Source organism: Corallococcus sp. AS-1-12 (assembly GCF_020036995.1).
Lineage (GTDB): Bacteria > Myxococcota > Myxococcia > Myxococcales > Myxococcaceae > Corallococcus.
The window spans coordinates 1-56,262 of the sequence record NZ_JAIQDD010000009.1 but is presented as its reverse complement, the minus strand read 5'-3'; the positions used below and the strand labels follow the sequence as shown (position 1 = coordinate 56,262).

Below are 56,262 nucleotides of genomic sequence, written 5' to 3'. Positions count from 1 at the left end.
CGTTGAACTGCTGCTTGGTGAGCAGCCGGTTCTCGTAGCCGATGAGGCGGTAGCGGGACACCGTCTTGCGGTCGAACTCCACCTGGAGCTTCACGTCCTTGGCCACCACCTGGAGCGTGCCGGTGAGGTTCTGCACGAAGATGCGGCGGGCCTCCTCCAGCCTGTCCACGTAGGAGTAGTTGCCTTCACCCACCTGGGCCAGCCGCTCCATCAGCACGTCGTTGTAGTTGCCCATGCCGAAGCCCACGGTGGACAGGGTGATGCCCGCCGCCGCCTGCTCCTTCACGCGCTCCCAGATGCCGTCCGCCTCGGTGATGCCGTTGTTCGCCACGCCGTCCGAGCAGAGGATGACGCGGTTGATGCCGCCCTTCACCAGGTGGCTCGCGGCGAGCGCGTAGCCCAGCTCCATGCCCGCCTGCGCGTTGGTGGACCCCTCCGACTGGACGCTGTCGATGGCGCCCAGGATGGTGGCCCTCTGCGTGGCGTTGGTGGGGGCGAGCACCTGATGGGCGGTGCTGCCGTAGACGACGATGGACACCCAATCCCGCTCATCCAGCGCGTCCACCAGCAGGCGCAGTGAGCGCTTCACCAGGCCCAGCCGGTTCTCCATGGCCATGGAGCCGGACACGTCGATGACGAAGACGAGGTGGCTCGGCTTGCGCTCCACGCTGCTCACGTCGCGCGCCTTCACGCCGATGTGCACCACCTGGTAGCCCTTGCGCGCGGGGGAGGGGAAGCCCTCCACGTTCACGCTGAACGGGGCGTCCGGGGCGTTGGCGTAGTCGTAGTCGAACGTGTTGATGAACTCCTCCACGCGCACGGCCTGCTCGTCCGGCAGCGCGCCGCGCTCCAGGTAGGCGCGCGTCAGCGTGTACGACGCGGTGTCCGTGTCCACGGAGAAGGTGGAGAAGCGCTCCTCCTCGGTGTCCACGGTGGGGTTCACGCCGTAGCCCTTGAAGTACATGTCGAAGAAGCGCTGGCCCGGCGGGGCCACGGTGCGCTCCGGCGCGGGCTGGGGCGCGCGGTACACCGTCTGCGGCGTGCCGTCCGGGACGATGACGTGCATGTACGGCAGGGCCCAGGACGGGGCGCGCACGCGGTCGTTGGTGCTGTTCGGGTCGCCGTCGGGCGACGGGTTGTCCACCACGTAGCCGCCCTCGGACCGGGGACCCGCAGGAGGCTCCACCAGGGACTCGAACCCGCGCTTCGCGCCGTCCTTGCCCACCGGGCGCGCCACCGCGATGCGCTTGATGAACTCCGGGTCCACGTTGACGCCCTGGTTCGTCGAGCCCACGTCGATGGTGGGCGGCGCGCCGATGACGTTCACCGACCTCGAGAAGTGCTCGGCCAGCAGCTCCACGTTCACGCGGATGGTGCGGTTGGGCAGTAGCTGGATTTCAGGGCGGGCGTAAGGCTTGAACCCCTCGTTCTCGAACCGCAGGGTGTACGTCCCCGCGGGAAGTTGGGGGATGCGGTAGTTGCCCTGGGCGTCCGTGACGACCACCTGTTCGCCCTGCAGGCTCGGCGAGGTCGCCGTGACGACCACGTCCCCCACGGGCTTCCGGGTCTCGACGTCAATCACCGTGCCGATGATGACGCTCTTGGCGGCGGTGCCCGGCTGGGACTGGGCTCCCACGGGCGCGGCGGACATCATCAGGAACAGCGGCAGGGTGCTTCTCAGGAGGGACTTCAGCATGGACCACCTCTCGCGCATCAGGGTGGAGCCATCATCCAGATGCGCCCCGCATCGAACCGCATGGGGGGCTCGTCTCCTCATCATGGTTTCATCATGACGGGAAATCGTGCCGGGGGCGGGGTGTCTGATTAGAAAGGCCGTCCATGACGGCACTGGACACCCTCTTTCCCACCGAAGAGCAGATTCCCCCCGGCGTGCGGCTGCCCGCGTACCTGGAGCAGCGCGAGTACCTCGTGGGCGGCGAGCTGCGCACCTGGGCCGGCGAGCTCAACCCCGTGGCGAGCCCCGTGTTCGTCCGGACCCCGGAGGGGCTGAAGCAGAAGGTGATTGGCGCGACCCCGCTGCTCACCTCGCGCGAGTCCCTGGACGCGCTGGCGGCGGCGGTGAAGGCCTACGACTCCGGCCGGGGCGTCTGGCCCTCCCTCAAGGTCGCCGAGCGCATCGAGCACGTGGAGCGCTTCCTCGCCGCCATGCGCGCCCAGCGCACCGCCGTGGTGAACCTGCTCATGTGGGAGATTGGCAAGACGCTGCCGGACTCGGAGAAGGAGTTCGACCGCACGGTGGACCTCATCGTGGAGACCATCCGCGCGCTGAAGGAGCTGGACCGCACCTCGTCCCGCTTCGTCCAGGACCAGGGCATCATGGCGCAGATCCGCCGCGCGCCCATGGGCGTGGCCCTGTGCATGGGGCCGTACAACTACCCGCTCAACGAGACGTTCAGCACGCTCTTCCCCGCGCTGCTGATGGGCAACACCGTGGTGTTCAAGCCGGCGAAGTTCGGCGTGCTGCTGGTGCGCCCGCTGCTGGAGGCGTTCCGGGACTGCTTCCCGCCCGGCGTCATCAACATCATCTACGGCCGGGGCCGGGAGACCGTGGGCGCGCTGATGGAGAGCGGGCAGGTGGACCTGTTCGCCTTCATCGGCACCAACAAGGGCGCCAGCGAGTTGAAGCGCATGCACCCGCGCCCGCACCGCCTCAAGTCCGTGCTGGGCCTGGACGCGAAGAACCCGGCCATCATCCTGGAGGACGCGGACCTGGATAACGCCGTGAAGGAGTGCATCACCGGCACGCTGTCCTTCAACGGCCAGCGGTGCACGGCGCTCAAGCTGCTGGTGGTGCACCGGAACATCGTGGACGCGTTCCTGGCGAAGTTCACCGCCGCCGTGGACAAGCTCAAGCCCGGCATGCCCTGGGACCCGGGCGTCGCCGTCACGCCGCTGCCGGAGCCGGGCAAGGGGACGTACCTCCAGGGGCTGGTGGACGACGCGGTGGGGAAGGGCGCTCGCGTGGTGAACGCGACGGGCGGGCAGGCGTCCCGGTCGTTCTATGCACCCACGGTGGTGTACCCGGTGACGCGGGACATGCGGCTGGCCACGGAGGAGCAGTTCGGCCCGGTGGTGCCGGTGATGGTCTTCGACGACGACGCGGAGGCCGTGCGGCTGGTGGTGGAGTCGCCGTTCGGTCAGCAGCTCAGCCTGTTCGGCAAGGACTCCGCGCGCATCGGGCGGTTCATCGACGCGTTCTCCAACCAGGTGGGCCGCATCAACCTCAACTGCCAGTGCCAGCGCGGGCCGGACACGTTCCCGTTCAACGGCCGCAAGGACTCCGCGGAGGGGACGCTGTCCGTGGCGGACGCGCTGCGGGTGTTCTCCATCCGCACGCTGGTGGCGACCAAGACGACGCCGGACAACACCGCGCTCGTCCAATCCATCCTGACCCGCAGAGAGTCGGATTTCCTCACCACGGACTTCCTCTTCTAGTCCCGCCTTGGCCCTGGGTGGTATGCCCTGGGCCATCCCATGGCGCCGCGCACCACGACCCTCGAGCTGCACAAGGAAGAGATGAAGTTCTCCGCGGGGCACTTCACCATCTTCTCCGCCACGCACCGCGAGAACCTGCATGGGCACAACTTCTCCGTCTACGTCGCGCTGACGGGGGAGGTGTCCGACGACGGCCTGCTTTCGGACTACGGTCCGCTCAAGCAGGCCATCATCGCCCGCTGCAAGGCCTGGAACGAGACGTTCTTCCTGCCCGCCCACTCCCAGCACCTGCGGCTGGAGCGGGACGAAAAGGGCAACCACGTGGCGCACTTCAACGGCGAGGAGCTGCGCTTCCTTGCCCGCGACGTCACGGTGCTGCCGGTGGCCAACGTGTCGCTGGAGGAGCTGGCGCGCGTCTTCGGCGAGGAACTGGTGGGCGACGGCAGCGCCATGGCGCGCGACCACATCACGGGGCTGGTGGTGAAGTGCGCCTCCGGCCCTGGCCAGTGGGCCTCCTGGGAGTGGAAACGCGATGTCTGATCAGGTCCTCATCACCGGCGCGAGCCGGGGCATTGGCCGGGCGGCGGCGGCGCGGTTCCGCGAGGAGGGCTGGCGCGTCATCAACGTGTCGCGGAGCCCGTGCACCGTGCCGGACGTGGTCAACGTGCCGGTGGACCTGTCCGTGCCGGGCTGGGAGCCCGCGGTGGAGCAGGCGCTGCGCGACGGCGCGGCACGGGGGCCGGGCCGCCTGTGCGTGGTGCACAACGCCGCGCTCTACGAGCAGGACGACGCGCTGACCATGGACGCGGACCACCTGCGCCGGGTGCTGGAGGTCAACGTCGTGGCCCCGCTGGTGCTCAACCGCCTGGCGCGGCCGCTGCTCACGGAGGGCTCGTCCCTGCTCTACGTGTCGTCCACGCTGGGGGAGAAGGCCGTGAAGGGCGTGGCGTCCTACGTGACGACCAAGCACGCGCTCATCGGGATGATGCGGGCCACCTGCCAGGACCTGGCGGGGACGCGGGTCCACACCGCCTGCGTCTGCCCGGGCTTCACGGACACGGAGATGCTCCGCGAGCACATGGGCGCGGACCCCGCCGTCCGGGCCAGCGTGGCGGGGATGACGACCTTCGGGCGGCTCATCACGCCGGAGGAGATCGCCGGCGTGCTCTACACCTGCGCCACCACCCCGGTCCTGAATGGCGCGGTCATCCACGCCAACCTGGGGCAGATCGAGCGCTGAAGCGGCCTTCAGCCTTCCTGCGCGTAGACGGTGCACGAGGACGTGCACGTCTCCGCCACGCGGATGCGCGCGACGGTGGTGCCGGGCACGTTCACGCGCTCGAAGAGCCACGCGGCCAGCAGCTCGCTCGTGGGGTTCTCCAGGCCGGGGACGTCGTTGAGCAGCCGGTGGTCCAACTGGGCGTGCAGCGGCTGCCAGGCGGCGTTCAGCTCCGCGAAGTCCACGATCCACCCGAACTGAGGGTGCACGGGGCCTCGGAGGGTGATTTCGATGCGGTAGCTGTGGCCGTGCACCCGCGAGCACTTGTGCCCTTCCGGAACGTTGGGCAGGCGGTGCGCGGCCTCGAAGGTGAACTCCTTCGAGATTTCAGTCACGAGGGTGGGCTTCTTCACGGATACGGCCTCCATTCGGCGGCCTTGTATCCGCGTTCCCCCCGTGCGTCCACGGCTCGTCTCAGGGGGCGGGCACTCAGACGCCGAGTGCGGTTCCCAGACGTGCGAGCAGCCCCGGCCAGCCCGGCTTCATCCCCTCGAAGGCCCGGCGGCCCATGGGCGAGTCCAGGTTGAAGCCTTCATGGATGAGGGTGAGCCGCGTCCCCGTCCCCTCCGGCACGAGCCGCCAGGTGAGGGTGGTGTCGAGCGTGCCCGTGGCGAAGCGGTACTGAAGAAGCCGCTCCGGCTCCACCGCGACGACCTCACAGGGCTGCTGACCCCAGGCGCCCATGTCGAGCGTGAAGCGGTGGCCCACGATGGGGCGCACGTCGCCCGCGGCCCACCACTTCGCGTGGAGCTCCGGCGTCGTCAGGGCCTTCCACACGGCGGAGGGCGGATGGGCATACACATGGTCCAGTTGGATGACGGCGGGGGGCTTCATTTGCGTGACTCCTCGTCGAGCACGTCCTCGAGCGCGGCGAGCCGCTGCTTCCAGTAGTGCGTGAAGGCCTTGAGCCAGTCGTCCACCTCCGACAGGGGACGCGGATCCAGGTGGTAGTAGCGCTCCCGGCCGCGCGGCTCCTCGCGGACGAGCCGCGCCTTGCGCAGGACCTGGAGGTGTTCGGAGACGGCGGGCCGCCCCAGGTTGAAGCCGCTCGCCAGGTCATTCACCGCGCGCGGCCCCTTGCGCAACTGCAACAGGATTTCCCGGCGCACCGGATTGGAGAGCGCCGAAAAGACATCCGGTTCGGACATGGCCCGGATTGATACGTCGGAAATCTCCGACGCGTCAAGAGGCGTCGGAGATATCCGACGCGTCGTCGGGCGGGTGTGAAGCGGCTATCTGCGGGCGGCGCGCGCCTGGGCGAGGGGGGCGCGCTGCTCCCGGCGGACGGGGAGCCGGAGGAGGTGGGCGTAGCGCGCGAGCCGGTCCTCGAAGCGGCGGGCGTCGCGGCCCCAGTGCACGACGACGTTGCGCTCGGGGTCCTTCCGGTGCGTCAGCGCGATGCCGTACTCGTCCTGCGCGCCAATCCAGTCCGGGTGGTGGCGCCGCTCGCAGTCCAGGCCCACGTAGTGGTCCAGGGGCTCGTTCCAGGTGAAGGCGCTCAGGGCCCCTGCGCCGCGCAGGATGACCTCGCTGGCCGTCACCACCACCTCCAGCCGGGTGCGGACACAGCGCAGGATGAACGTCACGGACACGAAGCCGCCCAGCACCACCACCAGGGGCAGCATCCACTCCTCACGCAGCCGGGCCAGGGACAGGCCCTGGTCCAGCGCGTAGGCGAGGGGAAGCACGACGAACAGCACCAGCGTGAGCAGGGGCCACACGACCTGGCCGACCAGCGGGCGCGTGTGGAAGCGCAGCGGGAGGTCGCCTCCCATGTCCATCTTCCGTGGAACCGGTGAGAGCACTTCGAAGAAGGACATGGGGCCGGCGTCTCGGGCGTGCGGGCGATGGATGCCTTTGACCCAAGCTCAACATGGCGGCGGATGGGCTGTCCACGTCTTCCCGGGTAGTCCGGGAGTCGCCGGACGGGCCGCGCCCTTCAGCGGGAGTGCTGTTTGAAGAAGTCCCACAGGATGGTGGTTCCGTCGGGACCCGCTGGGTCCGCGAAGGGGAAGGCGCCGTCACCGCCGGGACATGCGTGACCCATGCCCTGGATTTCAATGTGCCGCACCAGGAGCACGCCGTTGGAGACGTAATCCCTCACGGTGTACTTGCGGCCTCCGGTTGAAACACCGGACGTCGTGCTCGCCGGGCTGTTGGACACGCTGTTGTTGTCGGCGCCGTCATCGCCGTAGTCATTCGTCTGGAGGAACTGGCGCGCGGCCTGCTGTCCGTTGATGGGATTGACGACGTCATCCGCGGTGCCGTGGACGACGAGCACTGGCACCTTCCGGCGCGGCTTGCCCGAGCACGCCCAGGCGTCGTAGCCCCGGTCATCCGGCGAATAGATGCTGCCGAACGTCATGGCGTAGAGGCTGCCGGACGCGGTGGTGGCCGCCTTGTACATGGCGCCCGCGCCCACCATGCCCGCGGCGAACACCTCCGAGTAGCAGGCCATCAGGACGCTGGTCATCACCGCGCCCGCGGAGACGCCACCCAGGTAGACGCGGCGCGAGTCCACCGCGTAGTGGCCCTTCACCCAATCGACCATGCCGACGATGAGCGACGGCTCGCCAATGCCTCGCTCCTGGTTGGAGGAGAACATGAAGTTCCAGCACTGGGTGCCATTCGCATACAGGGCCTGGTTGGGATAGAGCACCAGGAACCGCTCCGCGTCCGCCTTCGCGTTCAGCCGCGTCAGGCCCGCGAACTGGTCCGGGTTCTGGAGACAGCCATGCAGCCCCACGACGAGCGGGAGCGGCTCACCGGGCTGGTAGCCGGTGGGGACCCAGAGCTGGAAGCTCCGGGTGCCCCAGGGGTTGGAATAGACGCCGTGGACCCACTCGCCCGCGCGGGCCGGCGTGGCGCCCAGCACCGCGAACAGCGCGCACACCGCCACCGCCACGCGAGCCATGGCCTGGACCTTCCGAGTCACCGACATGTGTCTGCCTCCTGCTTCAGCCAGGACGCGACATGCGCCCGGGTGACTCGACCTCCCGGAGGAACCTCTCCACCGCGCCGGCGACCTGTCCGGGTTGATCCACGGGCGCGGCATGCCCGGAATCCGTCAGCACCTGGAGCCATGCGTCCGCGAGCTGGCCCGCGTAGGCCTGCTTCGTGGACAGCGGCGTGTAGTCCCGCTCGGAGTGCAGCACGAGCACGGGGCAGGTGATGTCCTTCAGCCGCTCCTGGACGCTCCAGCCGATGAGCCCCCGCGTCGCGCGCAGGTACACGTCCGGGGCGTTGGCGCCCAGGGACTCGATGGCCCGTTGGCGCAGGGCCTCCTGCTCCGGCTTGGGGAACAGCTTCGGGGCCACGCGCTTCGCCAGCCCCCGGGGACCCAGCAGGCGCAGCACCAGCAGCCGCGCGGCGAACTCCAGCTTCCGGCGGAGCGTGCGCGCCACCATGTCCGGCCCGCTGTTGACCACGGTCAGGCTGCGCACCAGGTCCGGCCGGTCCACCGCCAACTGGAAGCCCATCATCCCGCCCATGGACAGGCCGATGACGTGCACCTGCGTCAGCCCCAGCCCGTCACACAGCGCGGCGATGTCGCGCGCGAAGAGGGCCACGCCATACGCGCCCGCCGGCTTGTCGCTCCGCCCGTGACCCCGCGCGTCCGGCACCAGCACGCGGTGATGCGCCGACAGCCGGGGCACCACTGCGTCCCAGTCGCTGCCGGACGAGCCCAGGCCGTGGAGCAGCAGGATGGGCGCTCCCTCGCCGGACTCCTGGAAGTGCAGGGTGACGCCGTCGGGGAGGGTGAACGTGGGCATCGTCGGTGAACGACCGTTCAGGGCGGGGATTGGACTACGCTCGCAGGGTCGGTGGAACCGTAGCTGAACGACCGTTCGTTTTTCAAGGTGGCCCCATGGCGTCTTCCTCCCCGTCCCGTCTTCGCGCGCGCAAGGCGGTGCTTCCGGACTCGGCGTCGGCTGACGGCACGCGTCGCCGCATCCTGGAGACGGCGCTCCAGCTCTTCGCGAGCCGGGGCTTCCATGACGCGTCCATCCGGGACCTGGCCCAGGAGCTGGAGCTGCGGCCCAGCGCGCTCTACTCGCACTTCCCCTCCAAGGAACACGTGCTCGCGGAGCTGGTGCGGCTGGGGCACGAGGCGCACCACGAGGGTTTGCGCACGGCGCTGCTCGGCGCGGGGGCGAAGCCGGTGGAGCAGCTCCGGGCCCTGGTCCGGGCGCACACGCGGCTGCACGCGACCCATCCGCAGTTGGCCGTGGTCGTGAACGACGAAATCCATGCGCTGCCGCCGGAGCTGGCGGCGCCGTCCCTGGCGCTGCGGGAGCAGTCTTCGGCGTTGCTGATGGCGGTCATCGAGCGGGGGCGCGCGCAGGGCGTGTTCTCCGTGCCGCACGCGGGCGTCGTCGCCGCGGCCATCTCCGCCATGGGGTTGCGGCTGCCCTACTGGTTCGAACCCACGCCCGCGCTCGACGTGGACGCGCTGTCGGACCTGCACGCGGAGCTGGCGCTGCGGATGCTGGGGGGCAAGGCCGGGAAGTGAGGTGGGGTGTCGAAGCGCCGGTGCGCGGGTGGCGCACGGGTTGCTAAGTGTCGCCATGCCGGCCGGGCAGGGTGCCCGGCCGTGGCTTCCTGGCCGCGATGTCCTCCGAACGCTCCCTCCCGCATGCGGCACCAGCCCCACGGCGCGGCTTCCTGGCCACCGCCGTCCTCACGGTGTTGTGCCTGCCGCTGTCGGTGTCCACGCCGGCTTCGCCGCCGCCCCGGCTGGTCCTCTGGGCCTGGGAGCGGCCGGAGGACCTGCGCTTCCTGGAGGGCCGCGCGGTGGACGTCGCCTTCCTGCTCGCGACGCTCGACCTCACTGACGAGGACGCGCACCTGCTGCCGCGCAGGCAGCCGCTCCGGGTTCCGCCGGGCACCGCGCTGAAGGCCGCCGTGCGGTTGCAGATGCTTCCGGGCGCCTCGCTCGCGCGCTTCGGTCCGGAGCGCCTGGAGTCGCTGGCCGGGAGTCTGGAGGCGCTCGTGCGCCGCCGCCCCGACGTGACGGCGCTGCAACTGGACTTCGATGCCCGCGCATCGGAATACGAGGCGTACGTCGATCTGCTCCAGCGGCTGCGCTCGCGCCTGCCTCCGGGGATGCCGCTGTCCATCACGGGGCTCGCGTCATGGTGCGCGCCTGGCAGTTGGATTGCGCGGGCGCCCGTGGATGAAGTGGTGCCGCAGCTCTTCCGCATGGGCCCGGACGCGCCGGTCTGGCGTGCCCGGTTCGCGCGCGGCCTGCCCCGCCCGTGCGCGGGCAGCATGGGCCTGGCCATGGACGAGTGGCAGCCCGTGCCCCCCGGCGTTTCGACCCTCTATCTCTTCAACCCCCGGCCGTGGACGCCCGATGCGTTCGCTCGCGCCGTGGCGGAGACCCGACCATGAAGAACGCAAGAACAGTCCTGGGGCTCGTGGGCCTCGCGGTGCTGCTGCCTCCCGTCATCGCCGACGCGTGTGGACCCGACTTCGGGCCCGAACCCCGCTTCTACGTCGTCGACAACCCCGACCGGCCCTTCAGCCACTACGCCGCCGGACGTCTGGGCATCCTCCGCCGCACCTTCGACCCGCCGTACCTCGCCTTCGCCTTTCGCTCGATGATGGGCATCCCCACGACGGCGGAGGAGCAGAAGCACCTGGTGGCGGGGTGGACGGACGCGGAGTCCCGCTACGGGCCCGACCCGAGCTGGGCCCGCGACCAATGGGCCGCCGTCCGGCAGGAGGTCGCGCCCTTCAAGGACCTGCCGCAGGTGGACGCCAACTCGTTGGTGTACGCCTCCAATGACGCCTACATCCACGGCGATGCCTTCCTCCATGCCGCGGTCACGGCCCGCGCGCTCGCGAAGGAATGGAAGCAGCGCCCGGCCCTGCTGCTGGAGTGGGTCGGGAACCAGGACACCGTCTTCAGCAAGGGCTGCGCCCTGGCCGCCCCGGCGCCGGGCATCGAGGAGTCGCTGACGCCGCGTGAGAAGGCGCGCAGGCAGGCCGAGCGCGACTATCAGGCCGCGGCCATGCACCTGTACTGCGGGAGGTTCGACGAGGCCGCAGAGGCCTTCCAGTCGATTGCCAGCACGGCGGACGCTCCCTACCGGACGCTCGCCGCGTACCTCGTGGCGCGCACCCGCGTGCGCGAGGCGCTGTTCCTCCAGCCGGACGACTTCTACGAGGCGCGCACGTTGGATGAGGCCTCGCTCGCGCGCTTCACCCGGGCGGAGGCGGCCATCCAGAAGGTGCTCGCGGATCCGAAGCTGCGTGAGGTGCACGGGCCCGCGCGGCGCCTGCGGTCCCTCGTGCGTTTGCGCCTGTCGCAGGACACCTGGCGGTGCGAGCTGTTCTCACGGGTGCTGGAGAAGGGCACGGGCTCTGGGCTGGAGGCGGAGCTGGCTGGACTCTCGCCGGGGTCCGAGGTGGAGGGCAACGCCGTCACCTGCCCGGGGCTGAAGCCTCGCGCGGCGGAGCTCGCCGAGTGGCTCCGGCTCATGACCGCCCCCGAGGAGCCCGGTGCTCCGGAGGGGGCGTGGCCCGCGAAGACCTACGCGACCGCCGTGGCCCGCTGGAAGAAGAGCGCGCACCCGCCCTGGCTCGTGCTCGCGCTGCTGTCGGCCCGGGCGGACGCGCCGGAGGTGCCCGCGCTGCTCGCGGACGCGGAGAAGGTGCCGGTGGAGTCTCCCGCGGGCATGACGCTCGCGTGGCGCTCCGTACAGTTGCTGCGGGCGCGGGGACAGTTGGCGGAGGCCCGGGCGCGGCTGGACGCCATTCCGCCGGGGCTGGCGCGCGATCAGCTCTCCGTGGACAACGCCCTGCGTGAGGAACGACTGCACCTGGCGAACAGTTGGGACGAGGCCCTGCGCAACGCGGCCCAGTTCCTGGTGGAGGAGTTCGTCATCGCTCCCCAGCCGGACGGCAGTGCCCCGATGGGACTCAGCGGCGCGCGGGCCTCCTTCCTGGAGTCCCATGTCCCCACGCGCCGGCTGCGCGAGTGGGCCGCGCTCCCGTCGTTGCCCCCCGAACTGCGCCGGCAACTGTCGTGGGCCGTGTTCGCCCGCGCCGCGGTGGTGGGGGATGACGCCATGCTCACGGCCCAGGCGACCACGCTCGCGGAGACGGAGCCCAAGGCGCGCGCGGAGCTGCTGGCCATCGTGGGGCGGCCCACGGCGGAGGAGCGGCTGTTCGACGCGCGGCTGCTGATCATGGGACTGCCGGTCGTCTCCGCGAGGGTGGAGCCCGCCAGGGACCGTCTGGCCAACGTCTCCCCGACGCTGGACCTCACCGAGGACCTGAGCTGGTACCGGAACGGCTGGTGCGTGCCGGGGACGAAGGACCTGGAGGATCCGCTGAAGACACCGCTCCCGTTCGCGAGCCCGGAGGAGCGGGCGGACGCCGCCAACGAGTGGAAGGCCCTCAACGAGGCGGGCTCCTCCGTGGCCTTCTTCTCCCGCGTGGCGCTGGACTGGGCGAAGGCGCACCCGCAGGACCCGCGCTCACCCATCGCGCTGTTCCGCGCGGTCCGCTCCAGCAAGCGGGGCTGCGGCCAGAACACCCCGGAGGCGAAGAAGGCCTTCGCGTACCTCCACAAGCACTACGGCAAGACGGAGTGGGCGCGCCGCTCGCCGTACGTCTACTGACGCGAGCGGGGCCCTACTGCTTGGGCCGCACGATGCGGAGGATCTTCCGCCGGAAGATCTTGTCGCGCGCTTCGTCGGTCAGGCGCGTGGACTTCACCTCCAGGTAGATGGACGGATGGTCCGAGTAGTACTTGCCCTCGGACCTCAGGTGCCGGGAGCCGCTGGCGCCCATCAGGCCGTACATGCCGGGACCCACCAGCTCCAGGTCCTCCGTGTCCGCCTGGTAGTAGCCCATGTAGTGGGCGTTGCCGGCGGAGTTCGAATACTGCTGCTGGAAGAGCGGGATGGCCTCCGTGCTCTTGTGGGCCAGCATGTACGTGGGCTGCGTCCCCGGCTGACCGTCGAAGAAGACGCCCCGGCTCCCCTGGGCCGTCTCCTGGAGGTCCATGTTGAAGTCCCCCACCATCACCTGGATGCCCTCGGACTTGCAGAAGGCCTGCAAGGCATTGCGCTCCACCTGCCGCTCGTGCGGATTGGAGCCCGTCAGTGACGCGCGCAGGTGCACCCCGGCCACCGTCACCGAATGGCCATACCGGTTCCCGAGCGTCACCTTGAGGATGTACTCGTCCTTGGCCTTCAGCTTCGTCTGGAGGGACGCCGTCTTGCGCGTGAGCGTGCTGGCCTCCAGGTAGAAGCCGTCCTCCTTCACGTTGTCCAACTGCCCATTGATGTCCTCGCGCAGGTAGAGGGCGATCTCGTTGACGTGCTTGATGCCCTTCACCGTCGCGTCGTCAATCAGGTGCTTGCGGACGTAGGACATGCCCAGGCCGGGGACGTCGATGCGGTCCGGGAAGGGTGAGCCCGTGGGGTTCTCCGACAGGAAGATGAAGACGGGGTAGTGCTTGTAGCCGCGCAGGTTCCGTTCGATGCGCTTCTTGCGCCGGTCGCTCCACCGGGACGAGTCCGCCGCCTGGGGGCCGTTGCTCTCCAGCCAGGACTGGAGGTTGTCGTCGTAGTCCTCATCGCGGACGTGCATGTTGCGGATGAGGTCGCACTCCTGCCGCACGATGTCCGCGAGCTTCGCGGCGATGTCCGGCCCCTGGAGGAACGCGCTGGAGGCCATGCTGGGGACCAACGGGTTCGCGAGGTTCGCCCCGTCCACCCGCATCCCCGTGTCATCCAACGTCGCGCTCAGCCCCTTCACGCCCTTGGCCGTGTTGGCCTTGTAGAACTTCTTCGCCGCGTCGAAGGGGATGAACAGGATGGAGACGCGGGGAAGGGTCGCGGTGTCGATGCCTTCGTCGAGTTCGCGCTTCGGCATGGCGTCCCCTCCCCGTGGGTGCGGGCTACTTCCAGGAGCAGCCCTTGATCTTCTTGCAGAAGGCTTCGTTGGTGGCCTTCTCGCACGCGATGGCCACGCCGCCGCACATATTGGACCCGAACATGTAGGCACATCCAGGCTGGCTGCTGCAGTACATCTGGGAGAAGACGCCGCAGAAGTTCGCCTTGCCCGTGCAGCGGCCCGCGCCCTGGGACGCGCTGGCGTCCTTCTCCGGCGTGGCGGCGGTGCCCGCGTCCTTTCCTTCGACCCCGCCATCCGCCTTCGCGGAAGGGGAGGGCTTCGGCTTCTTCGCCGTGTCCGCCGCGTGCGCGGGAGCGCCCAGCAGGGCCGCCGCCATCGTGAGCGCCATGAAGAGACCGACACGCTGTCCGTGCTGCGCCATGTTCCTGTCCTTTCGGTGTGGGACCGGCCCGACTTCCGCCATAACAGTCCACGAGAAGGGGACTCAGCGGCGTGCAGCATGCCCGCCTGCCCGCATGGGAGTCGAGCCGCCAGGCCTGCTTCAGCGTTGGGGGCGCTGCTCCCACCAGACGCCCCAGTCCTCCAGGGCGGTGGAGTACTCCCGCTTGCGCGGACCCTGGGCCGGGACGTGAAAGGTGCCGTCGTACAGCGGCGCGAAGCGGATCAAGCTGGAGAGGCCGTCGAGCTCCCTGCCCCAGGGGTCCACCGCGTACCGGACCTCCTGGGCCGTGGAGCCGCCGAGGGCGTCCTGCCGGGCCCATTGCTGCGTACAGACGGTGGTGGGGACCGTGTGCGAGCCCCGGGTGACCGTCTCCTGCCGGACGGGCTTGAGCTCTCCCAGGACGGGCGGCCACCAGGGGAACACCGTCGCGGCCTGGGTGATGAAGCCGAACAGGCCCATGCCCAGCGAGGCGCTGACCGCGCCCTGGAAATCACCGCAGGGAGGCGCCGCGCCCGGGGCGCCCGTCCACGTCGTCGTCAGCACCTGGCCCGCCTCCGCGCTCATGCAGGCGCGGTGCAGCTTCGGGGACTCGCTGTCCGCCTCCGTCACCATGTCGTACCAGGTGCCCGGGCCCAGGGGATGTTCCAGGGTGGGCACGTCGCCCGGCTCGAGGGTGCCCTGGCGGAAGGAGTGGAGCTTGAGCTGGGTGGAGACGGTGACGCCCATCCCCGCGGGGGCGCTGCTGGCTTCGAGCAGCCCCTGGGTGAGGTACAGCGGCCCGGGCACTGACGCGTAGACGAGCACGTCCCGTGAGCCATCGCTGACGCGGGTGTCGTGCACGGAGCGCCATGCATCCCAAGTGCGTCCCGCGGCGGAGAACCGCTCCTCGGTGACGTCATCGCCCCGGAGTTGGATGGGCGGGCGCGGCTGGGACGCCTCCATGCGCATGGGCAGCACGTGGGCCTTCGTGAGCGCGCGATGCGGGTGGGGGCGGCCCCGGTCATCCGTGAAGGTGATGGCGAGCCAGGCCCACGGTGGCCTCACGGCCACGACCTCCACCGCCATCCGGCCCTCGACCGTGTTCGTCCGGCCCGGGGGCTCCTCGCGGATCTTCCCCTCGAAGAAGGCCTTCATGTCGAACGGGACGTAGGGGTCGAACAGGGTGCCGTTGAAGGTGTACTCCACGCGGTCCCCCACGCGGGCGTACTTCCACGGCGAGGCCGCGGCCTCCGGCGGCAGGGGAACGGGCTTCATGCCCACGCAGGCGGGGCCTGACGCGAGCACCGCGCACAGCAGGAGGAGGACCTGGAGGAAGCGCGGCCGGGGGGGCTCTCTGTCTGTCATGGTCTTGGGCCGGCTCCGTTCCGCAGCAGCAGGGCGGCGCGGTGGATGGCGGCGCGGATGCGCACGTAGGTGCCGCAGCGGCAGACGTTGTCGCTCATGGCCGCGTCGATGTCCGCGTCGGTCGGCTGGGGGTTGCTTCGCAGCAGCGCGACCGCGGCCATGATCTGCCCCGGCTGGCAGAAGCCGCACTGGGCCACGTCCTCGGCGATCCACGCCTCCTGCACGGGGTGCAGGCCGGACGCGTCCGCCAGGCCCTCGATGGTCTTCACCTCGCGGCCCGCCACGTCGCCCACGGGGTGGACGCAGGGACGGAAGGCTTCACCGTCCAGGTGGCTGGTGCACGCGCCGCAAACGCCCACGCCGCAGCCGTACTTGGGCCCCGTGACGCCCAGCACGTCGCGGAGCACCCACAAGAGGGGCAGGTCCGCGGGCGAGTCCACCGACACCGGCTGGCCGTTGAGGAGGAAGGAATGGGCCGGCATGGTCAGGCTCCCTCGTCGAGGATGGGAAAGCGCGTGGGCATGGCGCCCGTCGCCCGGGCGATGGCGTTGGCGAGGGCTGCCGCCGCGCTGGGGTAGCCCAGCTCTCCCACGCCGCCCACGCGGTCGTCGGAGCGCACCAGGTGCACCTGGATGGAGGCGGGGGCGTGCTTCATCCGCAGCCACCGGTAGTCCGCGAAGCTGCCCTCGCGCACGGCGCCCGCGTCGATGTGGAGCCCGGCGCTCAGCGTGGTGGACATGGCGTCCATCGCGGCGCCCTGGAGCTGGGCCTCGATGCCCTTGGGGTTGATGGGCAGGCCCACGTCCGCGGCGATGACCACGCGCAGCACGCGCGGCGTCCCGGACGTGACGTCCACCTCCACGAGGTGGGCGATGGCGCTGTCCCACTCCTCCAGCACGGCGACGCCCTGCGCGACGCCGGGAGGCAGCGCGCGGCCCCAGGCGCCTTCGAGCACCACCCGCTCCAGCACGGCCTTGAGCCTGCGGGACGTGAGGCGGGAGCGCCGCAGCTCCACGGGGTCTCGCTGGAGCTCGCGGGCCAGTTGGTCGACGAAGATTTCGTTCGCCACGCCCACCTGGCTGGTGAAGACGGAGCGGAAGGACGCGGTGGGGATCGGAAGCGGCACCTCGGCCAGCTCCTGCGCCACCCAGCCGAACTGGTAGGGGACGTGCTGGGTCAGCGCGAAGAACACCGCGCTGGTGACGTTTGGCAGGGCCTGCCCCAGCAGGGAGGTGAGGAGGTCTCCGAAGCCGTGGGGGAACTCCACGGTGGGGATGGCGGCGCGGTGCTGCCAGCCGAGGATGGAGCCGCCCGGGCCCAGCGAGGCGAGGATGCGGTGGTGGCTCGCGGGCCGGTAGTGCCCGTGGCGCATCTCGTCGTTGCGGCTCCACATCAACTTCACCGGCTGCCCGAGCGAGCGCGAGATGAGCGCGGCCTCCACGGCGGCTTCGGTGAAGAAGCGCCGGCCGAAGCCACCGCCAGCGCGGATGGGATGCACGGTGACCCGCTGCGGGGTGAGCGCCCACCCGAGCGCCGCGGCGACCTGGCTCCGCGCGAACTTCGGATCCTGGACGCCGGACCAGACCTCCGCGCTGTCCGCCGTCACGCGCGCCACGCAGCTCTGCGTCTCCATGGGCGCGTGCGCGAGGTAGGGGAAGTCGAAGCGGCCTTCCACGACCCGGGTCGTGAGCAGCGGAGGCAGCGGCCGGGGGCCGATGGCGTCCCGCAGCCGGGTCCGGATGCCGGCGTCGGAGAGGTGGCTGGCCGGGCCCGGGGTCCAGGTGACCTGCAAGGCGTCACGAGCAGCGAAGGCCTGCGAGAACGTCCGCGCCGACACCGCGATGCCTGAAGGGATTTGCACCACGCCCACCACGCCAGGCATCGCCCGGGCCGTGGAGGCGTTGAAGGACTGGACCTTGCCGAGCAGCGTGGGAGGCCGCGCCACCACCGTGGGCACGGCGTCCGGGAGGTCCAGGTCCAGGGTGAAGCGCGCCGCGCCGGTGACGATGTCCCGTGCGTCGACGCGCCCCGTGGGCTGCCCGACCACGGTGTACTGGCTCGGGGGCTTCGGCAGCGGAGAGACCTCTGGCAGCAGTACGCGCGCGGCGTCCTCCGCCAGCTCGCCGTAGCCGAGCCTGCGGCCATCGGGAGCGCGCACCTCGCCTTGCGCGGTGGAGAGGGTGAGGGCCAGCACCCGCCAGCGGTGCGCGGCGGCGGTGACGAGCCGTGCCCGGGCCTCCGCGGCGGCGGCGCGGAGCGGACCGGCCAGGTAGCGCATCGTCGACGACAGGCCGGTGAGCTGGATGAGCCAGCGCGGATCCGCGTCGGCGGTGTGCACGTCCACGGCATCGAGGCCGATGTCGAGCTCCTCGGCGACGAGCATGGCGATGGCGGTGGTGATGCCCTGGCCCATCTCCGTGCGGGGCAGGGTGGCGACGACGCGCCCGTCGGTCCGGAGGGCGACGTAGAGGTTGAGCGGTGTCTCTTCCGGGGCCGTCGAAGGCTCCGACGCTTCGGCGGAGGGGACGTCGAGCGCGAGCCGGGCCGCGACCATCAACGTGGGCGAGGCCACCAGCCACGTGAGGAACCTGCGGCGGTCCAGGCCGCTGGGAGGAGCGGCTGTGTCCGTGGGCAGCGTGTCAGCCATGGAGGAAGTCTGTCACGCGGCCACGGGCGGGCCCAACGACCTGGCAAGCCCTGTGCGGCACCTGTCACCTGGTGCGCGGAAACACGTCGAATGGAGCGTCAGTCCGGACGCGTTCAACGCGCTGCCCGGGCAGCCTCCATGTGGAGCGGGAGACGGATGTCGGGGCGGAGTGGCACGCCGTTGCCACGGTGGATCTGACTGGCCCGTGGCTCGCTTCTCAATCAGGTGAAGAAGGCCGTGGCCTCAGGTCCTCTCCAGACAGTGCGAAGCCCTTCGAGCATGTTGTCCGTCTCCCGGCCGACGCCAATGAAGAAGCACCAATACGGCGGCTCTTCCAGGCTGATTCTGTAGAGGTGCTTCAGGAGCATGGCGTCATCGTGGGTCACGCCGTGGCCCCATTTCCAGCGCCAGGAGTCCGGGGTCCGCTCCCGTCTGCTTCGTCCTGGCGCTTGAGGTCGTGTGAGCGGGACGCGCACGCGGCTTCGGGGGATACTGGTGGCCGGTGTCCCCAGGGAGGCGAGGACGGCGGTCATGCGCGGGTGGCTCATCGGTGGGGTGGCGGTCCTGGTCGCGTGCGGCCTCGTGCTGTTCTGGGCGCTGCGCTCCGGCGGACCTGTCACCCCAGCGGAGAACGGGGCGGCCACGCCCTCGCGGAGTCGCCCCTCGAATCTCGCGCCCACACGGGAGCGCTCCGAACCCGTGGAAGGGCTCCCGACGTCGCAGTCCCCGAACGAAGCGGATGGCGTCCTGGACGTGGAGGTCCTCGCCGGGAGCACGCCTTCGGCCGGAACCACCGTGCGGCTCTATTCGCAGGGGGCTCGGGCTTGGACGCTGACGGGCTCTGGCCTCACGGATGCGACGGGGCACGTCCGCATCGCCGCCGGTCCTGGCCGCTATCTCGTGGCGGTGCGTGCTCCGGACCGTGCACCCCTGCTGCGCGAGGCGGTCCGCCCTCTCGGTGAGCCACGCACGGCGCTGCGCATCTCCCTGGAGCCCGCGCAATCGCTCACGGGCCGCACGGTGGTGCGTGGAACGAATGAGCCGCTGCCACTCGTGGAGGTCGTTCTTACGGCGCACGCTCGCGAGCTGGAGGTCTGGCAGCGCGCGGACGCTCCTGAGGACGAGCGCGTCTACGCCATGAGCGACGAGCGCGGGAACTTCCGCGTCGACGGCCTCGCCCCGGGCACCTACCTGCTGGAGGCGCGGCCCCCCGGTTACGCACGCGTGGTGCTGAGCCGTTTGCGCATCCCCGCGGAAGGCCCGCTGACGCTGGCGTTCCGGCTGGCGAGCGTCATCGAGGGCTTCGTCGTGGACTCGAAGGGCCTGCCCGCCGCGAACGCCGAGGTGCGGGTGGAGGGCAATCCCTCCCAGAGCGTGACGACCGGCGCGCAGGGCGGCTTCTCCGTGGAGGTGGAGCCCGGCTCCCACCTGCTGTCCGCGCGGCGCGGCGAGGAGTCCGGCGCGCTCGACCTGCCGGTCCTCTGTGTCGCGGGCAGCACCGTGCGCGACGTGCGCATCCAACTGGGGCCGGGCGCGGTGCTGGAGGGCCGTGTCCTGGAGAAGTCCGAGGGCGCGCCCGTGGCCGGAGCGCGCGTCGAGGTCGGCCTCTCCGGCGGAGACGCGGACCCCGGCGTCGCCGTGTCGGACGACGAGGGACACTTCGTCGTGCGAGGGCTCGCTCCCGGCAGCTACGACGCGAAGGTCACCGCCCCGGGCTTCTCGCCCGCCACCCGCTGGGGCCTGACGGTCAACCAGGGCGAGAGCTTCCCCGTGGAGTTCAAGCTCGCGCGCACCGGCACGGTGGAGGGCCAGGTTCGCGACCGGAACGGCGCGCCGGTGGCCGCGGCCCGGGTCTCGGGCGTCAGCATCGCGCGCGATGAGACGGAGGCGAGTGCCATCGACGCCCGCACCGACACGGAGGGCCGCTACCGCATCGAGGGGCTCGCCGCGGGCCTCCTGTCCCTCTCCGCGCGCCATGAGGGGGCGACGACGGGCGTCCGCCAGAGTGTCTTCGTGGAGGCGAACCGCACCGTCCAGGCGGACTTCACGTTGGACGGCACGGGCACCCTGGAGGGCCAGGTGCGCGCGGCCCGGGGGGCGCTTCCGGACGCGATGATGGAGGTGACGGCCCTGGCGGAGGACATGCGGCAGGGCGTGACTCCAGGCCTGGGCCAGGTCGTCGTGGACGCGCGAGGTGCCTTCCGGATGGTGCTCCCTTCGGGCGACTACATGCTCCTGCTCACGGCGCGCGGCCGCTTCGACCCGGGCCCACAGCAGAAGGTGCGGGTGGACGCGGGAAGGACGACCCAGGTCGAGTTCACCTGGGAGGACAAGCGCGACGCGAACGAATACCGGGGCGTCGTCCTGGAGCCGGATGGCTCGCCCTCGCCCCGCGCCGTCATCACCCTCGCGGCGCCGGAGGAGCCGGGCATCCCCCTGTCCATGACGCCCACGGATGACGAGGGCCGGTTCGCCATCCCTCTCTCCCGAGGCGGAGGCTCCGCCGCGCGTCGCGTGCTGCTGAGCGCGCGCAACGGCGGACGTTCGAGCGAGCCCGTGTCCGTCACGGCCGACCGGGACGTGGTCGTGCGGCTGCGGCCCTCGGCCTTCCTTCGCGGCCGCGTGGTGCGCAAGGGTGAGCCCGTCCGGGGCTTCACCCTGACCCTCCAGCTCCAGAAGGGCTTCCTCCCCAGGGGCACGGGGCCCCTTGAGTTCTCCGGCGACCGCTTCGAGCTGCGCGACGCTCCGCCCGAGCCCGTGAAGCTGATGGCGCGCACGGTGGACGGCTCCGTCGGCGAGGCCCTGGTGTCTCCCGGCACGGGCGCGGTGCTCGAGGTGGAGCTCCCCGTGACGGCGCCTGCCTCCGTGCGGGGCCGCGTGGTGAGCGCGGCCACGAAGGCGCCCGTCCCCGATGCGTTCATCTTCATCGAAGGCGAGCCGTCCTCCCCGGAGCACATCCCCAATGCGGAGGGCCGCTTCTTCCTCGGTGGCGTGCGCGCGGGGGAGCGCGTCCTCGTCATCCAGGGCGGCCCGTCCCAGGGACGGCTGCGCCGGCCGCTGAAGCTGAAGGAGGGCGATGAGCTGGACCTGGGCGACGTCGCCCTGGAGGTGACGCAGCCCACGCCCTGAGGCGCTCAGCCCTGCTTGCGCCGCCATCCCGGCGGAGGCCCGTCGCGCAGCACCTCGGCCACCGCCACCGCGCAGGCGAAGCTGGTCGTCATGGGCACCTGCATCCAGCGGCCTCCCATGTAGAGCCTCACCTCCCGCTCCTTCACGACGTGGTCCACCTTCACGTCCGCGCCCACGCGCTCCATGAGGGCGGGGTCGCCCACGGACACCACCGACTCCAGTTGCGCGGGCAGGGTGGGCATCCCGCCCGCGGAGGAGGCGATGATGGCGCCCCGCGCCGCCGCGCGGTCGGTGACCTCCCGCATGGACGCCTCCAGCGCGCGGTGGACCGTGCCCAGGCTCAGGTTGAGCACGTCCACGCCCACCTCATCGAGCATCCACCCCATCGCCTCCACCAGGCACAGCGAGTGTCCTCGGATGTTCCGGTCGAGGACGCGGGCGACGTAGACCTCCACGTCCGGCCAGGGGCGGACCCGGTCGTGGAGGATGCTCAGGACGGCCGTGCCGTGCCCGTGCGTGTCCTCCAGGTCCAGCGTGCCCGCGCCGTCCCGCCACGCCTCCAGCTCCTCCCGTTCGTAGGCGCGCGCCTCCAGCACCTGCGCGTCCAGGTCGAGCGAGAAGGACGCCGCTCCCGCGAGGTGCATCGCGTGCTCGCGCAGGAAGGCCACCTCCACGCCGCTGTCGATGATGCCGACCTTCTTCACGGCGAGCTGCCTCCCGGCCGCGAAGGGCTCCAGTGCTTCAACTGCCGGAACACATAGGTGCCCAGCGACACGGACTCCGTGCGGGGCGGGACGGCGTCCGGGACGGACACGGTCAGGCGCACGAGCGAACCCGCGAGCGCCATCCCCGCGCCCAGCGCCAGGACGAGCAGGAGCGTGAGCGTGCCGATGCGCCGCACGACGAAGAGGCCCGCGTGGTCCGGGTCCTCCAGGAGCGGCAGCCGCGAGGGCAGCGGCTTCGAGGTGGGGCGTGGGAACTCGTTCGCCATGACCGGGATCCTTCCTTCCGCCGCGTCAGGCGGCGTCCGCCTCGCCCAGGCCCGCGCGGAACAGCCGCTGATACGGCGCGCAGCGCGCGAGCAGCTCCGCGTGCGGCCCCTGGCCCACCAGCCGCCCTCCCGCGAGCATCCACACCTCGTCGGCCAGGGGCGCGTTGGCCAGCCGGTGCGTGATGAACAGCACCGTCTGGCCGCGCTCCCGGGCCCTCGCGAGCAGCGCCCGCACGATGGCGGACTCCGTCTCCACGTCGAGCTGCGAGGTGGCCTCGTCCAACAACAACACCGGCGCGTCGCGCAGCACCGCCCGGGCCAGCGCCAGCCGCTGCCGCTGGCCGCCGGAGAGGCTCGCGCCCGCCTCGGCCACCGGCGTGTCGAAGCCCTGCGGCAGCGCGGCCAGGACGGGCTCCAGCGCGCACAGCCGCACGGCCTGCCGCAGGTCCTCCTCGCTCACGCCGGTGAGCCCCAGGGTGAGGTTGTCGCGCACGGTGCCGTGGTACAGCTCCACGTCCTGCCACACCACCGCGAGCTGCCGGCGCAGGTCGGACAGCTCCAGCGTCCGCGCGTCCTGTCCGTCGAACAGCACGCGCCCCCGGCCCGGCTCCTCCAGCCGCGTCAGCATCCGCGCGAGCGTCGTCTTCCCTGAGCCGCTGGAGCCGACGATGGTCACCACCGCGCCGGGGCGGATGCGCGCGCTCACCTCGCGCAGCACGTCCTGCCCGGGCAGGTAACCGAAGGACACGTCCTCCAGCTCCACGCCGCCGGAGAGCCGCCGCGCCGGCGGAGCCGGCAGGGTCAGCGAGCGGGCCGGGTCCTGCTCCGGCGTCTCGTGCAGGTACTCGAAGAAGCGGCGCAGGTGGACCCCGCGCTGCTGCAGGCCGGTGACGAAGGCGATGGTCTCGATGACCGGCCCGCGCAGGTACGCGGCATACGCCACGAAGGCCACGAAGCCGCCCAGCGTCAGCTTGCCCTGGAGGATGAGCCGCCAGCCCAGCCAGGTGAAGAGCGCCGTCTGCGCGGCCTCCACCGTGCGCTCGAACAGCCGCAGCAGCCCCTCCACCCCGTGGGCCTTGAGGTGCGCCCGCAGCACGGAGCGCATGAGCCCCGCCGCGCGCTGGTACACGAACGGCTCCAGCGCCAGCACCTTCGTCGTGCGGCTCTGCCGCAGCGTCTCCACCTGGAGCGCCTGGAGGGCGCCGTGCACGCCCATCACCTCCTGCCACGCGAGCCCCATGGCGCGGCCGATGACGAGCGGCACCGCCACCACGATGGGCAGCGTGGCCACGGCCGCCAGCGCCAGTTGCCAATGGAGCGAAGCCAGGGTGAAGGGGATGACGACCAGGAAGGTGAGCTGGGAGAAGACCAGCCGGATCAACCCCAGCACCAGCGCCATGCCCGCCTTCGCGTCGTCGAAGCGGCTGGTGAGCTCCCCCACCTGCCGCCGGGAGAAGAAGCGGTCCGGCAGGTGCTGCAGGTGGTTGAAGAGGTAGAGCGCGGCGGAGCCCTCCAGCTTCACCGTGAGGTAGGAGGAGTAGTAGCCGAACAGCGACTCCGCGAGCGCCGCCGCCACCGACGCGGCGAGGATGCTCAGCACCAGCACTTGCAACAGCCCCAGGTCCCGCGGGGACGACACGTGGTCGAACAACAGCCGCGTGAGGAAGGGCGGGATGAGCAGGAGCCCGGTGATGACCGGGCCGAGCAGCGCGCTCCTCGCGAGCGAGCCCCACGCGGGACGCAGGAGCCGCAGCATCGCGGCGAGATACCGCGCCGACTGCCGCAGCCCGGGGGCCCCTTCTGTCCGCATCGCGCCGCCCGCTTCCATCACAGGTGCGTGAGCACGCTCCGCGCCAGCGCGTCCACTTCCTCCGGGATGGCGTGGACGCGCAGGCCGGTGTGCTGCTCCATCTTCCGCCGCGCCTCCTCCAGGACCTCGTCCCGGACGCCCAGGAACCACGTCTCCGTCCAGCGGCTGCCCAGGAGCTTGCGCCCGCCCATCATCGCCAGCCCCACCACCGTGCAGGGCACCTGGTGCTCGCGGGCCAGCGACTCCACGTACTCGCGCGTCGCGATGACGTCCTCGGACTTCGTGTCCACCGCCACGGTCAGCACCACCAGGCGCGGCAGGAACGTCTCGTAGATGTGCGTGGAGGCGTTGGCCCGGCGGTCCTGGCCCTGCGGCACGTAGAGCAGGCCGTTCTGCCCGCCGGTGATGACCAGGTCGCAGTCCTTCGCCAGGTCCGCCATGAGCCGCCGCTCGAACGCCAGCCGCTGCGGGCCCTCCACGCGCAGCACGCGCGAGTAGCCCGTGTCCGAGCCCAGCAGGATGCCCGTGGGCTCCGTGGCGTGGTGGCGCACGCGCACGTGCTTCGCCAGCGCCTCGCGCAGGTAGACCTGCGTGGTGAACTTGCCCTGCACCGTGTCCGTGCCGAAGACGCCCAGCAGGTTGCGCGGCCCGTAGTCCGCCAGGGCCGGCTTCGCGAGCGCGTCCTGCTCCGGCACCGCCACGCGGAAGAAGAGCCGAGGGTCCGGCTCCAGCCCGTCGAAGAGGTCGTAATAGAGGATGTCGTCGTACAGCGACACCACCGGCAGCAGCCTGCGCGTGGCCACCTCCAGCAGCGCGCGGACGTGCGGCACCTCCGTCTCGAAGTTGAGCGAGCAGGTGAACACGACCGCGTCGAAGTCATGGCGCGCGATGGCCGCCGGGTCGTTCACCACGGGCACGGACAGCTCCCCCGCCTGGATGTACTCGCCCGCGTCGCTGAGCGTCACCGTGTCGTCGAAGACGACGCACGCCGGGGCCGGGCTCCGGTCGCGGAAGCGCAGGAGCGCGTAGCCCTCCTTGTTGTACTTGAAGACGGCGGTCCGCTTGCCCGCGAGCACCTCCATCACCTGCGCGCGCGTGTACAGGTGGCGGCTGCGCAGCGTGGGGTTCAGCTTGAGGGGCAGCCGCTGGTCGCCCTCCCAGATTTCACCCAGCTTCTGGTACAGCACCTCCGGGTCGTACTTGGGATAGGTGCGGGTGTCCGGCGCGATGAGCAGCGGCACGCCGTAGTCCGGCATCTGGAAGACGTGCTCGGCCTCTCCGCCCTCCACGCGCAGCGCGTAGCGGCCCTGCGGGTGCAGGAGGAAGTACTGGAACGCGACGCGCAGTCCCGCGACCTCCAGCACCTCCGCGTCGAGCGTCAGCTCCCGGCGCGCCCCGGTGTTCACGCCCTCCAGCGACAGCCGGCGCAGGAGGAACGGCGGCTGCTCCTGACCGCCGGCCTGGCTCACGTGGATGAGCACGCACTTGAAGGGGTCCACCGGGAAGGACGTGAGCAGCTCCGGCGAGAAGTCCTTCAGCCGCGACACGACCTGCTCGTAGCGCGCGAGGAACAGGGAGCGCGCCCGGTCCCGCTGCGTCGGATCCGGAATCATGAACAGCAGGTCGCTGCCGCTGAAGACCTCGAAGCGGCGCCACGTCTCGCGCGTCTCCGCGTCCACCGGCTCCGGGAGCTGCGCCTCCACCAGCTTGATGAGCGCGTACATCCACGCGTTGCCCGGCGTCAGCCAGTGCTCGCTGTAGAAGTCGCGCCCCCACGTCGAATAGTAGAGCCGGGGCAGCGACGGCGGCTCGGGCGGCGGCGGGGAGGCCTGGACTTCGACGGGCGCGGCGGGCTGCATGACGCCCTCCAGCCACTCGATGCCTTCGTGCCACCAGTGGCCGAACAGCTCCGTGTCGAACGCGAGCACGAACGTCCGCCCGTCCTGCACGAGCGCGCGGCGCGAGTCCAGCAGCTCCCAGAACTCGCGCACGTGCTGCTTCACCTGGGCGCGGGCGGCCTCCACGTCGTAGAGCGCCTTCTGGCCCAGGTCGACCTTCTGGCCCGTCACCGCCTGGTACTTCAGGCCCGTCCACACGTGCCCCCGCTTGTTCGCGGGCACGGGCACGCCCAGCTCCTCGAAGTACTCGGGCCGCAGGTCGAAGCCCACGTCCCGGAAGAACTCGCGGTACACCGGGTGCGCGGGGAACGTGGATTCGGGCGACTTCCACAGGTGCAGCCCGATGCGGTAGTCGTGGACCAGCACCTCCAGGCCCTCGTGGCGGAACACGCCGCTGGGGTCCTGGGGCTGGGACGCGCCAATGCCCGTCAGGCTGAGCGCGGTGCGGCGGATGCCATGGCGCGTGAGCACGCGCTCCAGTCCCGGCTGGAAGGCGCACTCGGGCAGCCAGAGGCCGTCCGGCTCGCCGCCGAAGACGTCCTGGAAGGACTCCACGCCCCGCGCCACCAGCCGGTCCGCGACGGCGGGCTGGAAGAAGGGCAGGAAGTTGTGCTGCGGCGTGGAGGTCCAGAGCTGCACGTTGGACGGCCGATGGCGCCCCAGCGCGGCGAACACGTCCCGCAGGCTGTGCTGCTGGAGGAACGCGAGGCTGTCCTCCACGCGCCGCAGGTACATGCCCGCGGTGCGGTGCACCCGCGCGAGCGCCTCGTCCGAAAGGGCCTGGGGGTACTTCTCGTAGCGGTTGTAGAGCTCCAGCCGCGACGTGCGCTCCAGCTCGCGCGTGGCGATGCGCTTCAGCAACTGGAGATAGCCGGTGTAGCGCTCCTCGCAGGCGACGAGCTGCTCGAAGAGGCACGGGGTGAAGGACATCACCAGCGTGCCGGCGAAGCGCTGGGAGTCCCAGCGCTCCAGCATCCGGAACAGCGGGATGTACGTCTCCGTCAGCGCTTCGAAGAGCCAGTTCTCCGGCTCATCGAAGAGGGGCCCCTCGCCCAACACCTGCGGCATGTGGGTGTTGAGGATCAGGGTGAGGCGCGTGTTCATGAGGGGACCGCGAGACGGGGGAGGCGGGGGAGACGCGGGCCGCTAGCAGCCGAACGTGGAGCGGTCCTCGGCGGTGACGGTGCCGCCGTCCTCGCAGGTCCACTGGTACGTCCAGGAGTTCTGCCAGACGGCGCCGCCACCGAAGGAGGGCACCATCGTCCAGGTGGCCCCGGCGAAGGTGGAGGTGCCGAAGCCCTGGACATCCGGGCTGCCCTGCACCGCGTTCAGCAGGTCACTGACGTTCTTGCGCGTGTAACGCATGGGAGTGCTCCGGGGGGGGCGTGGGAAGACCGCGAAGCGGGGCGCTAGTAGCAGCCGATCTGCGCCGCGTCCTCGAACGTCACCTGGCCGCCGTCCTCGCAGATCCGGTGATTCGGGTTGTAGATGTCCTGGAGGATGTTGCCGCCCGCGGACGGGGTGATGTTGTACGTGTAGCCGCCGATGGTGGACGTCCAGAAGCCCATCACGTCGGGGTTGCCCTGCACGGTGCCAAGCAGCTCGGAGATGTTCTTGCGGGTGTACCGCATGGTGGGGACTCCAGGGGATGAGGGGGAGATCAGCGGAGCCCTGAATCCTAGGAAGGGACGGAGGAGCCGGCAAGCCAGGGGAGGGTGGGGTGCCTGGAAGTGTCAGGAAAGACGCGTGGATTTGTGTTTCACGGTCTCACCGGACCCACCGCTCGACGCCGGGGCGGCTCCCCACCCCGGCGCCGGCCCTGCCTACTCCCGCGCCTCGGTGAGCCCTGGCGGGCAACTGAAGGAGGCCGGCACGGACCACAGTTGGCCTACGTCGGCGTCGGTGAGGGCGGTGAAGAAGACGCGGCTGCCCACGCGGGTGAACGCGCCCGGAAACTGGATGTCCGCCAGCCGGCCCTGCGTCGCCACGGAGCCCCGGGTGAAGTAGGGGAAGACGGGCCCGAGCGGATCCGGCGCGCCGCCGAACAGGACCTGCCCCGTGCCGGTGGCGAACAGCGGGTAGCGGTACCCGTACTCCACACTGGGGTTGTCGAAGAGCTGGCGGGTCCCCGCGGCCGTCCCGTTCGTCACCCACAGCGAGATGTCCCTGGACACGGGCGCGTCGCTGCCAATGCTCATGAAGAAGTAGATGGCGCCGCCGGAGACCACGGCCGACCGCACCGCGGGGTACGCGTACTCGTCGGAGCCGTAGGGGTTGGGCAGGGTGGTGATTCCCGTCTTGCCATCGCCAGCCAGGGAGAGCCGGTCGATGCGCAGCCGCTTCGTCACCGGGTTGTCCACGGACGTCACGTAGACATACGGGCCCAGCGTCCCGAGCAGGTGCACCCGCCTGCCGAAGGCGTCCAGGCGGACGGTGCCCGCGGCGGTGCCGTTCGTCTTCCACACCTCGGAGTCGGGGCCGTCCTCCAGGATGAACAACGGCTGCTCACCCGGGCGGCTCACCCCCGACAGGTAGGCGTTCCCCGCGTCCAGCCGTTTGACGGAGGTGGTCCCGGCGTGCGTGCCGTCGGTGCGCCACATCGTGGTGCCCGTGTCCTCGGAGAAGAAGAAGAGCAGCGCGTTGCCGACCTTCAACGTGTCGTTGCCCAGCCCCGTGAGCCCGCCGAAGTCCCTCACCCGCAGCGTGCCAGCCGCCGTCCCGTCGGACCGCCACAGCTCCGGCCGGGCCCCGTCTCCCGGCACCGGCACCCAGCGGAAGAACACCAGGCGCCCGTTGAGCTCCGTGGCGTTGGTCATCACGGTGCCTTCCGCGCCGGGGGTGATGTCCTTGACCAGCCGGGTCCCCCCCGTCGTCCCGTCGCTGCTCCACAGCTCCATGCCGGTGGCGTCGGTGCGGGCCTGGAAGAAGAGCCGGTTGCCCACCGCGACCAGGTTCTGGGGCTGATAGACGCCGGGCGGCCCCGGAAACGTCTTCAGCGGGAAGGTCCCCGCCTCCGTGCCGTCGCTGCGCCACAGGAGCGAACCGGTGTCGAAGGCGGAGGTGACGAAGTAGAGCGTCCCCTGGACGTGGGTGAGCTCCCCCATGAAGCCCGCGGAGCCCAGGGGCATGATGGTCGCCACCCGGGCCGCCACCCCTGGAGGGCACGCCTGGGCCGTCACCTCGCGGGCGCCGTCCTCCACCGCCTCCGGCAATCCCCCACAGCCCAACACCCCTGCCAGTCCCAACCACAGCAGGGCACACCCATTCCTTGCATGCATGTCCACACCTCCCGGTCCACGACGCTCGGAGGGTGGGACGCGAGGAGGTGTCCTCCAAGAGGCACCCCGAGGGGGGTGAGAGTGTCGTGGGACGGGGGCGGGAGCGCCCGTTCGTCCTCAGGGCTGCCGGCGAGGCAGTCCGAGGAGATAGGTGATGGTCATTCCGTTGGCGCGGTGGACGCCGCTGTGCCAGCGGTAGCCGTGGGTGTCGAGCCCCTCGGTCAGCTCCTCCAGGTCCTCCGGCGTGTAGGTCCGCAGCGACGACACCACGCCATCCCAGAGGATGAGCAGGGGGATGATGGGAATGAGGTACGTGAAGACCAGCCGCCACCCGGAGCGCGGGCGGATGAGCGGCGTGAAGCCCCAGACCAGGGGGATGATGAGCAGGAGTTGGAAGAGGACGTACAGCAGCGAGCGCTGCGTGAGCTCGAAGGCGGCGATGGGCACGCCGCGCGTGGCGGCGTCCGCGAGGAGGGCCTTCGCCTGCTTCGGGCGGAAGTGGTGCAGTCCCTCGAAGAGGGTGCGCAGCCCCGTGAGCTCCTCCGGGACGCGCATCACGTCGACCGGCGCGTCGTGGTACCGCGCGCCCTCGGGCAGCTCCAGCGCCGGGGTGGGGTGGAGGTCGGTGAGCACCACCTCCGCCTCGCCATGCACGCGGCGCAGCGCCGGCAGCAGGGTGCGCCAGGGGCCTCCCGTTCCCGAGCACAGGTCGATGACGCGGTTCGTGCCGGACATGCGCAGCAGCTCCGCCAACTGGGGGACCACGCTGTCGTAGGGGCGCGTCTTGTCGAGCACGACGTGCAGGTAGTCGACCTCGCCGCGGCGCAGCGGCGCGGGCAGCCACGACTGGTCGAGGAACTCGAAGAGGTGGAGCCGGGGGAGCAGTCTCATCGCCCGGAGGATAGCGCCTCCGCGGACCTTATTTGCTCACCGCGATGGACTTGCGGAAGAGCGCCAGGCTGTAGACGAAGAACCCCAGGCCCACCGCGCTCACCATCAGGAACTGGCGCCAGACGGCCCACAGCCCTCCGCCGCGGTAGATGATGACCTGGGAGAAGCTGACGAAGTGCCGGGCCGGCAGCAGGTACGTGAGGGCCTGAAGCCACTTCGGCTGGCTCTCCACGGGCGTGCTCCCGCCTGAGAGCAGCATCAGCATCAGGACCACCAGGATGATGAGCAGCGCGAACTGCGCCATCGAGCGGGAGATGGTCCCCAGGAAGATGCCGAGCGCCGTGGCGAAGAACAGGTAGAGCACCACGCCCACGAACCACAGCGCCACCGAGCCGGCGAACGGCACCTCCAGCACCAGGTTCACGACGAAGAACAGCGAAGCCCCGGTCGCGACGAGGATGACCAGGCCGTTGGCCCAGACCTTCGCCATGGCGATCTCGAACGAGGTCAGCGGCATCACGAGCAGGTGCTCCAGCGTCCCGTGCTCGCGCTCCCGGATGACCGCCGCGCCGGTGAGGACGACCGTCAGCAGGGTGATTTGGTTGATGATGGCCACCACGCTCTTGAACCAGGACGACACCCCGTTGGGGTTGAAGAGCTTGCGGATGACCAGGTTGACGGGCTTCGGCCCCGTCTCCTCCGTGCGCTTGAGGAAGGAGGAGATGCGGTCGTTGAGGATGTTCTTGATGTAGCCGGAGCCGATGCCCGCCTGCTGCATGGCGGTCGCGTCGATGTTCACCTGCACGTCCGGGTTGCGCCCCGCGCGCAGGTCGTGCTCGAAGCGGGGCGGAATCACCACGACGAACATGAACCGGCCCCGGTCCATGTCCGGCTGGATGTCATCCGCGGTGATGACCTCCGGCGACTTGAAGCGGGGCGGATAGAACGCGTTGAGCAGCTCCTTGGACAACGCGGACCCGTCCTCGTCCACGAAGGCGATGGAGGCGTTGTTCACCTCGCTGGAGGTCCCCGTGGCCTGGACGTAGATGGCCAGGGTGAACGCATACACGACGAACACGACCAGCACCGCGTCGCTGAGCAGGCTGCGGATCTCCTTGAGCCCGAGCCACAGGATGTTCAGCAGCGAGTTCACTGCTATTTCTCCTGCTTTCTCAGGCCGAGGACGCTGACGGCCAGGAGGAGGGGGACGCACACGGCCAGGAAGGCGACGTCCCTCAGGATGAGGCCCGCGCCCAGCCCCTTGGTGAAGGCGCCCAGGCTGGCGTGCATGTAGTAGGTGGCCGGCCAGATGGAGCCGACGAGCCTGGCTCCACCCTGGAGCGTGGACACCGGCTGCAACAGGCCGGAGAACTGGATGGTCGGCACGATGGTCAGGATGGCCGTGACGAAGACGGCCGCCACCTGGCTGCCGGTGAAGGTGGACGTCACCATCCCAATGCCTGTCGTCGCCGTGACGTAGAACAGCGCGCAGACCACCAGCGTCAGGAAGCTGCCTTTAATCGGGACGCTGAAGACGACCAGCGACAGCGCGGTCAGGATGAAGAAGTTGGCCATGCCGATGGCGACGTAGGGCAACTGCTTTCCGAGCAGGTACTCCAGCCGCCCCGTGGGCGTGACGTAGAAGTTGATGATGGACCCCAGCTCCTTCTCCCGCACGATGCTCACCGTCATGAGGATGGCCGGGATGAGCAGCAGCAGCAGCGCGGGGACGCTCGGCACGATGGAGTAGATGCTTTCGAAGGTGGGGTTGTAGACGTAGCGCTCCTCGATGTTGGCCGTGGACTTCCGCGCGCTGGCGGAGTGGAAGCCGCTCGCGGGATCCTGGAGCATCCGGCTGTGGACCCCCTGGACGTACTGCGCGACGGTGTCGCCACGGAAGGTCATGGCGCCGTCCACCTGCGCCAGCACCTCGGGGCCGGAGCCCCGGCGGAGGTCCAGGCCGAAGCGCGGCGGAATCTCCAGCACCACCGAGACGTCGTCTGACTGGAGCCGGCGGAGCGCCTCGACCGAGGACGTGGCGGGCGGAGTCGGGGCGAAGTAGGGCTTCGCCGCGCTGAACTGCTCCAGGTACGCGCGGCTCTCCGGGGACTGGTCCAGGTCCAGCGCGGCATAGCGGATGTTCTCGACGTCGGTCGTGATGCCGAAGCCGAAGACGAGCATCAGCACCGCCGAGCCGATGAAGGCGAACGCCAGCCGGACCTTGTCGCGGAGGATTTGGCTGGTCTCGTTGGAGGCATACGCGAGCAGCCGGCCCAGCCCCAGCCGGAGGCCGGCCCGGTCCGTCCGGGGCCCGGCCTGGGCCTGGGGCGTCGCGGCTCCGGGCGCGGGGGCGGCGGGCGTGTCCTTGCCCTCGGCGCGCGCCTTCTCGGCGATGGCGTCCTCCATGTAGCCGATGAAGGCGGTCTCCAGGCTGTCCGCGTTCCGCGCCTCGATGAGCTTCTGGGGGCTGTCCGCCGCCAGCACCTTGCCCGCGTTCATGAGGGAGATGCGGTCGCAGCGCATGCCCTCGTTCATGAAGTGCGTGGTCACGAAGATGGTGACGCCCTGCTTGCGCGACAGGTCGATCAACAGCTCCCAGAAGCTGTCCCGGGCCACCGGGTCGACTCCCGACGTGGGCTCGTCCAGGATGAGGATCTGCGGCCCGTGCAGCACGGCGACGGCCAGGGAGAGCCGCTGGCGCAGGCCCATGGGCAGGTCCCCGGCCAGCGCCTCCAGGTGCGCGCCCAGCCCGAACCGCTCGACCAGCTCCTCGATGCGCGCCTTCGCCTTGTCCGGGGGCAGGTGGTAGAGCCGGGCGTGCAGCACCAGGTTCTGCTGCACGCTCAGCTCGCCGTAGAGCGAGAACGCCTGCGTCATGTAGCCCAGGTTCTTGCGCACCTCCATGCTGCCCGCGTCCACGGAGCTGCCGAAGAGCTTCGCCGTGCCCTCCGTGGGAGGCAGCAGGCCGGTCAGCATCTTCATGGTCGTGGACTTGCCGCAGCCGTTGGAGCCCAGGAAGCCGAAGATCTCTCCCCGCTCGATGGACAGGGTGACGTGGTCCACGGCGGTGAAGGTCCCGAAGCGGCGGGTCAGCCCGTGCGCCTCGATGGCCAGCTCCGCGTTGCCCTGCGCGCGGGGCGGGATGATGATCTCCTTGTGGCCCCGGCGCTTCTCCTCGGGCAGGAGCGCGATGAAGCACTTCTCCAGGTCCTGGGTGCCCGTGCGCTCCATCAGCTCCGCGGGGGACCCCGTGGCCAGCACGCGCCCCGCGTCCATGGCGACGATCCAGTCCCACTGCTGCGCCTCGTCCATGTAGGCCGTGGAGATGATGACGCTCATGCCGGGGCGCCCGGCGCGGATCTCGTCGATGAGGGTCCAGAACTGCCGCCGGGAGAGCGGATCCACACCGGTGGTGGGCTCGTCGAGGATGAGCAGGTCGGGGTCGTGCACCAGCGCGCCGCACAGCCCCACCTTCTGCTTCATGCCGCCGGAGAGCTTGCCGGCGGGGCGCTCGGCGAACCTCCCCAGGCCGGTGGCCGCGAGCAGCTCCGGGACGCGCACCTTGCGCTCCTCGGGGGACAGCCCGAAGAGCCGGGCCATGAAGTCCACGTTGTCGTAGACGCTGAGCTCCAGGTAGAGGTTCTTGCCCAGGCCCTGGGGCATGTACGCGATGCGCGGGCCCACCTGGCGCCGGTGCCGCGCGTCCGCGATGTCCCCGTCCAGCACCAGGACGCGTCCCTGCTGCATCTTCTTGGCGCCCGCGACCAGGGCCATCAGCGTGGACTTGCCCACGCCGTCCGGCCCCACGATGCCCACCCGGATGCCGCTGGGGACGTCGAGCGACAGGCCGTCGAGCGCGACGGCCTTGCCGTAGCGGTGGGTCACGCCCTGGATGGAGACCACGAGCCGGCTGGAGAGGCGGGCCGGCGGCCCTGGAGACGTGGATGAGACCATGGCGCGGCCCTCCCGGGTCTGTGGGCTAGCGGGGTTCGGATTCCGCCGTGACGACGTCGCGCAGCCGGGAGGGCCACTTCGCGGAGGGGTCCACCTTCACGTAGCCGACGCCGCGGATGCCGGTCTTGATGCGCTCGACGTAGCGGCTGGCCAGCTCCCGGGGGACCTGGAGCTTCAGGCGGAACACCAGCTTCTCCCGCTCGCTCTTCGTCTCCACCTGCTTGGGCGTGAACTGCGCCTCCGGCGATACGAAGGACACGTAGCCGGGGATGGAGCGGTCGGGCTCGAAGTCGACGGTGAGGCGCGCCTCGGAGCCAATCCTCACGCGGGCGGCCTCGCTCGCGGGCAGGAAGATCTCCATGTAGACGTCCTCCAGGTTCACGAGCGTGAGCGCCGGCCCGCCGGGAGACAGCACCTCGCCGGGCTCGGCGAGGCGGTAGAGGACCCGGCCCGTCACCGGGGACCGGAGCGTCGCGTCGGCGATGCGCGTTTGAATCGTCGCGGCGTTGGCCTTCGCGACCGCGATCTCCTCGCGCGAGGTCTTCAGCGTGGCCTCCGCCTCCGCCAGGCTGGCCCGGGTGGTCTCCAACTGGCTCGTCCGGACGTCCAGGTCCCGCTGCGAGCCGGCGCCTTTCGCCACCAGCCTCCGGGCGCGCTCCGCCTCGATGGTGGCGAGCTCGATTTCACTCTTCTGCCTGACGATGCCCGCCTCGGCCACCGCCAGCTTCTCCTGCGTGGCCGCGACGTTCGCGTTGGCCTCCGCCAGGCTGGACTCCAGCGTGGTGGTGTCCAGCCGCACCAGCACCTGCCCTGGCTTGACGAGGTCGCCTTCGTTGACGAGGACCTCCTTCACCCGCAGGGGCTCCTTCGCGGCGACATCCGCCAGCTTCGCCTCGATGCGGCCGTTGCCCGAGACGATTCCCTCCGGCAGCGCGGCCTTCTTCCCCTTCCAGTACCGGAAGCCGATGAACGCGAGCAGCGCGAGGGCGACGAGCCCGATGACCCACTTGGATTTCCCTTTCGGCTTCCAGGGCATGGCGGACCCTCTATGGCTTGACGGGCTGCGAGCCCGCCTTGGTTTCTTGCGTCCGCGGCTTGGACAGCATGTCGCCCCAGTGGGTCCGCTGCTCCATCTCGGCCTGCATCGGCTCGGGCACGATGGGCTGGTCGCGGCGGACCTCCCAGCCTCCGCCCAGCGCCTTGTAGAGGGCGACCAGGTTCGTGGCGATGGAGGAGCTCGTCTGGACCAGGTTGTTCTGCTGCTCCAGGAGCGAGCGCTGCGCGTCCAGCACGCGCTGGTAGTCCACGGCGCCCTCGCGGTACTGCACCACCGCGAGCTCCACCGACCGCTGCGCGGACTTCACCGCGGCCTGCTGGAAGGTCATGGCCTGCTGGGCGTGGATGAACCCCGTCAGGGCGTCCGCCACCTCCTGGGCCGCCTTGAGCACCGTGTTGCGGTAGTTGACCAGCAGTTGCTGGAACCGCGCGTCCTCGACACGCACCCCGTTCTTCAGGCGGCCGTAGTTGAGGAAGGGAAAGACGATGCGGGGGCCCACGGAATAGAAGAGGCTGCCCAGGGAGAAGAGGTTGCTGGAGGCCGCGGCGCTGGTGCTCGCCTGCAGCCCGATGGTCCCGAAGAGGGAGAAGCTCGGGTAGAGCTCCGCCTCCGCGATGCCAATCCGCGCGCACTGCGCGGCGGCGTACAGCTCCGCGCCGCGGACATCCGGGCGCCGCCGCAGGATCTCCGCCGGCATGCCAATGGCCACCGTCGCGGGCGCCACCGGGATCCGCTTGGGGCCCGCCAGCAGCGCCTCCACCTCGCCCGTGGGCTGGCCCAGGAGCGTGCTCAGCGCGTTGCGGGCCTGCTCCAGCCCTGCCTGCAGTTGGGGGATGGTGGCCCGGGTGCTCTCCAGCAGGGTGGAGGCCTGCGTCATGTCCAGCTCCGAGGTGGCGCCGTTGCTGAAGCGCGCCTCGGCGATCCGGAAGCCCTCCTCCTGGATCCGCGCGTTCTCCTGCGCCTGCTCGATGAGCACCTCGTACGTGCGGACCAGGACGTAGGTTCGCGCGACCTCCGCGGTGAGCGACACGAGCGAGGACTGGTAGTCCGCCACGGACGCGAGCAGGCCCGCGGTGCCCGACTCCACGCCCCGCCGGTACTTGCCCCAGAAGTCCAACTCCCACAGCGCGTCGAAGCCCAGTTGGTACTCCAGGAAGTGGCGGTCGATGGAGCCCAGGCCCTCCACGTCGAAGGGGTTGGCCGCGGCGGAGTTCTCACTGCGGCCCACCGCGGAGGCGCTGCCGCTGAAGGCCTGGACCTGCGGATACTGCCGGCCGGTGAGGATGGCCAACTGGGCGCGCGCCTCGACGATGCGCAGGCCTGCAATCTGGAGCGACAGGTTCTGCCGGGCGGCGAGCTCGACGAGCCGGTCGAGCGAGGGGTCGCCAAAGGACTTCCACCATTGGGTGTCGACCGCGTCCTGCGTCGACAGGCGTGGGTCGCCCTGGGTGCGCCACTCCCTGGCGACCGCGGCCTCCGGCCTCTTGAAGTCGGGACCGACCGCGCATCCGGAGAGCGCGGCGAGGACGCCGAGCAGCGGCACGGCGCCGGCGAAGGACGCGAACCCCGGCTTCATCCCATGCATGGCGTTGGCCGTCCCCCGCATCCGCGACATCTCGATGGGCGGCGAGGATCCGCACGAGCGCCGGCGCGCGGAAGTACGAGGTGCCCGGCTCTGCCCCACGGGGCAACCCCCGGTGTCCGCTGGCTCAAGACAGACACGGACCCGGGGACGGCGTGGCTGTCGGGTGGCCACCCTGCCCAATGGCACGCATTGCGTGCACCCGGGGGCCGCACAACCCTATGGCCATGGCACAGGACACCCACGCAGAGCCCCTGAAGCGCAAGGCGTATACGAAGGAGCTCCGCAAGCTCCAGGCCCAGCTCTGCCAGCTTCAGGACTGGGTCAAGCACACACAGATGCGCGTCATCGTGGTGTTCGAGGGCCGGGACGCCGCGGGGAAGGGCGGGACGATTCGCGCCATCACCGAGCGGGTGAGCCCCCGGGTGTTTCGCGTGGTGGCGCTGCCGGCGCCGTCGAGCCGGGAGAAGTCCCAGATGTACCTGCAGCGGTACGTGCCGCACTTCCCCGCGGGGGGAGAGATCGTGATCTTCGACCGCAGTTGGTACAACCGGGCCGGCGTCGAGCCCGTGATGGGCTTCTGCACTCCCGAGGAGCACGAGCGCTTCCTGCTGGGCTGCCCCGTCTTCGAGCAGTACATGGTCGACAGCGGAATCCTCCTGCTGAAGATCTGGCTGGAGGTTGGCAAGGAGGAGCAGGCGCGGCGGTTCGCGGCGCGCATCGACGACCCCTTGCGGCAGTGGAAGCTGAGCCCCATGGACATCAAGTCCTGGAAGCGCTGGTACGACTACTCCAGGGCGAGGGACCAGATGCTGGCCGCGACGGACACGCCCTTCGCGCCCTGGCACATCCTGCGGTCCGACAACAAGAAGAAGGCGCGGCTCAACTGCATCCGCTTCCTGCTGGAGCAGCTTCCCTACGAGAAGGTGAAGCGCGCCAAGGTGAAGCTGCCCCCCCGCTCCAGGCATGGCGAGTACGACGACGCCGCTTCGCTCAAGGGACGGAACTTCATCCCCGAGCGGTACTGAGCGCCGTGACGCGGTGAACCCTGCGTCACGGCGCGGCGGTGTCCGGGACGCGCGGGAAGAAGGGCATCGCGGGGAGAATGGAGCCTCCTCGCGATGCCAGGCCCCGCGTCTTCAATAGACGAGGGCGATGTCCCTCAGCTCGGGGCCGGAGGCGCCACCCACGGAGGCCATGTCCGCGGTGGTCGCGGTGCGCGGGAAGAACGTGGCCGCGCCGGTCAGCAGGTTCACCTGGTACAGGACATGGGGACCGCTGGCCGCCGTGCGCCCCGCCACCAGCGGCAAGCCATTGTCACCCCCCGCGATGTCGAAGCCCGCCGCGCCGACGAACGTCACTCCCAGGGCGCCCACGTTGACCAGCGTGCCGTTGTTCGGCGGGTCTTGCCGGGCCAGCACGTGGCTGTTGCGCTCCAGGTCATACAGCGTCGTCGCGGTGGCCCCCGCCACGCTGTTCGTGTACGCGGCGCCGAAGACGGTCGCGGCCGGCGCGCGGTTGATGTCCCCGTCCGTGGTGGTGGCGCCGGTGTCCACGTTGATGCGCAGGTTCTGCCCCGTGTCGCTCACCACGCGCAGGCGGTCCGCCACCGGGTTGAAGTCGATGACGAACTGCGTCCCCACCAGGCCGGTGAAAGGCGCCGTCGTGTCAGCGGGATCCGCCGCCAGCGTGGACTTCGCGGTGACCGCACCCGTCTGGGGCTCCACCGTGTAGAGCTTCCCGGCGGAGGAAAGGGCATACAGCTTCCGGTCCGCCGGGCGCGCGTCGATGCCGAGCAGCGTCTCGCCCGCGGGCACGCCGGTCAGGGCCACCGTCGCCGTCAGGGTATTGGGCGCGGAGAGCGCGGCCCGTACGAGCCGGCCGTCCGTGGTGAGGCCGTAGAGCGCGGGGGCCGTGTCCTGCTTCAGGGCCAGTCCCTTGAGGGGCTCCGTCGTTCCAATGACCGCGAGCTCCGTGGCCGCCCCCGCCGCCTTCTCCGGGGAGATGCGGAACAGACGCTGCGTGCCGCCCACCGTCAGCGCGGCGTAGCCCACGTTGGTGCAGGCGTCGATGTCGTAGCCATTCACCCCGGAGGCGTCCACGCCCAGGGGCACGGGGGCGGTGAGCGTGCCGTTGTTCGGCGGGTCCTGGAGGTAGACGGTGTCCGTCGCCGTATCCAGCACGAAGAGGCGGGTGCTGACCGTCTCCGGGAAGGAGTTGGTGTAGGCCGCGCCCGTCACCTGCGCGCCCGTGCCGCCGTTGATGTCTCCGTCCGTGATGGTGGCGCCGGTGTCCACGTTGATGCGCAGGTTCTGTCCCGTGTCGCTCACCACGCGCAGGCGGTCCGCCACCGGGTTGAAGTCCACGGCGAAGTCGGTGCCCGTCAGCGCGGTGAACGGGTTGTCGTCTCCCGCCATGGCCGCCAGCGTGGCCTTCACGGTGGCGACGCCGGTGTCCGGCGCCAGGGTGACGATGCGCCCCGCGCTGGTGAGGCCATGGAGCCGCGAGTCCGCCGGGCGGTAGTCGATGCCCAGGAGCGACTCGCCCGCGTTCAGGCCCGTCACGTCCACGGAGCTCATCAGCGTGCCAGGGGTCGCCCGATTGAAGGACACGAGCTTGTTCGAGGCCGTCAGGGCGACGACGTCACCCACCATGACCGGGTTGGAGCCGCCATCCGTCCCGGCGTCCATCTCCGTGCCCGCGTCGGCGCCGGCATCCATGTCCGTGCCGGCATCCGTGCCGGTGCCCGCGTCCGCGCCTGCGTCCGGCCGGGGCGTGGGCGGGACATCGTCGTCATCATCTCCGCAGGCCGTGAGCATGAGCGCGGTGGCGAGCGCGGCGATGATTCGGTTCGGATTTCGGATGAGCGGCATGGTCTCCCCGGTGGGTTCGCTGAAGCGGTGTTCCCAGTGCCTTACGCGGGGGGCTCGAAACTGGATTCAACCTCGTGTCGATTCAGTGAATTGTTTCATTCTTGAATCTCGGACTCATGGGGACCCGCCTGGACCTGTTCCAACGGCGGCCCCGGGAGCGCTCGGGGCCGCCGCCGACGGGGGCTTCGCCTGGCTACTGCCCCAGCACGACGCGGAAGATGCGCTCGTTGCTGTTGTTGGGGATGCTGTCCTTGTCACCCTGGTTGGTGGTGGTCAGCCAGAGGTTGCCGTCCAGCGTCGGCTCCACGGTGCGCAGCCGGCCGTAGGTGCCGACGAAGAACTGCTGCACGTTGGTCAGGTTGGAGCCGCTGATGACCTCGCGGTAGAGGCGCGTGCCGCGGGCGCAGGCCACGTAGAGCACGTCGCGCACCACCGCGATGCCGGAGCACGAGCCGTCCGCCGTGGCGTAGGTCTGCTTCGGCGCGATGTAGCCGGGCGTCGCGCAGCCCGAGCCACCCTGGGACACCGTGCCCTCGCAGTTGGGCCAGCCGTAGTTGCCGCCCTTCTGGATGAGGTTGGTCTCGTCCATCACGGAGTTGCCGAACTCCTGCTCCCACAGGCGGCCCTGCGAGTCGAAGGCCAGCCCCTGCGGGTTGCGGTGGCCGTAGCTCCACACGTAGTTGCCGAAGGGGTTGTCGGACGGGACGGTGCCGTCGGCGTTGAGGCGCAGCACCTTGCCAGCCAGGTTGTTGAGGTCCTGCGCGTAGGCGCCGTTCTGGGCATCCCCCGTGGACGCGTAGAGCTTCCCGTCCGGGCCGAAGCGCAGGCGCCCGCCGTTGTGGAACTTGTTGCGGCCGATGCCCTGGAGCAGCACCTGGAGCGACGCGGTGTTGAGCGCGCCGTTCTCATACCGCAGCCGCACGATGCGGTTGTCGGTGGGGGAGGTGTGCATCACGTACAGCCAGCGGTCGGTGGCGAAGGTGGGGGAGAGCGCCAGCCCCATCAGGCCGCCCTCGCCGTCGGTGCTCTGCACGTTGGGGACGGTGCCCACGGACGTCTTCTGGCCCGTCGCCGGGTCCAGGCGAATGATGTCCTGCGCGTCGCGGCGCCCGTAGAGCACCGCCCCGTCCGGCAGGCTCACCAGGCCCCACGGGATGTCCGTGTCGGTGTCGACCTGGGTGACGGAGCAGACGGCGTTCGCGCAGGCCTGGCCGGTGGTGACCGTCACGGACGCGCTCTGGGCGGACGCGTTGCCCTGGGCGTCGCGCGCGAGCACGGCGTAGGTGTAGGCCGTGTTCGCGGACAGGCCGCTGTCCACGAAGGTCGTCGCGGGCGGAGCGCCGGCCACCGTGCCAATCTTCACGCCGCCCCGGAACACGTCGTACGCGCTCACGCCCACGTTGTCGGTGGACGCGGTCCAATTCACCGTCACGCTGGTGCCGGACGCGGTGGCGGTGACGCCCGTGGGAATGCTGGGCGCCTGGGTGTCCGCCTGGCATTGCGGCACGGTGATGGAGAGCGTGGCGCTGCCCTGGGAGACATTGCCCACCGCGTCCCGCGCATTCACATACAGGCCCCAGGTCACGCCGGGGACCAGGGTCAGCCCGGTGGACACCGTGGCGCCGGAGACGGACTTCATCCACTGGCCGTCATGGTAGACGTCGTAGAACGCGACGCCCTCGTTGTCCGTGGACGGCGACCAGGACAGCGTGGCCGAGTTGCACGTCACGTTGGACAGCGCGAGCCCCGTGGGCACGGTGGGCGCCTGGGTGTCGGCTGGGAACGACCACCGCTGGTTCGTCTGCGCGTTGCAGGTCCAGACGATGACCTTCGAGCTGTTGGCGGTGGCCTGGCCGGACACGTCGAGGCACAGCGAGGTCGCCGTGTGGATGACCGCGCCGCTGGTGTCGCGGACCCACCGCTGGTTCGCCGTCCCGTTGCAGGCGGCGATGACGGCCCGGGCCCCGGAGCTGGCGGTCTCCGGCTGGACGCACCAGGAGCCGCCGAACGCGCGAAGCTCGCCTTCCGGCGTGAAGAGGAACCGCTGGTTGTCCTGGCCGTTGCAGTCGTAGATGTGGAGCTCCTGCCCCGGCGTCTGGCTGTTCTGCGCCACGTCGAGGCAGCGGCCGGACTGCACGCCAATGATTCGCGAACCGGCGGTCACCGCCGTGGTCTGGGTCTGGAGGTCGGGGCCGCTCTCCGGCTTTTCGCCACAGGCGACGGCCACGGTGAAGCAGAGGGCCAGTCCCGTACGGCGGACGAAGGCGGGTGGGGGACGCAGGTGCATTGAGGCGCTCCTTTGGAATTCCTGCTAGTTCAAGGAATTCCGTGAAGACCTCAAGGGGACTCTCTGGGATGCACCGCTGGGTGTTGAGCCCCCGTCAGAAGGTGCCCGCGGTGAACGGGCCCGCCGCCTGACGCTACTTCTTGGCGCCGCGGCCCTTGAACAGCTTCTGGCCCAGGGTGAAGAGCAGCACCAGCACGGCGCCCGCGCCCAGCCCCACCGCGGCGTTGAGCAGCATGGGGGTGAGCCCGCCCAGGACGCTGCCCACGCCCGGGACGCGCCCGGCCCACGCGGTGATGGACTGCTCCGCGTGGTGCAGGCCGGAGACGCCGTGCACCAGGATGCCGCCGCCCACCAGGAACATGGCCGCCGTGCCCGCCACGGAGAGGAACTTCATCAGCCACGGCGCCGCGCGGAGGATGCCCCGGCCCAGGCCCTGCGCGAAGCCGCCGCCCTTGCGGCTGAGGTACAGGCCCGCGTCGTCCAGCTTCACGATGCCCGCCACCAGCCCGTACACGCCCACCGTCATGATGAGCGCGATGCCCACCATCACCGTGACGCGGGTGGCGAAGTCCGCCGTCGCCACGGTGCCCAGCGTGATGGCGATGATCTCCGCGGAGAGGATGAAGTCCGTGCGCACCGCGCCCTTGATCTTGTCCTTCTCCAGGGCGACCCGGTCCACGCTCGGGTCCTCCAGCGTCTTGCGCAGCTCGGCGTGGTGCGCCTCGTCCTCTTCCTTGCCGTGCAGGAACTTGTGCGCCAGCTTCTCGAAGCCCTCGAAGCAGAGGAAGGCGCCGCCCACCATCAGGAGCGGGGTCACCAGCCAGGGCGCCAGCGCGCTGATGGCCAGCGCGGCCGGCACCAGGATGGCCTTGTTGACCAGCGAGCCCTTCGCCACCGCCCACACCACGGGCAGCTCGCGGTCCGCGTTCACGCCCGTCACCTGCTGCGCGTTGAGCGCCAGGTCGTCTCCCAGCACCCCCGCCGTCTTCTTCGCCGCCACCTTCGTCAGGATGGAGACGTCATCCAGGATGGTGGCGATGTCGTCGATGAGCGCAATCAGGCTGCTGCCTGCCATGGATGTCTTCCGGGCTGGGGGGTGGGGACGTCACCCTGCTGCCCGCGCGGATTAGCACACCGGGGGCTCCAGGGCACGGCCTGGCGCTCACACGCGGGGTGTGCCCCGGCGCGCGGCGTCGACGCTCCAGATGCCGGAGCCGTGCGCGGCGATGTAGAAGAAGACGAAGCAGTAGAGCGCCGCGAGCTCGCCCTGGTTCTGGATGGGGATGAGGTTGCCCCCGTTGGGGACCACGTGCCCCATGAAGAAGGCGAACGCCATCGTTCCGCTGCAGATGAACGCCGCCGGGCCCGCGAACAGCCCGAGCGCCACCAGCAGGCCGCCCGCGAACTCGATGAGGCCCGCCCCGTAGACGACGAACGGCGGCGCCCCGGCGGGCACCCCGCCGAACATGCCGAAGAGCTTCTGCATGCCGTGCTGCATGAACATCAGCCCCGCGGCGATGCGGAGCAGCGCGTAGATGCGGTCAGCGTGGGGCCGCAGGAATCCCATGACATCCTCCGAGCGTGCGCCGGGGGAGATGGGGAGGTCCCGGCGCCAGGCCGTGGACCATAACAGCGGGCCCGCGCCCATGCCGGGCGCGGGCCCGGGGACCTCACCTGCTGCTCTGGACCACGCTCTCGTCGACGATGGTGAACGCGTCCACCGCGCCCGTCATCCCGATGTGCGTGAAGGCGCTGTAGGGATAGGCGCCGTCATCGAGCTGCTCCACGAACTCGATTTCGTCGCCCGTCACCTGGCGGCCATCCTCCAGGGTCACCTGGAACGCGCCCTCCTGGAAGCGCACGCGCCAGATGCAGGCCCCCACGCGGCCCGCGCCGGTGGTCACGCCGAACCCCTCCACGCCGAAGTACAGGTCCGGGTGGCGCATGCGGTCCATGTACGCCCAGATCTGCACGGAGGACCACTCCCACCAGCGGTGCGGGAGCATCATGGCCACCATCTCGCCCTGGTTGCGCACGTTGATGGCGTAGGCGGAGCCGCCCGGGCTCCCGGTGAACGTGGGGAGCAGCCGCATGCCGCCGTCGGGGTTGCTCGGGTCCGGGGCCAGCGACAGCGTGCTGATGACCTGGTCCTCGTTGCGGCCGTAGAACCGCACGCCCTCGTCGCTCGCGCCGAAGTCCACGATGGACCTCTGCCGCCAGCTCTCGGCGCGGCCCATCACCCCGACGACGCCGTCCTGTTCCAGGCGGGTCAGGCCGGTGGCCACCAGCCCCTTGTCGGTGGCCTTCAGCTCCGCGTTGCCCGTGCCACAGTGGGTGATGCCCTCGAAGCGCTCCACACAGTTCCGCGTGGCCGCCGTGACCTCCTGCGACGCGGAGGCGGCCCTGGCCTCCTCCTTCGAGGGCTCTCCCTCGCAGCCCACGAAGACTCCCACCAACGCGGCCGTCAGCAGCCGGCCCATGAACACTCCTGCTCGCATCATCGACATCCGTGCCTCCTCGGGGTGGACAGCGGGAGGCCGATGTCTGCAATGGCCAGACCATGGCGCACGCCCATGGGCGCCGTGGGATGGCAATGATTGCCTTTCAGGCCTGTGACGGTTTAGGCTACAGGAATCCTGGTTTTGTAGCCTTTGCTGCTATTTCTGCCGCAGCCCGTCACGAGGCGCGGTCGCGTGGGTCCTGGCCACGCCCAGTTGGTTTCGCGCCGCGTCGATGGTTTCGAGCAAGGCGATGCTGCATTCGAGCGGATGCAGGGGCGACTCGGTGCGTCCTTCCGCGATGTGCTGTGCGACCGCGGCCGCCTGCCAGGCGAGTCCTTCGCTGCCGTGGATGCCGGACGGGTCGGTCCAGCGCAGCCGCTGGTCCGACCTGGCGGCCTTCAGCGTGAAGCCGCTGGGGGTGAAGAACCGCGAGTCGACCTGGAGGCGCGCGTGCGTCCCCGCGATGACGGCCTCCTGGGGTGTCTCCGCGAAGAGGGTGGTGTGCAGCAGGGCCTGGGCGCCCGTGGGGTAGGTGAGGACGAGGGCCGCCTGTCCGTCCACGCCTGTCTGGGTGAGGGTGCCCGTGGCGTGCACATGCTGCGGCGGGCCGAGCACGAGGTGCGCGAGCCAGATGGGATAGATGCCGATGTCCAGCAGCGCGCCACCGCCGAGCGCGGGGTTGAAGACGCGGCCTTCAGGGTCGAAGTCGAAGCAGCCCCCGAAGTCCGCCATGACGAGCCGGACGTCGCCGAGCACGCCGTCGTGCAGCAGCCGTTCCAGGAGCAGGGTCTGCGGGAGGAAGCGCGACCACAGGGCCTCCATGGCGAAGACGCCCGCGGCGCGAGCGGCCCGGGCGATGTCGAGGGCCTCGGCGGCGTCCAGCGCGAGCGGCTTCTCCACGAGGACGTGCTTGCCGGCGGAGATGGCGAGCAGGGCCTGCCGCCTGTGTTCGCTGTGGGGAGACGCGACGTAGACGATGTCGACGTCGGGGTCGGCGACGAGCTGCTCGTAGGACTCATGGACGCGCGGGACGCCATACCGCGCGGCGAAGCTCCGGGCGCGCTCGGGGTCACGCGACGCCACGGCGTGGACGCGCTGGTCGGTGTGCCGGTGCAGGGCCCAGACGAAGCCCCCGGCGATCCGCCCCGGAGCGAGCACGCCCCAGCGCAGCACGGGCCCTCCGCGCAAGGGGATGGCTTCGACGTGGGGGAGGGCGGTGGGGAAGGCGCTCACGGCCCGGACTCTAGTCGCTGGGCGCTCGTCACACCCGGCGGCGAAGAGGCTCCCGAGCGGAGAGCCACGGCGCGGGAATGGACGCGCGCCCCGCGCTCAGCGCGACGATTCCCCCCACCATGGCGCAGGTGGTGTCCCGGTCTCCGAAGCCGGCCACGGTGCACCAGAGGGCTTCTTCGAAAGAGTCGAGGTGTCTTGCCGCGCACCACACGGCGAAGGGCACGGTGTCCTCGGCGAGGACCTTCTGCCCGCTGCCCAGCGTGCGCGCCGCCGCGGAGGGGCTGGTGTCGCTCGGCCACGCTCGTGCCTTCTCCAGCCCCTGGCGCGTGGCACCGGCGGGCGTGCAGTCCAGCACCGTGTCGAAGAGCTCCAGCGCGGGGGCGCGCGTCTGTTGCCACTGGCAGGCCCACGCGGCGGCGACCGCGATGGCGATGGCGCCCGCCTGTCCCTCCGGGTGCATGTGCGTCACCTCCGCAGACGCGCGCGCTTCCGCCACCACCCGAGGCAGGTCCTCCGCGAAGTACGCCCCCAGGGGCGCCACGCGCATGGCCGCGCCGTTGCCCATGGAGCCCTGGCCCTCGAAGACCTCCGAGGACACCTCCCGCCAGGGCAGTCCGAGCCCCAGCTTCCACAGGATGTCGTGCGCGGTCCCGCCATAGCCGCGGTTCTTGTCGCGGCGGTAGCGCTTCGAGAAGAGGAGCGCGAGCGCGTCCGGGTCGACGTGACCGTGGTCCTCCAGCACCTGGACCACGGACAGCGTCATCTCCGTGTCGTCGGTGTAGCCCCAGGGCGCTCGCGGGAGGATGCGCTGCTCCACCCAGGGCTGTACGAGCTCGTGCGGGCCGAAGAACCGCTCGCCAAAGGCATCTCCCACGGACACGCCGTCCAGCGAAGCGAGCGCACGTGTCATCCGCGCGGTGGTCTGGTCATTCCGGGCGTCGTGCATCGCGGTGCAGCAATGATAGTGCATTCGGCAGGGCCGCGCCTTCCGCCGTGTTGTCGAAGATGCACCACACCCGGCGGCCGGCCTGCTCGTGGCCGCCAATCTCCGCGGCCAGCGCGTCCAGGAACGTCTGGGAATATTCGGAGTAATACATCTTCGGCGAGCCGTGCAGCCGGTAGTAGACGACCTCCGCGTCGGGAGGCGGGGGCGCGCTCACCGCGGGAGGATCCGCCCGCACGTAACGGATGCGCGCAGCGTCCAGCACCTGGCGGGCCTCGTCCGTGAACCAGGTCCGGTGCCTGGGCTCGCACACGACGTCCACCCCGGTCCGCTCCCGCAGGGACTGGAAGAACGCGCGGGCCGTCTCGGGCTCGTGCTGGAGGCTGGGCGGCAGTTGCACCAACAGGCACCCCAGTCTGCCTTCCAGGTGGCCCGCCTCGCCCAGGAAGCGCTCGAGCGGCTCGCGTGCGTCGCGCAAGCGCAGCTCATGGGTGATGACCTTGGGGACCTTCACCGCGAAGCGGAACGTCTCCGGAACGCTGTCACGCCAGCGGGCGTAGGTGCCGGGCCGGTGCGGCCGGTAGAAGGAGGAGTTGATCTCCACCGCGGGGAGGACGCGCGCGTAGCGCTCCAGGTGGGTTCCCGTCGTGGGGAAGTGTTCACCCACCGCGCTCGACAGGCTCCAGCCCGCGCAGCCGACCCGGCAGCGCTCATGAGAGGGTTTCGAGGGTCCGCGTCGCACCGGGGAAAGCCAGGCACGGACCGGCGCGATGCTCACCCTCACCCGCGCCAGAAGTGGCGCACCTGGGCGTCCGTGCGTTCCTGTTCGGCGAAGCGGACGAGGAGCGGCTCGGACATGGCTTCCGGCACGCGCAGCCGGGCGAGCATCGCGCGGACCTCGAACTTGCGCGTGAGGCCGAGCAGGGCCTCGCGCTCGGGCAGGGTGAGGCCGGGGTGCCAGCAGTCGGCGATGAGCACCACGCGGCGCTCGGTGCCCCGGTTCCAGGTCTCGTGCTCGAAGGAGTCATGGAAGGTGAGCACGCGGCCCGGCTGCCAGTGCCGCGTCTCCGAGCCCACGCGGATGCCGCAGCCTTCCGGCACCTTGAGCCCCAGGTGCAGCCGCATCCGGAAGCCGTCCCACGAGCAGTGCGGCGTCAGCGTGGTGCCGGGCGCGTGCGAGGAGAAGAGCACGTCCGCGAGCGGGAAGTCGGTGCACTCGCCATCCAGCGACCGCACTACGGAGGCTGTCTCCTCCATGGCGAGCTGGGGCCAGAAGAGGCGGTCGGTGCGCTCGCCGCCGAAGAAGATGGGGTGCACGGACCAGTGGCCCGTGCCCACGATGCCGGAGTCGTAGTGCAGCAGGTCCGCGTTCTCCAGCCGCTCCAGGTCGCGCGTCACCGCGGCCAGGCAGCCCTCCAGCGCCTTCGCGGCCGGCGGCGGCGGGTCGCGCCACGGGTGCTCATCCAGGCCGGGGAACGGCGGGAAGATGGTGGGGGACTGCTCGGGCCGGGCGGGAGGCGCGGGCACCTGACCCATGAGCATTCGCAGGTAGTGCTTCATCCGGTCCAGCTCCGGCCCCGCGCCCAGGACCGCGTCGAGGTAGCCACCCTGCCGGGCCAGGTCGACGATGCGCTGGCGGACCTGTGCGGTGATTTCCTGGGGCGACGTCTGGGCGGCCATGCTGCCTCCTGGGGAGGCCAAGCCATAACGCGGCGGAGAACGCAGCGTCCAGGGCGGGTCCGGTGTCTCCAGGGATGGAGTAGGGTGCGCGCTCGATGTCGCTCCCCCTGGTCCACATCTACTGCGATGGCGCCTGCTCACCGAACCCCGGCCTGGGAGGCTGGGGCGCCATCCTCATCGCCCCGGAGCGCAAGGATTACCGCAAGGAGCTCCAGGGCGCGGAGGCGGACTCCACCAACAACCGGATGGAGCTGACGGCGGCGCTCGTCGCGCTGAAGGCCCTGAAGATGCCGTGCCGTGTCCAGGTGTTCACCGACTCGAAGTACGTGTGCAACGCCTTCGCGGAGAAGTGGCTGGACACGTGGCAGGGCAATGGCTGGCGCACGTCAGGCAAGAAGCCCGTGTCCAACGCGGACCTGTGGCGTGAGCTGCTGGAGGCGGTCCGCGCCCATCAGGTGACCTGGCACTGGGTTCGGGGTCACTCGGATGACGTGGAGAACAACCGCGCGGACGCACTGGCCGTGGCGGCCCGGCTGGAACTGGCGGCACGGCTCGGACGGTAGAACGCGAAAGTGGCGCCGGACCCATTCCAAAACCACCTCAAGAAAGGACAGACTGTGCTCCTTCAAGTCCAAGGGGGAGCTGTCTTTGAGTCTTTCGCCTGTCCGCCGTGTGCTGTTGCCGTGTGTGTTGTTCGTGTCCGCCTGCAAGGGGGAGGGCACCGTGGGGGCTCAAGGACCTCAGGGACCTCAGGGGCTCCAGGGGGAGCCTGGGCCCGCGGGAGCGCAAGGTCCTCGAGGGGAAATGGGGCCCGCGGGAGCGCCGGGCAGCTCTGGGACGGACGGGCTCCTGGCCGCGCGAGTGCGGATCATCCCCCTGCAGGCCACCGCGCTGGAGTCCGGCGCCGCGCTCCGGGCCGCCGTGGACGCGGTGCCTTCCGACGGTTCACAGCCGTGGGTGCTGAGGCTCGGCGCCGGCACCTATGACCTGGGGACGACGGGCCTGGTGCTGAAGCGGGGCGTGTTCCTGGAGGGCAGCGGCGTGGGCGTGTCCCGCATCACGTCCTCGACGGCCGGCGACGGCTCGGTGGTGGGCGCCTCCGGCGCGGGGCTGCGCCTGCTCTCCGTGAGCAACACGGGCGGTGGGACGCGGTCGGTGGCGCTCTTCAACCGGGATGACGGCTTCGCGGTGAGCGAGGTCCGGGCGGAGGCGCTCGCGGGCCAATCCCTCACCTTCGGCGTGTATTACCAGTCCGCCAATGACAACACGCTGTCGCGCGTCGAGTCCCGGGCGACGTCGGACCGGGGCCGGGTGATGGGGTTCGCGTTCGACCAGACGGGCATCACGCTGGAGGACTCCAAGGCCTTCGTCCAGGGCACCGCGAGCGCGGCGGACACGGTGATTGGCGTGGGCGTGACCGGAAGCTTCGGCGTCCTGCGCCGCGTGTTCATCAATGCCAGCGCGGCGAACGGCGCCCGGAGCTTCGGCGTGGAGGCGGCGGCCCAGAGCGTGAGCGTCACGGACTCGGAGGTCTTCAGCGGAGGCGCCACGCTGTCCGCGGCCCTGCATGCGGAGACGCCCGGCGTGTCCGTGCGCTCCAGCCGCCTGAAGGCGACCGGCACGGGGGCCTTCGGCGTCTACGCGGACTTCCCGGCACCCTCGCCCGGCGTCCGCATGGGCATCGACCAGTCCTCCATCGAAGGAGACGAAGTCTCTGTGTTCCTCAAGGCGGGGGGCACGGCGCGGCTGGGCCACGCGAAGCTCTTCGGCGGGGTCTTCGCGGAGCAGGGCGCGAGCGCCTTGTGCCTGTTCACCTTCAAGACCGTGCAGCAGGACACCCTGCCCGTGGACTCGAGCTGCCTGTAACGAGGCCCCGGAGGGGGAAATGCCGGCCCGCGATGGGAGGTGGGCCGGCGGATGGGGACTCCCAGGTTTCAAGGCGCCCGGGCGGAGCGTTCGTGTGGCAGAGTCCGCCCGCTTTGCATCCCATCGCGTTCACCCGCCGGTTCCGGGCCTGGCACTTCGTGCTCGGAGCCTTGTTCGTCTACACCGTGGTCTGCGTCTGGAGCGCCTTCCGGGGAGGAGTGTTCGCGTTCCATGACCTCGCGCTCCTGAACGACCTGTTCTCGAACGCGGTGCACCGGGGCCGGCCCTTCTGGGTGACGGACGCGGACCTCAACCACCTCACGGTCCACTTCACCCCGACGCTGCTGTTGCTCACGCCGCTGTTCCTGCTCAGCGATTCGCAGTTCCTCTTCATCCTGCTGGGGCTGGTGGCGCTGTACGCGGCGGTCGCGCTCCAGGTCTGGTTCTTCGAGCGCATTGTCGAGGAGCACGACCTGCTCCCCGCTGCCTGGAGGCCGTGGGCCTCTGTCGCCTTCACGCTGTACCTGGGGCTCAATCCGTTCGTGAAGACGGTCGCGCTCTCCGCGCACTTCGAGGTGTTCTTCCAGTTGGGCTCCACGGCGGTGCTCGTGATGCTCCTGCGGGGGACGCGGATGCGGTGGGTCGTGCCCGTGGCGCTGCTCGCGTTGGGGGTGCGTCCGGATGGAGGGCTGTTCCTCGCCTTCCAGTCGGCGGCGTTGCTGCTGCTTCCGGCCGTGGCCCGTCCGCCGCGGGCGCTGCTCACGCGCAGGGCGCTCGGGGTGTCCGCGCTGGCGCTGGGCTACCTCGCGCTCTGTGTCGCGGTGGTGCTGCCGGCGCTCGGGACGCCTTCGGGCACGCGGTTCTGGTCGCACTACGGCAACACGTGGGGGCAGGTCGCCTTCACCGCGTTGGGCGACCATGGCCGGGTGGTGCATGACGTGGCCACCAGTGGGCTGGTGGTCTTCCAGCGCAGCTTCTGGTGGATCCAACTGCTCTCGCCCGCGGCCACGCTCGTCAGCACGATACCGGGCACCTTCTTCTTCATGGCGGACGCGCCGGACAAGCGGCTCCTCTGGTTCTACAACTCCGCCTTCCTGTTGCCGGGGCTTGGCGTGTGCGCGGCGGCGGGCTTCGGGAGGCTCATGGAGGCGTGGAAGGGCGTGCTCGCGCGCGGGAAGGTCCCCGGTTGGGCCGCGATGGTGCCGGCGCTGTTGCTCGCCGTGCTCGCGATTCTCCAGGTCGCGCGCTTCGACCGGACCATCGGCTCCCCGCCGCTGCGCCCCATGCCTCCGGTGGATGGGGACTTCCGCCAGGCCTTCGAGCGCCAGGTCCACGCCTGCGCCTCACGGCGCGCGGTGGCCACGGACTTCCGCTCCATCGTCTTCGTGCCCAACGGCTACGACCGCTTCCTCCTGCACCACTATGCGCGGGCGCAGGTGGTGCTCGTTCCCCCGCGCGTGGACACGCTCCTCCTGGGGGCGGCCTCACGGGAGGCGTTGCTCGACACGCTCCAAGGGGATGCCCGATTCGAGGAGGTGGCGGACCCGGGGCCGGTCCGCGTCTTCGTGCGGAAGGATGCGCGCGGCTGCGGTTCGTGACGCGGTGGACGGAGGGGGCGCATCCGAGGTCCAATCCCGGCCTCCATGACCCCAGACGAAGTGCAGAGAACCCTGGCCGACGCGGAGCTGGTGCCGTGCGCGGAGTTGTCACTCGCGGATGCCCGGAGGATGGTGGAGGGCTTCCTGGACGCGGACGTCCCGGCCCTCGTCCACCGTGAGGCGTGCGGCAAGGTCGGCTGCTCTCCGAAGTTCCAGGTGCTGGTGCGGCCCGAGGATGGGCCCCGGGTGGCCGCCCTGCTCCAGCAGGGATGGCTGGAGTCGGTGCGCCGCGAGGGGCTGATGCCCGAGGGGGCGGCTCCCCGCCTCGTGTCCGCCGCTCCGTCAGAAGCCACCGAGGAAGAGGGAGAGCCTCCCTGCCCGGCCTGCGGAACAGCGGCTCCGCTGGTGGCGGGCGCCTGCAGCGACTGTGGCCTCCAGCTCGAGTAGCTGTCTTGGATGGGAAGTCGGGATGACTGGATTCGAACCAGTGACCTCGCGCGTATGAGGCGCATGCTCTCAACCATCTGAGCTACATCCCGATGGGTTTTGAGTCCTCGAGGGAGGACCCGGACATGAGCGAGGCCGGGTCCCCCCTCGGGAGCCCGGCCTCTGTCCATGCCCGCCCCGGTGCTACCGGGTGGCGGCGTGGGTCAGGTGCCGGGTGGACAGCCGCGGAACGAGGCGATGGCCAGGTCCATGCTGTCCGGAGTGGGGTCCATGTCGGTGGGGCTCGGCTCGTCGTTCTTCGTCATGGGCATCACACTCCTTTCGCGGGGAGCAGGGACGCAGCGGACACTCCGTCCTGACAGAGCTGGTTCCGCCAGCTCCGCTTCTCGATGCACCGGACGTTGGAACACTGTCAGCGGACGCCGTCACCGGTGGGTCTCCCTCCCGGAAATGACGACGCGGCGTCACTGAACGCCGGGCGCTCGGAACACCTGGCCGTTGCGGCCTTCCAGCACCAGGCTGGCCTCGTCCGAGCTGCCCACGCGCAGCTCCACGCGCGGCTGGCCTCGGCGGTCCACCAGGAGCAGGCCCGGCGAGCCCTCTTCATCCGCGCCCAGGATGGCGCGGGGCCGCCCCGTCACGTCCGCCAGCTCCAGCCGCGACGAGCCGTCCACCTGGAGCCCCACGGAGAACAGCTCCGCGCCCCCGGACTTGGACAGCGTCAGGCGCGGCGCTTCGTCGGAGAACACCATCAGCTCCGCCAGCGACTCGCCTTCCGCGGTGGAGAAGCGCAGCCGGGGCGAGTCGTCCTCGCCCACGCCCAGCAGCGCCCGGGGCCGGCCTTCGCTGTCGTTCAACACCAGCGCCGCGCCGCCATGGCGGTTCGCCTCCAGGCTGGCCCTTGTGCGGCCCCTGGCGTCCTTGAGCACCAGCCGCGATGCGACCAGCTCTCCCGGATGCGATTGCGGCGCTTCGTCACGCAGGGCCGCGGTCCCCAGTCCCACCCCGGCCAGCACGAAGGCCGCGAGGGTGAGGCCCTGCCACCGTCGGAGCCGGCCTTCCAGCCGCTCCATGCGCGCGTCCAGTGAGTCCATCCCGGCGTCGCCTCCTGTCCCACCCTGGTGGGACGGCTGGAGGCTAGCAGAGGCCAACGGGTCTCCGCTCAGCGGGGCAGGAAGAGGAGCAGGAACGTGGGCAATGCGGCGACGAGGACGCCCACGCCGAGAGCGAGCACCATCTGGAGGAAGAACAGGTCTTCCAGCGTCTCCTCCAGCACGCCCTCCAGCCGGTCGATGGCCAACGTCTCCAGCTCCCGCACCGCGGAAGGCACGTCCGGCGACGTCAGCACCGCGCGCAGGGCGATGAGCCCCAGCACCCGGCGGGACTGGTCCATGAGGAAGCCCTCCAGCCATCCGGCGCGGGAGGCCGCGGATTCGCGCTCCTCCTCGGGCTCCCGCATGCGCTCCGCCACCGACTCCTCGATGGCCCGGGTGAGTTCCGCGCGGCCAGGCGTGGCGGTCCCGCGCAACCGCCGGGCGACCTGCAGCGTCGCGGGCTTGAGGATGGCGTACGCATAGCCCATCAACCCTCGCGCGCGGACCTCGCTCGCGAGCCGTGCGCTGACCCCGTGGAGCATCCAGACGTAGCCCCCAGCCAGGGCCAGGGCCAGTGGCGTGAGCACGAAGCTCAGGGCGTTCAGCCAGGAGGGCGTCGGGGCCGCGCCCGTCCAATGCGGCGCGAGCACGAAGACGCCCGCCAGCACCAGACCGAAGCACCCGAAGAAGGAGAAGCCCTTCAGCGCCCCCATCACGCCGGAACCCAGCAGGGCGGGCACCATGGCGAGGAGGCTCCGCAAACCCGAGCGGGCCATGCCTCCCATGGATTCACGCGGAGGCGCTTCGAGCGGCGCCGCGTCCTGTTGCTTCAATGCCGCGTGGCTCATGACGAGCGCTCCACGGATGCGGCGCTCAGCTCGGCGGTGGCCCACCGGTCCACCTGCTCCGCGGAGGGTGGCGATACAGGCGTGCCGTCCTTCAATTCGCGCCGACGCCGCCACCACATCAGGAGCGCGGCGGCACCGAAGAGCACGGCCCCCACGGCCAGCCGGGGCAGCAGCCACGGAATGGGGCCCGACCGGGAACCCTGGCGCTCCTTCCACCACGCGGTGCCCGTCCCAATCAATGCGAGCACACCCGGAATGGTGGCAATGCGCCACAGCGTCCCGCTGTCAGGGCCCGGCACGAGCGCCAGCAGCCCCAGGAACACCGTTGTGGTCCACAGCAGGATGCGACCCAGCCGGAAGTTCGTCAGCCCCACCAGCACCGCCGCGACGGGCTTCGAGCCTTCACCACTCATGTTGCGTCCCCCATGGGGACGTCATCCTAAAGGGGGAGGGGCCTGCGCCCCAAGTCTGCCCCGGGCGCGAACGGGTTCAAGGCTGGGGGTGCCACCACAGGCCCTTCAGTCCCGCCTGTTCGCACGCCTGTCGAGCTTCCCCGGTGTAGCAATAGAAGACCAGCTCGGGGACGGAGAACACGGGAGGAAAGCCTCCGGGTGGCGGGCGGAGCACGAGTGGCTCGGCGTCGTCATAGCCCAGGAGCTCTTCTCCGCACTGGTGGAAGGGCACGCCCTTCACGAGGGTGCGCTCCCGGTCGAGGCAGTCTGTCTGCTCCAGCAACTGAAGGATGACGAAGTCCTCGTTCTTCATCGCCGGGTCCGTTACCGAATACCAGGTCCGCTTCCGGGGGTACCCCTTACGCACGAGATGCCCGATGCGTTCCGAGTAGATGACGGTGGGGATGAGGCGGTGGCGGAACGGGCGCACCGCTTCGAGCACATGCACCATGCGCCGGGAGATCAGCAACCACCCGAGGGGCGCAGGAAGCAGGTGGTCGCGACCGGCGATGCTCTCCAGGTTGCCTACGAACTCGATGACCCCGGGCGCGCCCCGCTGGCGCTGATAGTCGATGCCCGGGTCGTGGAATGTCACGTCCTCGAAACCTTCGAACTCGATGAGCTTGGCGTCATAGATATCCGCATTCTCCTTGGCGTGGGAGACATCCGTCGACAATGCATACATCATGTGATGTGTGACTCCCCATGGGAGCGCAGCTCCAGCAAGGCCAGCTTCCTCCCCGTGAGCACCTTACCGCCGCGCTGCTCCTGGATCACCTTGATGGCCGGCTCCTTCAAGCTCCCGGATTCGATGGCCTGACGAAGCTCGTTCTCGACCTTGATGATTGCTTCCTCAATAACCTGCGGCGTCCAACTGGAGGTCGATCCCTTCGTCCGCAGCATACTCAATGCGCGATCGAGCCTGGCGTTCACGAACTTGCTGTAGAAGGGGTGGCTGCCCGAGTGGATGAGTTGGCCCTCCATGTTGAGCCCGGAGTGCATGTCCAGGATGTTCGACCCCCGGTCAATCGTGTAGCCCTTGATCCGCTCCATGGCCATGCGGGTCAGCGGGTGGCTCTGGGCGACCCCATCGGGGATGAGGTGGTGCATGGGATGACCGGCGGAGAGCCGAACCTCCGCTGCCGCCCGAGCCGCCGGGCCCTGGGTCTTCTCCACCCACTCCAGGTAATTCTTCCGGTAACGGGTGAAGACGCTCAGGCGGAGCGTGCCCTTGCCGACCTTGAGCACCACCAGCCCGTCCTGGGTCACCGTGAGCGCCCCATACTCGTCGCCCAGGGCCTTTCCGTTTGGACGGCGCAGCCGGTAGGGCTGGGCGTCTGAACTCAACTTCTCCAGGCGGTAGCCGGCGGCCTGCAGCTCCCGCTTGAGTGCGTTGAACTCCGGCGTCCCTTCCTGCGGGATGCGGCGGCCGACGAAGTCCTTGAGCTTGTCCCAGTTGGGGAGCTTCTCCAGCAGCTTCTCCAACTCGGCGTCGCTGAGCGTGCGCTCGGTCAGGGTGGGCTCGGGCTCCGGCCTGGACGTCCCTCCTTCCTTGACAGCTTGTGACAGCAACGGCGTGCCGGAGCCCCAGGGATTGAAGGGAATCGGAATGGCGGGAGCGGCGGTGATGGAGCCCGGCTGGAACACGGGGACGCCCGCGTAGCCACCGCCGGGGCCCGCCGCCGCCATCATGTAGAGGCGGGGCGGAGTGATTCGCACGGACGTCATCAACTTGAGCCCACGTCCCGCGTTGGTCTTCGCGCCCATCAATGCCAGCGCGGCCATCGCGATGCTCACCAGCATCCGGA

The 56,262-nt window shown here is 70.3% G+C and carries 51 protein-coding genes and 1 tRNA gene (1 of these 52 only partly in view); 12 read left to right on the top strand and 40 right to left on the bottom strand.

Translation table 11 applies throughout. The features are described 5' to 3' along the window. Positions 1–1,654: the 5' portion of a von Willebrand factor type A domain-containing protein gene (locus K8556_RS17040; RefSeq protein WP_223741313.1), read on the bottom strand. It extends 455 nt beyond the left edge of the window; only the first 1,654 of its 2,109 coding nucleotides appear in the window; it begins with the start codon at positions 1,652–1,654; the stop codon falls past the left edge of the window. A gap of 185 nt (positions 1,655–1,839) precedes the next feature. Here K8556_RS17040 and K8556_RS17035 point away from each other — a divergent pair, with 185 nt between their 5' ends. Genes K8556_RS17035 through K8556_RS17025 form a run of 3 tightly spaced genes read left to right on the top strand, consistent with a single transcriptional unit; the run spans position 1,840 to position 4,696 of the window. Continuing rightward, complete coding sequence (locus K8556_RS17035) at positions 1,840–3,456, top strand: NADP-dependent glyceraldehyde-3-phosphate dehydrogenase (RefSeq protein WP_223741135.1); 1,617 nt, start codon at positions 1,840–1,842, stop codon at positions 3,454–3,456. Positions 3,457–3,495: 39 nt separating this feature from the next. Continuing rightward, positions 3,496–3,996, top strand: coding sequence for a 6-carboxytetrahydropterin synthase (locus tag K8556_RS17030; protein ID WP_121722411.1), 501 nt, complete (start codon positions 3,496–3,498; stop codon positions 3,994–3,996). Further along, positions 3,989–4,696 (top strand): SDR family NAD(P)-dependent oxidoreductase, encoded by a 708-nt coding sequence (locus K8556_RS17025; RefSeq protein WP_223741134.1) that lies wholly within the window; start codon positions 3,989–3,991, stop codon positions 4,694–4,696. The genes K8556_RS17030 and K8556_RS17025 overlap by 8 nt, the downstream gene beginning before the upstream one ends. Before the next feature lie 8 nt (positions 4,697–4,704). Here the strand turns inward: K8556_RS17025 and queD are convergent, their stop codons facing one another. The 6 genes from queD to K8556_RS16995 form a co-directional block, all read right to left on the bottom strand. Then, positions 4,705–5,103: a 6-carboxytetrahydropterin synthase QueD gene (gene queD / locus K8556_RS17020; RefSeq protein WP_223741133.1), complete on the bottom strand. Its 399-nt coding sequence runs from the start codon at positions 5,101–5,103 to the stop codon at positions 4,705–4,707. 61 nt (positions 5,104–5,164) lie between these two features. After that, positions 5,165–5,569, bottom strand: a complete 405-nt coding sequence (locus tag K8556_RS17015; RefSeq protein ID WP_223741132.1) for an SRPBCC domain-containing protein — start codon at positions 5,567–5,569, stop codon at positions 5,165–5,167. Continuing rightward, a complete protein-coding gene (locus K8556_RS17010; RefSeq protein ID WP_120566657.1) occupies positions 5,566–5,883 on the bottom strand; it encodes a helix-turn-helix transcriptional regulator in 318 nt (105 codons plus the stop codon). Before K8556_RS17010 ends, K8556_RS17015 begins: the two co-directional genes overlap by 4 nt. An 84-nt stretch (positions 5,884–5,967) precedes the next feature. Further along, on the bottom strand, positions 5,968–6,510 hold the full coding sequence (locus K8556_RS17005) for a hypothetical protein (RefSeq protein WP_223741131.1): 543 nt from the start codon (positions 6,508–6,510) through the stop codon (positions 5,968–5,970). 164 nt (positions 6,511–6,674) lie between these two features. Beyond that, a complete protein-coding gene (locus K8556_RS17000) occupies positions 6,675–7,676 on the bottom strand; it encodes a PHB depolymerase family esterase (RefSeq protein WP_223741130.1) in 1,002 nt (333 codons plus the stop codon). Between the two features lie 16 nt (positions 7,677–7,692). After that, on the bottom strand, positions 7,693–8,508 hold the full coding sequence (locus K8556_RS16995) for an alpha/beta fold hydrolase (RefSeq protein ID WP_223741129.1): 816 nt from the start codon (positions 8,506–8,508) through the stop codon (positions 7,693–7,695). A gap of 95 nt (positions 8,509–8,603) precedes the next feature. Between K8556_RS16995 and K8556_RS16990 the strand changes: the two genes are divergently transcribed. The 3 genes from K8556_RS16990 (at position 8,604) to K8556_RS16980 (ending at position 12,366) form a co-directional block, all read left to right on the top strand. Continuing rightward, positions 8,604–9,248 carry a TetR/AcrR family transcriptional regulator gene (locus K8556_RS16990; protein WP_223741128.1) on the top strand — a complete coding sequence of 215 codons (645 nt, stop codon included), beginning with the start codon at positions 8,604–8,606 and terminating at the stop codon, positions 9,246–9,248. Positions 9,249–9,346: 98 nt separating this feature from the next. Next, positions 9,347–10,129, top strand: a complete 783-nt coding sequence (locus K8556_RS16985) for a DUF3142 domain-containing protein (RefSeq protein ID WP_223741127.1) — start codon at positions 9,347–9,349, stop codon at positions 10,127–10,129. After that, positions 10,126–12,366 (top strand): hypothetical protein, encoded by a 2,241-nt coding sequence (locus tag K8556_RS16980; protein ID WP_223741126.1) that lies wholly within the window; start codon positions 10,126–10,128, stop codon positions 12,364–12,366. The genes K8556_RS16985 and K8556_RS16980 overlap by 4 nt, the downstream gene beginning before the upstream one ends. Before the next feature lie 13 nt (positions 12,367–12,379). Here K8556_RS16980 and K8556_RS16975 read toward each other — a convergent pair whose 3' ends face one another. The 6 genes from K8556_RS16975 to K8556_RS16950 form a co-directional block, all read right to left on the bottom strand. Then, complete coding sequence (locus tag K8556_RS16975) at positions 12,380–13,627, bottom strand: hypothetical protein (RefSeq protein ID WP_223741125.1); 1,248 nt, start codon at positions 13,625–13,627, stop codon at positions 12,380–12,382. A gap of 25 nt (positions 13,628–13,652) precedes the next feature. Next, positions 13,653–14,030: a hypothetical protein gene (locus K8556_RS16970; RefSeq protein ID WP_223741124.1), complete on the bottom strand. Its 378-nt coding sequence runs from the start codon at positions 14,028–14,030 to the stop codon at positions 13,653–13,655. A gap of 120 nt (positions 14,031–14,150) precedes the next feature. After that, positions 14,151–15,395 carry a DUF6068 family protein gene (locus K8556_RS16965; protein WP_223741123.1) on the bottom strand — a complete coding sequence of 415 codons (1,245 nt, stop codon included), beginning with the start codon at positions 15,393–15,395 and terminating at the stop codon, positions 14,151–14,153. After that, positions 15,392–15,877, bottom strand: a complete 486-nt coding sequence (locus tag K8556_RS16960) for a (2Fe-2S)-binding protein (protein WP_223741122.1) — start codon at positions 15,875–15,877, stop codon at positions 15,392–15,394. The genes K8556_RS16965 and K8556_RS16960 overlap by 4 nt, the downstream gene beginning before the upstream one ends. A 2-nt stretch (positions 15,878–15,879) precedes the next feature. After that, positions 15,880–18,042 (bottom strand): molybdopterin cofactor-binding domain-containing protein, encoded by a 2,163-nt coding sequence (locus K8556_RS16955; RefSeq protein ID WP_223741121.1) that lies wholly within the window; start codon positions 18,040–18,042, stop codon positions 15,880–15,882. A gap of 221 nt (positions 18,043–18,263) precedes the next feature. Continuing rightward, positions 18,264–18,428, bottom strand: coding sequence for a hypothetical protein (locus tag K8556_RS16950; RefSeq protein ID WP_223741120.1), 165 nt, complete (start codon positions 18,426–18,428; stop codon positions 18,264–18,266). Between the two features lie 145 nt (positions 18,429–18,573). Here K8556_RS16950 and K8556_RS39500 point away from each other — a divergent pair, with 145 nt between their 5' ends. Continuing rightward, complete coding sequence (locus K8556_RS39500) at positions 18,574–21,171, top strand: carboxypeptidase regulatory-like domain-containing protein (protein ID WP_304503975.1); 2,598 nt, start codon at positions 18,574–18,576, stop codon at positions 21,169–21,171. Positions 21,172–21,176: 5 nt separating this feature from the next. Here the strand turns inward: K8556_RS39500 and K8556_RS16935 are convergent, their stop codons facing one another. From K8556_RS16935 to K8556_RS16880, 12 genes are all read right to left on the bottom strand, one after another. Further along, positions 21,177–21,875 carry a S8 family serine peptidase gene (locus K8556_RS16935; RefSeq protein ID WP_223741119.1) on the bottom strand — a complete coding sequence of 233 codons (699 nt, stop codon included), beginning with the start codon at positions 21,873–21,875 and terminating at the stop codon, positions 21,177–21,179. Then, positions 21,872–22,162: a hypothetical protein gene (locus K8556_RS16930; protein WP_223741118.1), complete on the bottom strand. Its 291-nt coding sequence runs from the start codon at positions 22,160–22,162 to the stop codon at positions 21,872–21,874. The genes K8556_RS16935 and K8556_RS16930 overlap by 4 nt, the downstream gene beginning before the upstream one ends. A 25-nt stretch (positions 22,163–22,187) precedes the next feature. Then, entirely contained in the window at positions 22,188–23,972 is a 1,785-nt protein-coding gene (locus tag K8556_RS16925; RefSeq protein WP_223741117.1) for an ABC transporter ATP-binding protein, read from the bottom strand. Between the two features lie 17 nt (positions 23,973–23,989). After that, entirely contained in the window at positions 23,990–26,974 is a 2,985-nt protein-coding gene (locus tag K8556_RS16920) for a DUF1611 domain-containing protein (RefSeq protein WP_223741116.1), read from the bottom strand. Positions 26,975–27,016: 42 nt separating this feature from the next. Then, entirely contained in the window at positions 27,017–27,235 is a 219-nt protein-coding gene (locus K8556_RS16915) for a hypothetical protein (protein WP_223741115.1), read from the bottom strand. Between the two features lie 44 nt (positions 27,236–27,279). Continuing rightward, positions 27,280–27,501, bottom strand: a complete 222-nt coding sequence (locus tag K8556_RS16910) for a hypothetical protein (protein WP_223741114.1) — start codon at positions 27,499–27,501, stop codon at positions 27,280–27,282. A gap of 192 nt (positions 27,502–27,693) precedes the next feature. Beyond that, positions 27,694–29,148 carry a hypothetical protein gene (locus K8556_RS16905; protein WP_223741113.1) on the bottom strand — a complete coding sequence of 485 codons (1,455 nt, stop codon included), beginning with the start codon at positions 29,146–29,148 and terminating at the stop codon, positions 27,694–27,696. A 117-nt stretch (positions 29,149–29,265) separates the two neighbouring features. Beyond that, a complete protein-coding gene (locus K8556_RS16900; RefSeq protein ID WP_223741112.1) occupies positions 29,266–30,039 on the bottom strand; it encodes a hypothetical protein in 774 nt (257 codons plus the stop codon). Between the two features lie 28 nt (positions 30,040–30,067). Beyond that, positions 30,068–31,192: an ABC transporter permease gene (locus tag K8556_RS16895; protein WP_223741111.1), complete on the bottom strand. Its 1,125-nt coding sequence runs from the start codon at positions 31,190–31,192 to the stop codon at positions 30,068–30,070. 2 nt (positions 31,193–31,194) lie between these two features. Further along, positions 31,195–33,993, bottom strand: a complete 2,799-nt coding sequence (rbbA, locus tag K8556_RS16890; protein WP_223741110.1) for a ribosome-associated ATPase/putative transporter RbbA — start codon at positions 33,991–33,993, stop codon at positions 31,195–31,197. Positions 33,994–34,018: 25 nt separating this feature from the next. Next, on the bottom strand, positions 34,019–35,029 hold the full coding sequence (locus K8556_RS16885; RefSeq protein ID WP_223741109.1) for an HlyD family secretion protein: 1,011 nt from the start codon (positions 35,027–35,029) through the stop codon (positions 34,019–34,021). A gap of 10 nt (positions 35,030–35,039) precedes the next feature. Next, positions 35,040–36,635, bottom strand: coding sequence for an efflux transporter outer membrane subunit (locus K8556_RS16880; RefSeq protein WP_223741108.1), 1,596 nt, complete (start codon positions 36,633–36,635; stop codon positions 35,040–35,042). A 224-nt stretch (positions 36,636–36,859) separates the two neighbouring features. On the opposite strand from K8556_RS16880, the gene ppk2 reads away from it, so the two are divergent. Further along, positions 36,860–37,660, top strand: coding sequence for a polyphosphate kinase 2 (gene ppk2, locus K8556_RS16875; RefSeq protein ID WP_223741107.1), 801 nt, complete (start codon positions 36,860–36,862; stop codon positions 37,658–37,660). A gap of 111 nt (positions 37,661–37,771) precedes the next feature. Here the strand turns inward: ppk2 and K8556_RS16870 are convergent, their stop codons facing one another. The 9 genes from K8556_RS16870 to K8556_RS16830 all read right to left on the bottom strand — a co-directional run bounded on the left by K8556_RS16870 (position 37,772) and on the right by K8556_RS16830 (position 48,149). Beyond that, entirely contained in the window at positions 37,772–39,505 is a 1,734-nt protein-coding gene (locus K8556_RS16870; protein ID WP_223741106.1) for a DUF4394 domain-containing protein, read from the bottom strand. Positions 39,506–39,698: 193 nt separating this feature from the next. Further along, complete coding sequence (locus K8556_RS16865) at positions 39,699–41,792, bottom strand: PQQ-dependent sugar dehydrogenase (RefSeq protein ID WP_223741105.1); 2,094 nt, start codon at positions 41,790–41,792, stop codon at positions 39,699–39,701. Positions 41,793–41,925: 133 nt separating this feature from the next. Further along, positions 41,926–42,867 (bottom strand): DUF808 domain-containing protein, encoded by a 942-nt coding sequence (locus tag K8556_RS16860; protein ID WP_223741104.1) that lies wholly within the window; start codon positions 42,865–42,867, stop codon positions 41,926–41,928. An 87-nt stretch (positions 42,868–42,954) separates the two neighbouring features. Next, positions 42,955–43,359, bottom strand: coding sequence for a DoxX family protein (locus tag K8556_RS16855; RefSeq protein ID WP_223741103.1), 405 nt, complete (start codon positions 43,357–43,359; stop codon positions 42,955–42,957). A gap of 103 nt (positions 43,360–43,462) precedes the next feature. Continuing rightward, positions 43,463–44,293, bottom strand: coding sequence for a hypothetical protein (locus K8556_RS16850; protein ID WP_223741102.1), 831 nt, complete (start codon positions 44,291–44,293; stop codon positions 43,463–43,465). 156 nt (positions 44,294–44,449) lie between these two features. Beyond that, positions 44,450–45,526: a Gfo/Idh/MocA family protein gene (locus tag K8556_RS16845; protein ID WP_223741101.1), complete on the bottom strand. Its 1,077-nt coding sequence runs from the start codon at positions 45,524–45,526 to the stop codon at positions 44,450–44,452. Positions 45,527–45,554: 28 nt separating this feature from the next. Beyond that, the gene (locus tag K8556_RS16840; RefSeq protein WP_223741100.1) at positions 45,555–46,472 is read right to left on the bottom strand and encodes an ADP-ribosylglycohydrolase family protein; all 918 of its coding nucleotides are present in this window, start codon (positions 46,470–46,472) and stop codon (positions 45,555–45,557) included. Beyond that, positions 46,453–47,136: a DUF72 domain-containing protein gene (locus K8556_RS16835; RefSeq protein WP_223741099.1), complete on the bottom strand. Its 684-nt coding sequence runs from the start codon at positions 47,134–47,136 to the stop codon at positions 46,453–46,455. The genes K8556_RS16840 and K8556_RS16835 overlap by 20 nt, the downstream gene beginning before the upstream one ends. Positions 47,137–47,249: 113 nt before the next feature. After that, the gene (locus tag K8556_RS16830) at positions 47,250–48,149 is read right to left on the bottom strand and encodes an aspartyl/asparaginyl beta-hydroxylase domain-containing protein (RefSeq protein ID WP_223741098.1); all 900 of its coding nucleotides are present in this window, start codon (positions 48,147–48,149) and stop codon (positions 47,250–47,252) included. Positions 48,150–48,244: 95 nt separating this feature from the next. Between K8556_RS16830 and rnhA the strand changes: the two genes are divergently transcribed. The 4 genes from rnhA (at position 48,245) to K8556_RS16810 (ending at position 52,060) form a co-directional block, all read left to right on the top strand. Further along, the gene (gene rnhA, locus K8556_RS16825; protein WP_223741097.1) at positions 48,245–48,712 is read left to right on the top strand and encodes a ribonuclease HI; all 468 of its coding nucleotides are present in this window, start codon (positions 48,245–48,247) and stop codon (positions 48,710–48,712) included. A gap of 241 nt (positions 48,713–48,953) precedes the next feature. Continuing rightward, the gene (locus tag K8556_RS16820; protein ID WP_223741096.1) at positions 48,954–50,015 is read left to right on the top strand and encodes a hypothetical protein; all 1,062 of its coding nucleotides are present in this window, start codon (positions 48,954–48,956) and stop codon (positions 50,013–50,015) included. A gap of 113 nt (positions 50,016–50,128) precedes the next feature. Next, a complete protein-coding gene (locus K8556_RS16815; protein WP_223741095.1) occupies positions 50,129–51,613 on the top strand; it encodes a hypothetical protein in 1,485 nt (494 codons plus the stop codon). Positions 51,614–51,658: 45 nt separating this feature from the next. After that, complete coding sequence (locus tag K8556_RS16810) at positions 51,659–52,060, top strand: hypothetical protein (RefSeq protein WP_223741094.1); 402 nt, start codon at positions 51,659–51,661, stop codon at positions 52,058–52,060. A 17-nt stretch (positions 52,061–52,077) separates the two neighbouring features. Here the strand turns inward: K8556_RS16810 and K8556_RS16805 are convergent. The 6 genes from K8556_RS16805 to K8556_RS16780 all read right to left on the bottom strand — a co-directional run. Beyond that, a tRNA-Met gene (locus K8556_RS16805) sits at positions 52,078–52,152 on the bottom strand. Positions 52,153–52,524: 372 nt separating this feature from the next. Next, complete coding sequence (locus K8556_RS16800; protein WP_223741093.1) at positions 52,525–53,154, bottom strand: hypothetical protein; 630 nt, start codon at positions 53,152–53,154, stop codon at positions 52,525–52,527. A 68-nt stretch (positions 53,155–53,222) separates the two neighbouring features. Beyond that, positions 53,223–54,002 (bottom strand): hypothetical protein, encoded by a 780-nt coding sequence (locus tag K8556_RS16795; protein ID WP_223741092.1) that lies wholly within the window; start codon positions 54,000–54,002, stop codon positions 53,223–53,225. Beyond that, positions 53,999–54,415 carry a hypothetical protein gene (locus K8556_RS16790; protein ID WP_223741091.1) on the bottom strand — a complete coding sequence of 139 codons (417 nt, stop codon included), beginning with the start codon at positions 54,413–54,415 and terminating at the stop codon, positions 53,999–54,001. Before K8556_RS16790 ends, K8556_RS16795 begins: the two co-directional genes overlap by 4 nt. Before the next feature lie 76 nt (positions 54,416–54,491). Further along, complete coding sequence (locus K8556_RS16785; RefSeq protein WP_223741090.1) at positions 54,492–55,142, bottom strand: hypothetical protein; 651 nt, start codon at positions 55,140–55,142, stop codon at positions 54,492–54,494. Continuing rightward, on the bottom strand, positions 55,139–56,262 hold a 1,124-nt coding region (locus K8556_RS16780), incomplete at its 5' end, for an AHH domain-containing protein (protein WP_223741089.1). The genes K8556_RS16785 and K8556_RS16780, both read right to left, overlap by 4 nt.

Bases quoted from the DNA above. Each gene is read 5' to 3' on its own strand.
- K8556_RS17035 (WP_223741135.1), top strand. From the start codon at position 1,840: ATGACGGCACTGGACACCCTCTTTCCCACCGAAGAGCAGATTCCCCCC.
- K8556_RS17030 (WP_121722411.1), top strand. From the start codon at position 3,496: ATGGCGCCGCGCACCACGACCCTCGAGCTGCACAAGGAAGAGATGAAG.
- K8556_RS17025 (WP_223741134.1), top strand. From the start codon at position 3,989: ATGTCTGATCAGGTCCTCATCACCGGCGCGAGCCGGGGCATTGGCCGG.
- queD (WP_223741133.1), bottom strand. From the start codon at position 5,103: ATGGAGGCCGTATCCGTGAAGAAGCCCACCCTCGTGACTGAAATCTCG.
- K8556_RS17015 (WP_223741132.1), bottom strand. From the start codon at position 5,569: ATGAAGCCCCCCGCCGTCATCCAACTGGACCATGTGTATGCCCATCCG.
- K8556_RS17010 (WP_120566657.1), bottom strand. From the start codon at position 5,883: ATGTCCGAACCGGATGTCTTTTCGGCGCTCTCCAATCCGGTGCGCCGG.
- K8556_RS17005 (WP_223741131.1), bottom strand. From the start codon at position 6,510: ATGGGAGGCGACCTCCCGCTGCGCTTCCACACGCGCCCGCTGGTCGGC.
- K8556_RS17000 (WP_223741130.1), bottom strand. From the start codon at position 7,676: ATGTCGGTGACTCGGAAGGTCCAGGCCATGGCTCGCGTGGCGGTGGCG.
- K8556_RS16995 (WP_223741129.1), bottom strand. From the start codon at position 8,508: ATGCCCACGTTCACCCTCCCCGACGGCGTCACCCTGCACTTCCAGGAG.
- K8556_RS16990 (WP_223741128.1), top strand. From the start codon at position 8,604: ATGGCGTCTTCCTCCCCGTCCCGTCTTCGCGCGCGCAAGGCGGTGCTT.
- K8556_RS16985 (WP_223741127.1), top strand. From the start codon at position 9,347: ATGTCCTCCGAACGCTCCCTCCCGCATGCGGCACCAGCCCCACGGCGC.
- K8556_RS16980 (WP_223741126.1), top strand. From the start codon at position 10,126: ATGAAGAACGCAAGAACAGTCCTGGGGCTCGTGGGCCTCGCGGTGCTG.
- K8556_RS16975 (WP_223741125.1), bottom strand. From the start codon at position 13,627: ATGCCGAAGCGCGAACTCGACGAAGGCATCGACACCGCGACCCTTCCC.
- K8556_RS16970 (WP_223741124.1), bottom strand. From the start codon at position 14,030: ATGGCGCAGCACGGACAGCGTGTCGGTCTCTTCATGGCGCTCACGATG.
- K8556_RS16965 (WP_223741123.1), bottom strand. From the start codon at position 15,395: ATGACAGACAGAGAGCCCCCCCGGCCGCGCTTCCTCCAGGTCCTCCTC.
- K8556_RS16960 (WP_223741122.1), bottom strand. From the start codon at position 15,877: ATGCCGGCCCATTCCTTCCTCCTCAACGGCCAGCCGGTGTCGGTGGAC.
- K8556_RS16955 (WP_223741121.1), bottom strand. From the start codon at position 18,042: ATGGCTGACACGCTGCCCACGGACACAGCCGCTCCTCCCAGCGGCCTG.
- K8556_RS39500 (WP_304503975.1), top strand. From the start codon at position 18,574: ATGCGCGGGTGGCTCATCGGTGGGGTGGCGGTCCTGGTCGCGTGCGGC.
- K8556_RS16930 (WP_223741118.1), bottom strand. From the start codon at position 22,162: ATGGCGAACGAGTTCCCACGCCCCACCTCGAAGCCGCTGCCCTCGCGG.
- K8556_RS16925 (WP_223741117.1), bottom strand. From the start codon at position 23,972: ATGCGGACAGAAGGGGCCCCCGGGCTGCGGCAGTCGGCGCGGTATCTC.
- K8556_RS16920 (WP_223741116.1), bottom strand. From the start codon at position 26,974: ATGAACACGCGCCTCACCCTGATCCTCAACACCCACATGCCGCAGGTG.
- K8556_RS16915 (WP_223741115.1), bottom strand. From the start codon at position 27,235: ATGCGTTACACGCGCAAGAACGTCAGTGACCTGCTGAACGCGGTGCAG.
- K8556_RS16910 (WP_223741114.1), bottom strand. From the start codon at position 27,501: ATGCGGTACACCCGCAAGAACATCTCCGAGCTGCTTGGCACCGTGCAG.
- K8556_RS16905 (WP_223741113.1), bottom strand. From the start codon at position 29,148: ATGCATGCAAGGAATGGGTGTGCCCTGCTGTGGTTGGGACTGGCAGGG.
- K8556_RS16900 (WP_223741112.1), bottom strand. From the start codon at position 30,039: ATGAGACTGCTCCCCCGGCTCCACCTCTTCGAGTTCCTCGACCAGTCG.
- rbbA (WP_223741110.1), bottom strand. From the start codon at position 33,993: ATGGTCTCATCCACGTCTCCAGGGCCGCCGGCCCGCCTCTCCAGCCGG.
- K8556_RS16885 (WP_223741109.1), bottom strand. From the start codon at position 35,029: ATGCCCTGGAAGCCGAAAGGGAAATCCAAGTGGGTCATCGGGCTCGTC.
- K8556_RS16880 (WP_223741108.1), bottom strand. From the start codon at position 36,635: ATGCATGGGATGAAGCCGGGGTTCGCGTCCTTCGCCGGCGCCGTGCCG.
- ppk2 (WP_223741107.1), top strand. From the start codon at position 36,860: ATGGCACAGGACACCCACGCAGAGCCCCTGAAGCGCAAGGCGTATACG.
- K8556_RS16870 (WP_223741106.1), bottom strand. From the start codon at position 39,505: ATGCCGCTCATCCGAAATCCGAACCGAATCATCGCCGCGCTCGCCACC.
- K8556_RS16865 (WP_223741105.1), bottom strand. From the start codon at position 41,792: ATGCACCTGCGTCCCCCACCCGCCTTCGTCCGCCGTACGGGACTGGCC.
- K8556_RS16860 (WP_223741104.1), bottom strand. From the start codon at position 42,867: ATGGCAGGCAGCAGCCTGATTGCGCTCATCGACGACATCGCCACCATC.
- K8556_RS16855 (WP_223741103.1), bottom strand. From the start codon at position 43,359: ATGGGATTCCTGCGGCCCCACGCTGACCGCATCTACGCGCTGCTCCGC.
- K8556_RS16850 (WP_223741102.1), bottom strand. From the start codon at position 44,293: ATGATGCGAGCAGGAGTGTTCATGGGCCGGCTGCTGACGGCCGCGTTG.
- K8556_RS16840 (WP_223741100.1), bottom strand. From the start codon at position 46,472: ATGCACGACGCCCGGAATGACCAGACCACCGCGCGGATGACACGTGCG.
- K8556_RS16830 (WP_223741098.1), bottom strand. From the start codon at position 48,149: ATGGCCGCCCAGACGTCGCCCCAGGAAATCACCGCACAGGTCCGCCAG.
- rnhA (WP_223741097.1), top strand. From the start codon at position 48,245: ATGTCGCTCCCCCTGGTCCACATCTACTGCGATGGCGCCTGCTCACCG.
- K8556_RS16820 (WP_223741096.1), top strand. From the start codon at position 48,954: ATGGGGCCCGCGGGAGCGCCGGGCAGCTCTGGGACGGACGGGCTCCTG.
- K8556_RS16810 (WP_223741094.1), top strand. From the start codon at position 51,659: ATGACCCCAGACGAAGTGCAGAGAACCCTGGCCGACGCGGAGCTGGTG.
- K8556_RS16800 (WP_223741093.1), bottom strand. From the start codon at position 53,154: ATGGACTCACTGGACGCGCGCATGGAGCGGCTGGAAGGCCGGCTCCGA.
- K8556_RS16795 (WP_223741092.1), bottom strand. From the start codon at position 54,002: ATGAGCCACGCGGCATTGAAGCAACAGGACGCGGCGCCGCTCGAAGCG.
- K8556_RS16790 (WP_223741091.1), bottom strand. From the start codon at position 54,415: ATGAGTGGTGAAGGCTCGAAGCCCGTCGCGGCGGTGCTGGTGGGGCTG.
- K8556_RS16785 (WP_223741090.1), bottom strand. From the start codon at position 55,142: ATGATGTATGCATTGTCGACGGATGTCTCCCACGCCAAGGAGAATGCG.